The sequence below is a fragment of the Paraburkholderia sp. J94 genome (assembly GCF_905220285.1).
Classification (GTDB): Bacteria; Pseudomonadota; Gammaproteobacteria; order Burkholderiales; family Burkholderiaceae; genus Paraburkholderia; species Paraburkholderia tropica_A.
This window is the reverse complement of the sequence record NZ_CAJMZH010000012.1, coordinates 1-57671: the sequence shown is the minus strand read 5'-3', so window position 1 is coordinate 57671 and position 57671 is coordinate 1. Positions and strand designations below refer to the sequence as shown.

The window sequence follows — 57671 nt, the reverse complement described above, 5'->3', positions numbered from 1 at the left end:
GAGCATGCCGTCGAAGTACTTCAGGTCGGCGACCATGACTTCGTCCCACAGGCCGCGCGACTTCAGGTCACGCACGAGGTAGTCGTTCACCACCGTGAATTCGCCCGAGAGGTTCGACTTCACATAGAGGTTCTGGAACGTCGGCTCGATACACGGCGACACGCCGATGATGTTCGAGATGGTCGCGGTCGGCGCGATCGCGATGCAGTTCGAATTGCGCATGCCGTGCGTGGCGATGCGCTCGCGCAGCGACGTCCAGTCCATCGACTCGCTCGAGTCGACTTCGACGTAACCGCCGCGTGCTTCCTCGAGCAGCTTGAGCGTGTCTTGCGGGAGGATGCCGCGATCCCACAGCGAGCCGCGGTAGGTCGAGTAGCGGCCGCGCTCGGCTGCCAACTCCGTCGACGCCCAGTACGCGTAGTAGCAGACGGCTTCCATCGAGCGGTCGGCGAACTCCACGGCCTCTTGCGAAGCAAACGGCGTGCGCAGAACGTGCAGGCAGTCCTGGAAGCCCATGATGCCCATGCCCACCGGACGGTGCTTCAGGTTCGAGTTGCGCGCCTTCGACACCGCGTAGTAGTTGATGTCGATGACGTTGTCGAGCATGCGCATCGCGACGCTGATGGTGCGCTTGAGCTTCTCGTGGTCGAGCGCGAACGTGCCGTCGGCCTGTTCGACCATGTGCGCGACGAGGTTCACCGAGCCCAGGTTACAGACGGCGATTTCGCTGTCGCTGGTGTTCAGCGTGATTTCCGTGCACAGGTTCGACGAGTGGACGACGCCCACGTGCTGCTGCGGCGAACGGACGTTGCACGGATCCTTGAACGTGATCCACGGGTGGCCCGTTTCGAACAGCATGCCCAGCATCTTGCGCCACAGTTGCGCGGCCGGCAGCTTCTTGAACAGCTTGATCTCGCCGCGTGCGGCCTTCTCTTCGTAAGCGACGTAAGCCTTTTCGAAATCGGCGCCGAACAGGTCGTGCAGATCCGGGCAGGTCGACGGCGAGAACAGCGTCCAGTCACCGCCTTCCATCACGCGCTTCATGAACAGATCGGGAATCCAGTTCGCCGTGTTCATGTCGTGGGTGCGGCGGCGATCGTCGCCGGTGTTCTTGCGCAGTTCCAGGAATTCTTCGATGTCCAGGTGCCACGTTTCCAGGTACGCGCAGACCGCGCCCTTGCGCTTGCCGCCCTGGTTGACCGCGACGGCCGTGTCGTTCACGACCTTCAGGAACGGGACCACGCCTTGCGACTTGCCGTTCGTGCCCTTGATGTGCGAACCGAGTGCACGCACGCGCGTCCAGTCGTTGCCCAGACCGCCCGCGAACTTCGAGAGCAGCGCGTTGTCCTTGAGCGCTTCGTAGATGCCGTCGAGGTCGTCGGCGACCGTCGTCAGGTAGCACGACGAGAGCTGCGAGCGGTGCGTGCCCGAGTTGAACAGCGTCGGCGTCGACGACATGAAGTCGAACGACGAGAGCACGTTGTAGAACTCGATCGCGCGCGCTTCACGGTCGATCTCGTTGAGCGACAGGCCCATCGCGACGCGCATGAAGAATGCCTGCGGCATTTCGATGCGCGTGCCGTGCACGTGCAGGAAGTAGCGGTCGTACAGCGTCTGCAGGCCGAGGTAGCCGAACTGCAGGTCGCGGTTCGCGTTCAGCGCATTGCCCAGACGCTTGAGGTCGAACTGCTGGAGCTTGTCGTCGAGCAGGCCTGCTTCGACGCCGCGCTTGATGAACTGCGGGAAGTAGTCGGGGTAACGCACGGCCATGTCGGCTTGCGTGACTTCTTCTTCCAGAATTTCGCGACGGATCGTGTGCAGCAGGATCCGCGACGTGACCTGGCTGTACGCCGGGTCCTTTTCGATCATCGTGCGGGCGGCGAGGATGGCCGAGTCGTAGACCTGCGTCATCGGCACGCCGTCGTACAGGTTCTTCACCGTTTCCGCGACGATCGGGTCGGCGTTCACGGCGTCGCCCAGACCTTCACAGGCCGAGACGATCAGCGCGCGCAGTGCGTGCATGTCGAGCGGACGCGTCACGCCGTTGTCGGTGACGTTAATGCCAGGCGCAGCGGGCGCTGCCGTTTCCGGCGCGTGCGCGCGTTCCTGGTTGCGCTTCTCGCGATACAGCACGTAGGCACGCGCGACGTTGTGCTCGCCGCCGCGCATCAGCGCGAGTTCGACCTGATCCTGAATGTCTTCGATGTGGAACGTGCCGCCGTTCGGGCGGCTGCGCACCAGCGCGCGCACCACGTTCTGCGTGAGCTGCTCGACGACTTCGCGAACGCGCGCCGACGCTGCGCCCTGTCCGCCATTGACGGCCAGGAACGCCTTGGTCATTGCGATGGCGATCTTCGACGGCTCGAAGCCCACGACACTGCCGTTACGGCGAATGATCTTGTGGTCGGCGTATTGCGCCGCGCTGGCCTGGCCGTCCTGCGACTGACCACCCAGCGTGTGCGCGGCCGGCGCGCCTTCATACCGGGTCGAGACGTTATCGGTCGTTTGCATGTGCAAAGCTCCTGGTCCTGGAAATATGCGAAGGATTTCGCGAATTAATACGGGCGCCGCGCCCCCGTGTGCGCGGACGAATGGGCGGAGACAAAAAGCCAGCCTGGCGAGGCTGCCGGATGCGGCAATGCTGATGAACCACAGAGCGTGACGGTCTTCATCGTGGATGCCGCGATCATTGGCTGTACCTTTTCTCTCGATTACAGCCGGTGCGCCGGTTCTCGCCCGACTGCACCGCACAAAGTTCTTTTCCTATGCCGCTAATGCGTGCGGCGCCGTGCTCGGAGAGCGGGGCGCCGCGGAACAACACAACATATGGTGTAAAGCCGTGCTTCGGGTACGAAGTATAGTGGAACTTGCGAGACGGTCAACGAGTTAATTTTCGGCTTGGAGTCTTGACAAGGCAGGCGCTGGCGCGAAGCCCAGACGGCGCGGGCATTCGGGCGAAACGAGGGTTTCGCTGCGTCAGAAAGCCCGCACGCGACGCAGCGGTTAGCGCGTCGCCGAGGCTTACTGTTTAGTTGCGCTTTGGCGCGTCACGGTGCGTCACGACGACGCTGGCGACGCCGAAACTGCCGCGCGCACATCACGCGCGCGCGTGCAGATAGGGAAAGAACGCGTTGCCCAGTTGCGTCTCGCGCTGCAGACGCACCCAGTCGAAATGCGGACCCGGATCGGTCTTGCGTCCCGGCGCGATGTCCGAGTGACCGGCGAGCGCGTCGATCGGATAGTGCGCCGCGAGCGCGCGCACGAGCGGCGCGAGCGTGGCGTATTGCGCGGGTTCGAAGGGCTGCGTGTCGCTGCCTTCGAGTTCGATGCCGATCGAGAAGTCGTTGCAGCGCTCGCGCCCGAAGAAGTTCGAGAGGCCCGCGTGCCACGCGCGCTCGTCGCAGGAGACGAACTGTTCGAGCGTGCCGTCGCGATGGATCACGAAATGCGCCGAGACGCGCACGCCGCGCAGATGCGTATCGAAGTACGGATGCGCGTCGCAGTCGAGGCGATTGAGAAATAAATCGGCGATCTCGGGGCCGCCGAAGGTATCGGGCGGCAGGCTGATGTTGTGCACGACGACGAGCGTCGGCGTCGCGCCTTCAGGACGCGCCTCGAAGTTCGGCGACGGCAGGCGGCGCGCGCCATCGGCCCAACCTTGCGCGTCGATCGCGAAACCCGATGTCAACGCAGACGACGACGCAGGCGATGCAGCAGACTGCGCGTGATCGCTCATCGCGCGGCGCGGTCCTGGCCGGACTTGCGCGCATCGTAGACGCGCGCGTGCTCGGCGCTGCAGAACGACTGCGCGCCTACGTTCACCGACTCGCTGCGCGGCGCGTGCACGCCGCACTCGGCGCAACGCACCATCGGCTCGGGCAACGCGCCCTGGCCGCTTGCGCCATTCGCACCGTTCGGGCCATTCGAACCGTTGGCGCCACCGTTCGCACCATTGGCGCCGTTCGTGCGCCACGCGCCGCCCTGCCCCGCCTGACGCGGATCGGCGCCCGGACGCGACTGCGGCGACTGCGTCTGCGCACGGCGCAGCGCCTTGACGAACCACTGCCCGACGACGAACAGCAGGATCAGGAGAAAAATCTGTCTCATGGAATCAATCTGGTTTCAGTGCGCCGCTCCGTGCACGACTCGGGTGCAATCACGGAATGGCGCGGCAACGAAAGCACATCGCACCGCATCGACTCGCCTCACACGGCGTCAAACGATCTGCCGATGCAGCAGCACCTCGAACACAAAGCGGCTGCCCACATACGCGAGCAGCAGCGCGATAAACGACGCGATCACCCAGCGCAGCGCCGAGCGCCCGCGCCAACCGGAGATCTTGCGCGCGGTGAGCAGCGCGCCGAACATCAGCCACGACAGGAACGCGAACACCGTCTTGTGATCGAGCGACAGCGGACGGTCGATCAACTGCTCGCTGAACACGATGCCCGAAACGAGCGTGGCCGTGAGCAGCACGAAGCCCGCGCCGATCAGACGGAACAGCAGCTTTTCCATCGTCAGCAGCGGCGGCAGCGTCTCGATCCAGTTCGACAGCCAGCCGCCGCCTTTGTTGCCCGCGTTGCGCTGAAAACCCGCGCCCTTGAGCGCGTGCAGGCGGCGCTCGACGGCGAGCATCAGCACGGCGTGCAGCGCAGCGATCGCAAACAGACCGTAAGCAACGTTGGCGATGACGAAATGCAGCTTGAACATCGGCGCGGCGGCGTAAGGCAGCACGCGCACGCCGCCGAACACGAGCGGCAGGATCGCGGCGAGCGCCGCGAGCGGCAGCAGCAGCAGGCGCAGGCCGTCGAGCGCGAAGAAAAAGCTCTCGATCCAGTAGATCACCGCGCCGAGCCAGAACATCGCCGACAACGCGAACGCGAAGCCGAAGATCATCTCGTGGGCGGGGAAGATCGTCATGTGCAGCAAGACGCCGTGCGCCGCGAGCGCGACGAACAGCAGCGAGCGCGAGAGCACGCCGAAGCTGCGCGCGCGCGGGCCGACCGTCACCGGGACCGGCGGCACGCTGCCGAGGAGCGGCGGCGCGCCGGCGCGCCGCAGTGCATGCCAGTCGGCGGCGCACAATCCGCCGTACAGGAGCACGGTGAGGGCATACAGTACAATATCCATGTTCGAAGTTTACTATAGGCCCCCTTTCCACGACGCAGCGTGATAAAGCGGCGACGGAACCCGGCAATTTGCCGCATTCCTGCGCCACGCGCGACGTTCGGGAGCCGCACTGCTCACCGCCTCCCCATGCTCGACAATCTCACTCAACGGATGGCGCGCGTCGTCAAGACGCTGCGCGGCGAAGCCCGGCTGACCGAAGCCAATACGCAGGACATGCTGCGCGAGGTACGTCTCGCGCTGCTGGAAGCGGACGTGGCGCTGCCCGTCGTGCGCGAATTCATCGCCAAGGTGAAGGAAAAGGCGCTCGGCGAGGAAGTGATCAGCAGCCTGTCGCCGGGCCAGGCGCTCGTCGGCGTGGTGCAGCGCGAGCTGACCGCCGTGATCGGCGGCGACTACGAAGGCAAGGCCGCCGAGCTGAACCTCAACGTCACGCCGCCCGCCGTCATCCTGATGGCCGGTTTGCAGGGCGCGGGTAAAACCACCACGACCGGCAAGCTCGCCAAGCTGCTGCGCGAGAAGTACAAAAAGAAGGTCCTGACCGTTTCATGCGACATCTACCGCCCCGCTGCTATCGCGCAGCTGAAGACGGTGACGGAACAGGTCGGCGCCGACTTCTTCCCTTCGCAGCCGGACCAGAAGCCCGTCGAGATCGCCGCTGCGGCGGTCGACTGGGCCAAGCGCCACTATCACGACGTGCTGCTCGTCGACACGGCCGGCCGCCTCGGTATCGACGAGGCCATGATGAACGAGATCAGCGCGCTGCACTCGTACCTCAAGCCCGCTGAAACGCTGTTCGTGGTCGACGCCATGCTCGGCCAGGACGCGGTCAACACCGCGAAGGCGTTCAACGACGCCCTGCCGCTCACCGGCGTCGTGCTCACCAAGCTCGACGGCGACTCGCGCGGCGGCGCGGCGCTCTCCGTGCGCCACATCACGGGCAAGCCGATCAAGTTCGTCGGCGTCGCGGAAAAGCTCGACGGTCTGGAAGTGTTCCACCCCGACCGTATGGCCAACCGTATTCTCGGCATGGGCGACATTCTCGCCCTCGTCGAGGAAGCGCAGCGCGGCGTGGACGTGCAAGCCGCGCAGAAGCTCGCCGACAAGGTCAAGAAAGGCGGCGACTTCGACCTCAACGATTTCCGCGCGCAGCTTTCGCAGATGAAGAAAATGGGCGGCCTCTCGTCGCTCATGGACAAGCTGCCCGCGCAGTTCCAGCAGGCGGCCTCGGGCGCCGACATGGGCGTCGCCGAAAAGCAGATGCGCCGCATGGAAGGCATCATCAATTCGATGACCGCGCAGGAGCGCGCCAAGCCCGATCTGATCAAGGCCACGCGCAAGCGCCGTATCGCGGCGGGCGCGGGCGTGCAGGTGCAGGAAGTCAATCGCCTGCTGAACCAGTACGACCAGATGCGCACCATGATGAAGAAGCTCAAGGGCGGCAATCTGCAGAAGATGATGCGCGGCATGAAGGGCATGATGCCCGGCATGCGCTAATCGAATCGTCACGATTGGCGGGCCGCGCGGCGTAGTGCGCACGCGGCCCAACACGACGCGGCGCGCGAGCTGGACAATGAAGCGCGGGTTTTTGCTGTAGCGCGCGCCGTCGTTATTTTCCACACTGAATAGCTACAGCCACTGCCCCGCCAGAGTCATGAATCGCGAAGAAGCCCTCCATATTTTCCGCCACTCCGAAGAAATCGTTTCGGAGAGCGATGTCAATGCGTCGATCGGCCGGATGGCCGAAGCCATTCGCGCCGATGTCAGCGAGGACTTCCCGCTCGTGCTGTCGGTGATGGGCGGCGCGGCCGTGTTCACCGGCATGCTGCTGCCGCACCTCGACTTCCCGCTCGAGTTCGACTACATCCACCTCACGCGCTACCGCAACGCCATCAAGGGCAGCGCGGAAATGCAGTGGCGCGTGGCGCCGCGTGAGTCGGTCAAGGACCGCGTCGTGCTCGTGCTCGACGACATCCTCGACGAAGGCGAGACCATGGCCGCGATCCGCGACCGCATCATGGACATGGGCGCGAAGCGCTTCCTCTCGGCCGTGCTGTGCGAGAAGATCATTCCGAAGGCCAAGCCGCTGCACCCGGACTACTGCGGTTTTTCGGTGCCGGACCGCTATGTGTTCGGCTGCGGCATGGACGCCAAGGGTTACTGGCGCAACCTGCCGACGATTCGCGCGCTGACCGAAGGCGCGTAAGCGCGGGCCACGCCGATAAAAAAAGCCGCTTCGTTCGAAGCGGCTTTTTTGTTGCCTGCGACAGCTTGCTGTCGAAGAACGCGGCGTCAGAGGTGATGCACGAACGCGGCGATGCCCGCGAGGATCATCTCGACCGAAATCGCCACCAGCACGAGGCCCATCAAGCGCTCGAAGGCCGTGACCACGCGCTCGCCGAGCAGTTGCTGGATGCGCTCCGCGAGCACCAGCACGAACGCGCAGATCGCCATCGTCACGATCAGCGCGCCGATCCACTCGAACAGCTTGCCCGGCGCCTGCGACGTGAGCAGCATGACGGTCGCGAGCGCCGACGGCCCCGCGAGCGCGGGAATCGCGAGCGGCACGATGAGCGGCTCGCCGCCCTTGTCGCCCGCGCCGAACGGACCGCCCGGATGCGGGAAGATCATGCGCAGCGCGATCAGAAACAGCACGATGCCGCCGCCGATGCGCAGCGACGTGTCCGTGAGCCCCATCATCCGCAGGAAGCCGTTGCCGGCCACCATGAAGACGAGCAGGATCACGAACGCGATCGCCACTTCGCGCAGGATCACCACCGCCCGGCGCTCCCGCGCCACACCGCGCAGACAGCCGATGAACAACGGAATGTTGCCGAGCGGATCGGTGATCAGCAGCAGCAGGACCGTCGCGGACAGGAAACTGTATTCCACGCTCGCGGCGCTCCTTTAGCCGAGGTGAACGACGTCGCGCATCAAACAGCCAGCGCGGCGGCGATCTTCTGCGCCACCGTCTGCGCGGCCTCTTCGGCCGGCAGCAGCGTCGCTTCGGTGTCGCGGCGGCCCTGATACTCGATCTTGCCGTCCTTCAGACCACGATCGCCGATCACGAGACGATGCGGCACGCCGATCAGTTCCCAGTCGGCGAACATCACGCCCGGACGCTCGCCGCGGTCGTCGAGAATCACGTCCACGCCCGCTGCGACCAGTTCGTTATAGACGCGCTCGGCGTGCTCGCGCACGAGTTCGCTGCGGTCCATGCCCATCGGGCACACGACCACCTGGAACGGAGCGATCGATTCCGGCCAGATGATGCCCTTGTCGTCGAAGTTCTGCTCGATCGCGGCGCCCAGGATACGCGTGATGCCGATGCCGTAGCAGCCCATCTGCATCGGCGCGGGCTTGCCGTTTTCGGCGAGGTACGTCGCGCTCATCGCTTCCGAGTACTTGGTGCCCAACTGGAACACGTGGCCCACTTCGATGCCGCGGCAGATGTCGAGCACGCCCTTGCCGTCCGGCGACGGGTCGCCCTTCTGCACGTTGCGGATGTCGGCGACGACCGGTTCCGGCAGATCGCGGCCCCAGTTCACGCCCGTCGTGTGGAAGTCCACTTCGTTCGAGCCCACGACGAAGTCGCTCATGTTCGCGACCGTCGAGTCGGCGACCACCTTGACCGGCTTCTTCGTGTTGAGCGGACCGAGGTAGCCCGGCGGCGTGCCGAACCACTCGACGATCTCGGCTTCGGTCGCGAAGCGGAAACCCTTCAGGCCTTCGAGCTTGCCGACCTTGATCTCGTTGAGCGAGTGGTCGCCGCGCAGCATCAGCAGCCAGATGGTGGGCTCGGCGCCTTCGTTGTCCGTCGCGAGCACGATCGACTTGATGGTGCGGTCGAGCGGCATGCCGAGCAGTTCGGCCACGGCCTCGCACTTCGCCGCGCCGGGCGTCGAGGTCTTCGTGAGCGCTTCGCTCGCCGCGCCGCGCGTGGCGATCAGCGGCAGCGCGTCGGTCGCTTCGACGTTGGCGGCGAATTCCGAGCTCGGGCAATAGGCGATGTCGTCTTCGCCGGTTTCCGCGATCACGTGGAATTCGTGCGAGCCGCTGCCGCCGATCGAGCCGTTGTCGGCCACGACCGCGCGGAAATCGAGACCGAGGCGCGTGAAGATGCGCACGTAGGCGTCGTACATCTTCTGGTACGAGAGCTTCAGGCCGTCGACGTCCTTATCGAACGAATACGCGTCCTTCATGATGAATTCGCGGCCGCGCATCACGCCGAAACGGGGACGGATTTCGTCGCGGAACTTCGTCTGCACCTGATAGAAGTTCACCGGCAACTGACGATAGCTCTTGATCTGATTGCGCGCGATGTCGGTGACGACTTCTTCGTGCGTCGGCCCCATCACGAAATCGCTTTGCTTACGGTCCTTGAAACGCAGCAGTTCTGGCCCGTATTGTTCCCAGCGACCCGATTCCTGCCAGAGCTCGGCCGGCTGCACCGCCGGCATCAGCAGTTCGATGGCGCCCGCGCGGTTCATTTCCTCGCGCACGATCTGCTCGACCTTGCGGATCGAGCGCAGGCCGATCGGCAGATAGTTGTAGATGCCGCCCGCGACGCGGCGGATCATGCCCGCGCGGACCATCAACTTGTGGCTGACGATTTCGGCGTCAGCCGGCGCTTCCTTCAGGGTGCCGATAAAGAAACGGGAGGCTTTCATTCAGATTTTCCAAAAGCGGCGGCCAGTGCGGACCGCCCGAAGAGAGACCAACGGTGGAGTTCAGGAAACCGCCATTATGACAACGCGCCGTGCGCCGCACCGATGACGCCCGCCAGGTTCGGCGCCGATCGCGCCGCCAGGGCGCTTTTGCGCAATCGCGGCAAATCGGTCCGATATTCTGGCCGTCGGGTGCGTGAGGACCGTTATCTGTTTATAATCAAAGCAATTTTAAAGGATTCGAAGGTGGTTGTATGCTGGATCGTGAGGGGTTTCGCCCGAACGTCGGCATCATCCTCTTGAACGCGCGAAACGAGGTGTTTTGGGGCAAACGGGTTCGCGAACATTCCTGGCAGTTTCCGCAAGGGGGCATCAAGTATGGTGAGACCCCCATGCAGGCAATGTTTAGGGAGTTGCACGAAGAAACCGGTCTGCATCCTGAGCACGTCAAGATCATCGGTCGCACACGCGACTGGTTGCGTTATGAGGTGCCGGACAAGTTCATCAAGCGCGAAGTGCGCGGCCATTATCGCGGTCAGAAACAGATCTGGTTTCTGCTGCGCATGGTCGGGCGCGACTGCGATATCTGCCTGCGGGCAACGGAGCATCCCGAGTTCGATGCGTGGCGCTGGAATGAATACTGGGTGCCGCTCGAAGCGGTCATCGAGTTCAAGCGTGACGTCTATCAACTGGCGCTAACGGAGCTGTCGCGTTTTCTGCGGCGGCCCGCTGCGCCGCGTGTGGAACGCAGCGCCGGTCCGCACGGGCATATGCACGAGGTGCGCTACCCGCGCATCGTGACGTCGGCGCACGCCCAGGCGGTGCAGATCGAGCCCTCGTACATCGAGACCGAGGTGGTCGAGGTGCGCGCGGTCATGGAGCGCGACTGCGGCACGGTGGAGGCGGAGAGTATCATCGTGCCTGCGCCGGACGAGCACGAGTAACACAGTCACGCGAATCATCTCTCGTGGCGGCGCACTGAACGCCCGGAACGGCCCTGTTCGCGCTGCGTAAGCCCCTGGCAAAATGCGCAGCGCGCCATCGGCCGGTCCGCATTCGCGGCGCCGCGCATTCGTGCGCCCAGCGCCGGAGCATCGAAGGAAAACCAATTTGAAACGAATGGCTCTTGCCGCGGTGTGCGCCGCGGCCGCAAGTAGCGTCCTGCTGGCCGGTTGCGGCAGCTCCGGCCCCACCAACAAGGACGACAGCGCGTTCACCTATCTGCTCGACCGCAAGGGCGACTGGCAGGAAGACAAGCTCGCAGGATTGCCGGCGTTGCCGCAGGCGGGCACCCAGTTGCTGACGTTCGACGTGTCGAACAACACGCCGCTCAAGTTCGCCATCGACCCGGCTTCGCTCACGGTGGGCAACGACGGCGTGGTGCGCTACACCATCGTCATCACGAGCCAGAGCGGCGCGCGCAACATCAACTACGAAGGCATTCGCTGCGACACCTACGAGTGGCGTCTCTACGCGAGCCTGAACGCCGATCACAACGGCTGGGACCAGACCGTCGCGAACGACTGGTCGCGCATCGAGAACGGCACGCTCAACGCGTACCGCTCGGCGCTGTATCAGGATTACTTCTGCGCGAACAAGATGCCGATCGCGAAGGCTTCGACCATCGTCGAGAACATCCGCTTCGGCCGCACGCAGTCGACGCTCGTGCGCTGATCGCGGCGCCTCGCCAGACGTCACCATCCTTCGCCCCGGCCGCTCGCCCGAGCGGCGGCGCAAAGAAAAAAGCCGCAAGGGTCGATGACCGTTGCGGCTTTTTTTCGTCTTGGTGCGTCTTGGTGCGTCTTGGTGCGTCTCGATGCCGCTTCAGGCGGCAGACGCTCAGATCAGCACGAGATTGTCGCGATGGATCAGCTCGGGCTCCAGCATGTAGCCGAGCACGCCTTCGATCTCGCTGCTCGCGTGACGCTGGATGAGCTTGGTTTCGGCGCTGCTGTAGTTCGTGAGCCCGCGCGCGACCTCGCGGCCTTCGGCGTTCAGACACGCGATGACCTCGCCGCGCGCGAACGCGCCCTGCACGCCGGTCACGCCGATGGGCAGCAGGCTCTTGCCGTCGGCGGTGAGCTTCTGCACCGCACCGTCGTCGATCACCACGTGGCCGCGCACCTGAAGATGGTCGGCCATCCACTGCTTGCGCGCGGCCATGCGCGCGGTGCGCGCGATGAGTTGCGTGCCGATTGCCTCGCCCGACGCGAGCCGCACCAGCACCTGCTCCTCGCGGCCGCTCGCGATGACCGTGTTCGCGCCGCTATGCGCCGCGCGCTTGGCCGCGAGAATCTTGGTGAGCATGCCGCCGCGCCCGATGCTCGACCCCGCGCCGCCCGCCATGGCTTCGAGCTCGGGCTTGCCCGCGTCGGCTTCCTGCACGAGCGTCGCGGTCGGGTCCTTGCGCGGATCGGCCGTATACAGACCGCTTTGATCGGTGAGGATGACGAGCGCGTCGCCTTCGATCAGGTTCGCCACGAGCGCGCCCAGCGTGTCGTTGTCGCCGAACTTGATCTCGTCGGTGACCACGGTGTCGTTCTCGTTGATGATCGGCACGACGCCCAGACGCAGCAGCGTGAGCAGCGTCGAGCGCGCGTTCAGATAGCGCTCGCGGTCGGCGAGGTCGGCATGCGTGAGCAGGATCTGCGCCGTGCGGATGTCGTGTTCGGAGAAACGGCTTTCGTAGACCTGCGCGAGCCCCATCTGCCCGACCGCCGCAGCCGCCTGCAATTCGTCGATCTCACGCGGACGCTTGCTCCAGCCGAGACGCTGCATGCCTTCGGCGATCGCGCCCGAACTCACGAGCACGACTTCCTTGCCCTGCGCGCGCAGCGCCGCGATCTGCGCGGCCCAGCGGCCGATGGCCGCATGATCGAGCCCACGGCCGTCGTTGGTGACGAGGCTCGAACCGACTTTCACTACCAGACGCCGGGAATCGGCGATGACGGAACGCATGCTGCGCGGTCTCCCAATTGACTTGATGACGCGTGAAGCGGCCGGCGCGGCCTGCGCGCCGGCTTGAACTGCGAATGACCGCGAATTACTCCTGCGGCTGACCGGCGTCGGGCGCCGCGCCCTCGCTGCCGCGGAAGCGCACGTCGGAGGCGAGATCTTCCGCTTCCTCGGCGCGACGCGCGTCCGAATGCTCGGAGACGTAGTCGTAAATCGCGTAGCAAAGATTCTCGCAGCCCTGCCCCGTGAGCGCCGAAATCTCGAACACCGGGCCGTCCCACTCGAAACGTTCCACGAAGTCGGCGATGCGCGCGGCACGCTCGTCTTCCGGCACCATATCGAGCTTGTTGAGCACGAGCCAGCGCGGCTTGTCGAACAGCGTCTCGTCGTACTTGCGCAGTTCCTCGACGATGGCTTTCGCTTCCGCGACCGGGTCGACGCTGTCGTCGAACGGCGCCATGTCGACAAGATGCAGCAGCAGGTTCGTGCGCTGCAGATGGCGCAGGAACTGGTGACCGAGGCCCGCGCCTTCCGCCGCGCCTTCGATCAGGCCCGGAATGTCGGCGATCACGAAGCTCTTGCTCGGACCCACGCGCACCACGCCGAGGTTCGGCGCGAGCGTGGTGAACGGGTAGTCGGCGATCTTCGGCTTGGCGTTCGAGACCGAGGAAATGAACGTGGACTTGCCCGCGTTCGGCATGCCGAGCAGGCCGACGTCGGCCAGCACCTTCAGCTCGAGCTTGAGCATGCGGCGCTCGCCGGGCTTGCCGTCAGTCTTCTGGCGCGGCGCGCGGTTCGTGGACGACTTGAAATGCAGGTTGCCGAGGCCGCCCGCGCCGCCCTTCGCGACCATGACGCTCTGGTCGTGCTCGGTGAGGTCGGCGATCAGCTCGCCCGTGTCCATGTCGCTGATGACCGTGCCGACCGGCATGCGCAGCGTGATGTCGTCGCCGCCCTTGCCGTAGCAGTCGGCGCCACGGCCGTTTTCGCCGTTGCGCGCCAGATGCTTCTTCGTATAGCGGTAGTCGATCAGCGTATTGATATTGCGGTCGCCGACGGCGTAGACGCTGCCGCCTCGCCCGCCGTCGCCGCCGTCCGGCCCGCCGAACGGGACGAACTTCTCGCGCCGCATCGACGCGCTGCCATCGCCCCCATCGCCGGCGATGACTTCGATCTTCGCTTCGTCAATGAACTTCATGCGTTACTCCGTCCCGTATTCGGTGAGTGTCGTTATTTTGCCAATGTATTGTGCGCGCCGTCGCCGTGCTTGCCCACCTGGCCGAATGGCCGGTGGAAGCCGACAGGCGCCAGGCACGTTCGTGATTGGCGATCTGGATCGAAACCCAGATAAAGCAACAGATAAACAAAAGGCCCCGCAAACTTCGCGGGGCCTTCCTTGCGTCGATTGCGAGCGGACTAGAACTTAGGCCGCTGCCGGAACGACGTTGACCGTGTGCTTGTTCGCAGCGCCCTTGGTCGTGAACGCGACATGGCCGTCGACCAGCGCGAAGAGCGTGTGGTCCTTGCCGATGCCGACGTTCAGGCCCGGGTGCATACGCGTGCCGCGCTGGCGAACGATGATGCCGCCTGCGAGGATCGCCTGGCCGCCGAACACCTTGACGCCAAGTCGTTTCGACTCTGAGTCGCGGCCGTTACGTGACGACCCGCCTGCCTTTTTGTGTGCCATTTGTTTGCTCCTTTACCTGCGTGCGCTTACGCGTTGATCGCGTCGATGCGCAGTTCGGTGTAGTTCTGGCGGTGGCCGCCATGCTTCTGGTAGTGCTTCCGGCGACGCATCTTGAAGATGGTCACTTTGGCGTGTCGGCCTTGCGACACAACGGTGGCCTTGACGGAAGCCCCACTGACCAGCGGCGTACCGAACTTAATCGATTCGCCTTCGCCCACTGCGAGAACCTGGTCGAGCGTGATTTCTGCGTCAATGTCAGCCGGTATCTGTTCTACTTTAAGTTTTTCGCCAACAGCAACCTTGTACTGCTTGCCGCCGGTTTTTATGACCGCGTACATTGAGAACCTCACTCTAAAATATCTTTTCAGACGCACTGCGCGCCCGAAACCTTAGATTATACATAGAGTTAGCTGCACGGTCAAAAGGTTTGACGCGCGCGTTGACAACCCGCCGAAAACCCGCGCGAGCCGCTCCAGCCTTGTCTGAGCGCCGCTTGAACGTCACCCGCGAGACCCGCCAGCCCCGCCCAGGCGCTCCACCGCATGGGCTCCGAATAGAGGGAAGCATCGACGAAAGCGCGGCCAAAACCCTGGCCGGACGGCAGGGGAGCGTCCGGCATCTGGCCGATTCGCCTTATAATCCGCGGCACTACACCTATTTGCCATCATGTCGTCCACTGCCACCCCCTCCCCCAGCGCAGCCACCCTGCTTGCCCCCATCGCCAGCGACATGGAGCAGGTGAACCGTGTCATCCGGCAGAGTCTGGCGTCCGAGGTGATGCTGATCAATCAGATCTCCGAGTACATCATCAGTGCGGGCGGCAAGCGGCTGCGTCCGGCGCTGCTGCTGCTCGTGGCCGGCGCGCTCGGCGACCGCGGCCCGCAGCGGCATACGCTCGCGGCGGTGGTCGAGTTCATCCATACGGCCACGCTGCTGCACGACGACGTCGTCGACGAATCGGACCTGCGGCGCGGCCGCCAGACGGCCAACGCGCTGTTCGGCAACGCGGCGAGCGTGCTCGTGGGCGACTATCTGTATTCGCGCTCGTTCGAGATGATGGTGGGCGTGGGCAAGATGCGCGTGATGGAAATCCTCTCGCAGGCCACCACGATCATTTCCGAAGGAGAAGTGCTGCAACTCCTGAACATGCATGATGCCGACGTGGACACCACACGCTACATGCAGGTGATCCGCTACAAGACGGCGAAGCTGTTCGAGGCGGCGGCGCAGTTGGGCGCGGTGCTCTCGGGCGCCGACGCGCGCACGGAAGAAGCGGCGGCGGAATACGGCCGGCGCATCGGCACGGCGTTCCAGATCATGGACGACTGGCTCGACTACACGGGCACGCCCGAATCGATGGGCAAGAACGCCGGCGACGACCTACGCGAAGGCAAGCCCACCCTGCCGCTGATCTGGCTGATCGAGCACGGCACGCCCGCGGAAGCGGCGCTCGCACGCGAGGCGATCGAGCAAGGCGGCACCACGCGCTTCGACGAAATCTTCGCGGCAATCACGCGTTCGGGCGCGCTCGATCACACGCTGCAATGCGCGAAAGCCGAGGCTCAAGCAGCCGCCGATGCAATTTCTTCATTTCCCTCTTCCCAATACAAAGAGAGCCTGCTAGAATTATGTTCTTACTCGACGACGCGCCAGTCTTGAACAAGACGAAGCAGATCGAAGAGTTCTGGCAGTAAAAATTCGGGGTGTAGCTTAGCCTGGTAGAGCGCTACGTTCGGGACGTAGAGGCCGGAGGTTCGAATCCTCTCACCCCGACCAGAATTTCAAAAAAAACCGCACACAACGTTGTGCGGTTTTTTTTCGTCCTTTTTTCGTGCGTGCGCTGCGCACTGCCTGCATCTGGCCACATCGGCCTCGCAGACCTGAACGTCTTATCCCAACGGCCAACGTGGCGACAAGCACCCGCCCGGCGCGAATTTGGCGCGCGCACCCTCTGTTATAGTTTCCCCATCCGCTCCCCTCACTGTCTCCAAGCGTGGACCACCTTCCCTTATGGGCGCAGATTTGCGCCGTTTTCGTCCTGCTCATCTGTTCCAGCTTCTTCTCCATCTCCGAAACGGCGATGATGGCGCTCAACCGCCATCGGCTCAAATATCTCGCGAGCCACGGCGCGCTCGGCGCGAAGACTACCCAGAAGCTGCTCGTCCGCCCTGACCTGCTGCTCTCGGTCATCCTGATCGGCAACAATCTGTTCAACACGATCATTCCGGTGCTCACCACCTCGATCGCGCTGCACACGTTCGGCCACGACAATCTGGTGCTGTCGGTCGCCACCGGCATCGTCGCGTTTCTGATCATCGTGTTCGCGGAAATCACGCCGAAGATCGTCGGCGCCACCTTTCCCGAGAAGATCGCGCTGCCCGCGAGCCTGCTGATCGCGCCGCTGATGCGCGTGACCAAGCCCGTGATCTGGTTCGTGAACGGTTTCGCGAACGCCATCCTGCGCGTGCTGCACATCAACACGCACAAGGCGCGCGACCAGCGCCTCTCGACCGAGGAACTGCGCACCATCGTGCTCGAATCGGGCAGCTTCATGCCGACCAAGCACCGCAGCATCCTGCTGAATCTGTTCGACCTCGAAAACATCACCGTCGACGACGTGATGATTCCGCGCCGGCGCATCGAAGCGCTCGACTACGACGCGCCGCTCGAAGACATCCTGCATCAGCTCGAGACCTGCTATCACAACAAGCTGATCGTCTATCAAGGCGACATCGACCGCGTGCTCGGCGTGCTGCACGTGCGCAAGACGCTCGCCGCGCTGCATAACCAGGATTTCGAGCGCGAGACGCTGCGCGAACTGCTCGCCGAGCCCTACTTCGTGCCGACCGGCACGGCCGTGTTCCAGCAACTTCAGTACTTCCAGGAAAGCCGTCACCGCATCGCGCTGGTCGTGAACGAGTACGGCGAGCTCGAAGGGCTCGTCACGCCGGAAGACATCATCGAAGAATTGATCGGCGAATTCACGACGACGATGCCGCGCAGCGGCACCGGGCGCGGCGGCTGGAACGACGAAGGCGAATGCATCGTGCCGGGCAGCATGCCGCTGCGCGAACTCAACCGCTGGCTGCAGATCAAGCTGCCGACCGACGGCCCGAAGACGCTCAACGGGCTGATCCTCGAAGTGCTCGAAGAGATTCCTGAAGGCGACGTGTGCCTGCAGATCGGCGACGTGAAGCTCGAAGTGCTGCGCAGCGACGATCAGGCGGTGCGCACCGTCAAACTCTTCAAGCCGGGCACCAAACCCAGCAAGGGCCGCGCGGGCCCGCTCGACAAGGCGAAGAAGCTGCTGCCCGGACGTTAGACGTTAGCCGTTCGGCTGAGTGGCGCGCGTGGTCGCGCCAGCCGATCATGAAGCCGTCACACTCACGGCGGCTTCGGGCCGGTTCTCGATGTTTTCCATTCCTGATCGTTCGCACGCACTGGCCGCCGAAGGCTTATCCAGCAGCAACAGCGGCGGCGGCGGCGGCGCGCGCGCATCGCTGAACACGCCGTCTCCCGCCGCCGCGCTCGACGACGCCCCCGCCGTACGCCTGCTCGCCGACACGCTGCGCGAAGCCGCGCGCCGCAACGCCTCCGATCTGCACGTCGAGCCGCTCGAACAGGGCTGGCGCATTCGCGTGCGCATCGACGGCGTCCTGCACGACATCGCCAGGCCGCCCGCGCATCTGCGCGACGCGTTCATCACGCGCGTGAAAGTGCTCGCGCGCATGGACATCGCCGAGCGGCGCATTCCCCAGGATGGCAGGCTCAGGCTTGCACCGCTCGCACAGCACGCGTCCGCCGAGGACTATCGAGTGAATTCGCTGCCTACGCTGCACGGAGAAAAGCTGGTGCTGCGGCGGCTCGAAGCACTGCCCGCCGATCTCTCGCTCGCCGCGCTCGGTCTCGACGAGGCGCAGCAGCACACACTTGGCGCGGCCATCGCCGCACCGCATGGACTCGTGCTGGTGACCGGCCCCACGGGCAGCGGCAAAACACTGTCGCTCTACTGCTTTCTGCAACGGCTCAACGACGCTTCGCGCAATCTCTGCTCCGTGGAAGATCCCGCCGAGATCCAGCTCGCGGGCATCAATCAGGTCAACGTGCGCGAGAAAGCCGGACTGACCTTCGCGCTCGCGCTGCGCGCCTTGCTGCGGCAAGACCCGGACGTGATCATGATCGGCGAGATCCGCGACGAGGAGACCGCCAGCGTCGCGGTGAAAGCGGCGCAAACCGGCCACCTCGTGCTCTCCACGCTGCATACGAACGACGCGCCCGCCGCCGTCGCGCGGCTCATCGACATCGGCGTGGAACCATACAACCTCGCCGCCGCGCTGCGGCTCGTCACGGCGCAGCGGCTCGTGCGGCGGCTGTGTCCGCAGTGCCGCGTGCCATCGGACGAGTCAGCAGCGACGTTGCGCGCGGCCGGTCTCGAAGACGATGCGCGCGCATCGAATTCACCCTTGAGTTCGTCGGTATTCGTGGCGCGCGGTTGCGAGGCGTGTCACGGCATCGGTTATCGCGGGCGCGTAGGTATTCACGAAGTCATGCCGGTGAGCGCGGCCATGCGCGAGATGATCGTGGCGAAGCGCAGCGCGCACGATATCGCGCGGCAGGCGCGCGCCGAAGGCGTCGCCACGTTGCGCGACGCCGCGCTCGCACGCGTGCGCGACGGCACCACGAGTCTCGCCGAAGCCCTGGCCGCGACGGATACGCCATGAATGCCCGCCACGTCCCGGCGCCTACGACCGACTCGCGCTTCGCGTGGCGCGGCCTCGACGCACACGGATCACCTCGGCGCGGCTCGTTGATCGCATTCGATGCCGCCGCCGTGCGTCTCAAGCTCAAGCACGAACGCATCGCGGCGACCGCCATCGTGCGGCGCGGTCCCGCACCGAAGCCGCGCGCGAATCACGCCGACGTCACGCGCTTCACGCGTCAACTCGCGAGTCTGCTGCGCGCGGGCCTGCCGCTTGCAGGCTCGCTCGAACTGCTCGCGCAATCGCCGGGCCCGCACGGCATGCCGCGCATCGCCGCCGCGCTCGCGCGCGACATTCTCGCGGGCACGCGTTTCGCCGATTCGCTTGCGCGGCATCCGTCGCGTTTCGGCCAACTGTATTGCCAGCTCGTCGCCGTGGGTGAGGCGTCGGGCGCGCTCGCCGCCGTACTCGCGCGCATCGCCGACGACCGCGAGCGCGGCGCGGCGCAACGCGCGAAGGTCCGCGCCGCGCTGACCTATCCCGTCGCCGTGCTGCTGTTCGCGGTCGCCATCACCGCCGCGCTGCTGATCTGGGTCGTGCCGACGTTCAAGCAGATCTTCGACGGCTTCGGCGCCGCGCTGCCCGCGCCCACGCAGTTCGTGCTGATGCTCTCGGCCGCCGCCGCGCGCTGGAGCGTGCCCGCCGCCGCGTGCGCATGCGCAGGCGCGTTTGGCGCGCACGTGCTGTTGCGCCGCTCCGAAGCCGCGCGTCTCGCGTTCGGGCGCATCGTGCTCGGTATGCCGTTCGTCGGCGCGCTGCTCACTACCTTGTGCGCGGCGCGCTGGAGCCGTGCGCTCGGCACCTTGCTCGCCGCCGGCACGCCGCTCGCCGACGCCTTCGACTCGCTCACGCACGCGAGCGGCAACGCCTTCTTCGACCGTGCGAGCGCGGGCATCAGCGCACGTCTGCGGCACGGCGAACGGCTCGCCGCCTCGATGCGCGCGGCGGGCTGCTTTCCGCTCGACGTGATCCAGCCGGTCGCGGTCGCCGAGGAATCGGGCGCGCTCGACGCCATGCTGCTCGACGTCGCCGCGCTCGCCGACCGTCAGGTGGACGAAAGAATTGCGCTCGTCGCGAGCCTGTGCGAACCGCTCGTCATCGTCGTGCTCGGCGCGCTGGTCGGCGGCCTCGTGGTCGCGATGTATCTTCCCATCATTCAACTGGGCAACGTGGTGTAGCATCGCTGCCAGATTACGGTTCCCCCACTCATGCCCGTCTCCCTTGCATCCGCCGATGCGGCTTCGTCCGCGCTGCCCTTCACCGCCGCCCTCACGCTCTTGCCGCAAGGCGTGCTGATGGGCTTCGCGATCGTCATCGGCCTCGTCGTCGGCAGCTTCCTGAACGTCGTGATCCATCGTCTGCCGATCATGCTCGAACGCGCATGGCGCGCCGATGCCGCCGATGCACTCGGCCACGCCGCAACGTCCACCGACACATCCGCCGACGCATCCGCCGAACTGTTCGCCGACGACGGCCTGCCCGCGCGCTACAACCTCTGGCTGCCGCGCAGCGCGTGCCCGCATTGCGGCCACGTCCTGCGCGCGTGGGAAAACATTCCGCTCGTCAGCTGGCTCGCGCTGCGCGGCCGCTGCTCGCACTGTCATGCGCGGGTGAGCGCTCGCTATCCGGCCATCGAGATCGCCAGCGCCGCTTGCGCCGTCGCTGCGCTGCTCGCGTTTGGTCCCACGGGCAAGGCGCTTGCTGCATTCGTGCTGTGCGCGGCGCTGATCGCCATGAGCGCCATCGACCTGGAACATCAGTTGCTGCCCGACGCGCTCACGCTGCCGCTCGTCTGGGCCGGGCTGCTCGTCAATCTCGCGGAAACGTTCACCGATCTGCACGCGGCCGTGATCGGCGCGGTGGCCGGCTACGTCGCGCTCTGGTGCGTCTACTGGCTGTTCAAACTGCTGCGTGGCGTCGAAGGCATGGGGCACGGCGACTTCAAGCTGCTCGCGGCGCTCGGCGCGTGGCTCGGCTGGAGCGCGCTGCCGCAGATCGTCGTGATCGCGGCGGTGGCCGGCGCTGTCGTCGGTCTCGTTGCAACGGCGAGCGGGCGCATGCGTTTCGAGGAACCGCTGCCGTTCGGGCCTTATCTCGCCGCGGGCGCGCTCATCACGCTGTTCGCGGGCACGCCGCTCTATGCGGCGTTCGCCGCCTTCGCCTGGGGGACCTGATCGATGACTGCAACGATTGATCCTTTCACGCTGGGTCTCACGGGCGGCATCGGCAGCGGCAAGTCCACGGTCGCCGACCTGTTCGCGGCGCGCGGCGTGCCGCTCGTCGATACGGACGTGATCGCGCATCGCATCACCGCGCCCGGCGGCCTGGCGATGGCGCCGATCGCCGCGCAATTCGGCCCCGAATTCGTCGCCGCCGACGGCTCGATGGATCGCGCCCGCATGCGCGCACTCGTGTTCAGCGACGAAGCCGCGCGCAAGCGGCTCGAGGCCATCACGCATCCGCTGATCCGCGCGGAAACGGAGCGCGAAACGCGCGAGGCGAACGGGCCGTATGTGATCGTGGTCGTGCCGCTGCTCGTCGAGTCGGGCACGTGGAAGTCGCGCGTCGCGCGCGTGCTCGTCGTCGATTGCAGCGTGCAAACGCAGATCGGGCGTGTGATGCGCCGCAACGGCTTCAGCCGCGAGCAGGTGGAAGCGATCATCGCGCGCCAGGCCACGCGCGATGCGCGCCTCGCGGCCGCCGACGATGTGATCGTCAACGACGGCGCCACGCTCGACACGCTCGCGCAGGACGTCGAAATACTGCATCGGCGCTATCTCGCGCTTGCGGGCGCGCAAAACACTGCGCGTTAGCAGACGGACGCGGCGCGAACGCATGCTGCAACCACGCGCCATGCTGCGTTCGCCGCGCGCGATCAGGGCCTGAAAATGGCCGGATTGCGCGCCACATCGCGGCGCGACACATAGCTGGAGTAGGGTCTCTCGCAATCGCGGGCCGTGTGCGATTGCGACAGTAGTCCCACGGCATTAGAATGTCCTGCAATCCTTCACACCGACCACGTCCGAGGCGAGCGCGCTTGATTCTTTACGAGTATCCCTTCAACGAGCGAATCCGGACGCTGCTGCGCCTTGAGGACCTGTTCGAGCGCTTCACGTTTTTCCTGACCCAGGAAGACCCGAGGGAACATCACGTCGCGCTCACGACGCTGTTCGAAATCGCGGAAGTCGCGGGCCGTGCCGACCTCAAGTCGGACCTGATGAAAGAACTCGAGAGACAGCGTCAGACGCTCGCTCCGTTCCGCGGCAATCCCGGCATCGAACAGAACGCGCTCGAAACCGTCCTCGGCGAAATCGAGCAGACGCTCGCGGGTCTCACGCAGATGCAGGGCAAGACCGGCCAGCATCTCGCGGACAACGAATGGCTCACGAGCATTCGCAGCCGCGCGATCATTCCGGGCGGCACCTGCAAATTCGACCTGCCGTCGTATTACGCGTGGCAACAACTGCACGCCGACCAGCGCCGCCAGGACATCGCCAAATGGGTCACGCCGCTGCTGCCGCTGCGCGACGCCGCGGGCATCGTGCTGCGTCTCGCGCGCGAATCCGGTCAGGCGTCGAAAGTCATGGCCATGCAGGGCAGCTACCAGCAGATGCTCTCGGGCCGCACGTATCAGCTGATGCAGGTGCGCGTGGCACCGGATTTGCGCGTGATCCCCGAAGCGAGCGCCAACAAATACATGCTGTGGGTGCGCTTCACGGTGCAGGACGGCGATCTGCGTCCGCGCGCCGTCGATCAGGACGTGCCGTTCCAGCTCACGCTCTGCAGTCTGTAAGCACGCTGAGCACGGCCACGGCGCCTGCCACACCTTGCCAACCGCGCCGCCCGTCGGCGGCGCACAGCTACTGAACGTTCGACCGAATGACCACTGTCGTGAAATGTCCGACCTGCGGCAAGGATGTCCGCTGGGTTCCCGAAAACCGCTTCCGCCCCTTCTGCTCCGAACGCTGCAAGCAGATGGATCTGGGCGCCTGGGCCGCCGAAAAGTACCGGATCGGCGGCAACGAAGAAGACACGCCGCCGGACGACGAAGCGCCGCCCACGGATACGCGTCAGTAAGCGCGCCGCCAGATCCAGGCGATCCGCGCCCCAATGAAAAAAGCCGCTGTGCTCGTCGCACCGCGGCTTTTGTCTTTACAGCGTTGCGCTTACTCCGCCGCGAGCCACTCCAGCACGGGAATGGTCGCCGGCAGCAGCGGCTCGACGCTGGCCGGCAGCGACTGCCAGACGAACGCCTGGCCTTCGCGGCCATGCGGCTCGCCGGTCCACTCGGTGACCTTGCAGAAGTAGAGCCGCACGTAGGCATGCGGGTAATCGTGCTCGAGCGTATGCCAGCGATGGCAGGCCTTCACGTCGATGCCCAGTTCCTCGTGCAGTTCGCGCGCGAGCGCGGCCTCGACCGACTCGCCTTTCTCCAGCTTGCCGCCGGGAAATTCCCAGTAGCCCGCATAAGGCTTGCCCTCGGGACGCTGCGCGAGCAAATAGCGCCCGTCCGGCTGCACCAGCACGCCCACGGCCACCTCGGTGACGGGGCGCGCCTGCGGATTGTTTGCGCCGTTCGCGCCGCTCGCGCCGTCCTTGCCTTGCTCGCTCATGCCTCTTGCGCCTTCTTGCCCGACCAGTCGCGCGCGAATTGCCACGCCACGCGGCCCGAGCGCGAACCGCGCTCCAGCGCCCAGACGAGCGCGTCGCCGCGCGCCGATTCCACTTCGGCGTCGCTGCATTCGAAGTGACGCAGCCAGTGGCCGACGATCGTCAGATAGTCGTCCTGCTTGAACGGATAGAAGCTGACCCACAGGCCGAAACGTTCCGACAGCGAGATCTTCTCTTCCACCACTTCGCCCGGATGAATCTCACCGTCGGGCATGTGCTTGTAGGACTCGTTGTCGCTCATGTACTCGGGCAGCAGATGGCGGCGGTTCGAGGTCGCGTAGATCAGCACGTTGTCCGACTGCGCGGCCACCGAGCCGTCGAGCGCCACCTTGAGCGCCTTGTAGCCCGACTCGCCGTCCTCGAATGAGAGATCGTCGCAGAACACGATGAAGCGTTCAGGACGCGTCGAAATCAGATCGACGATATCGCCGAGATCGTGCAGATCGTCCTTGTCGACTTCGATCAGGCGCAGGCCGTCCTGCGCGTAGGCGTTCAGGCAGGCCTTGATCAGCGACGACTTGCCGGTGCCGCGCGCGCCCGTCAGCAGCACGTTGTTCGCGGGCTTCTTCTGCACGAACTGGCGCGTGTTGCGGTCGATGAGGTCCTTCTGGCGGTCGATGTTCTGCAGGTCGTCGAGCGCGATCGTCGAGATCGCCGGGACCGCTTGCAGGAAGCCGCGGCCCTGGCGCTTGCGCCAGCGGAACGCGATCGCCGAGTTCCAGTCGACTTCGGGCGTCGCCGGCGGCAGCACGGCTTCGAGGCGGCCGAGCAGTGCTTCGGCGCGGGTCAGAAACTGTTCGAGCTTGTCCATTGCGTCTTGCTTAGAAAGATCAGGAACGGATTAAGAACGGTAATCGGCGTTGATGCTCACATAGTCGTGCGAGAGATCGCAGGTCCAGACCGTGGCTTCGGCGTTACCGCGGCCGAGCACCACGCGGATCAGGATCTCGCTCTTCTTCATGACGCGCTGGCCGTCTTCTTCCTTGTATTCAGGATTGCGGCCGCCGGCCTTCGCGACGAGCACGTCGTCGAGATACAGGTCGATCTTGCCGACGTCGAGATCCGTCACGCCCGCATAACCGATCGCGGCCAGGATGCGGCCGAGGTTGGGGTCCGAGGCGTAGAACGCCGTCTTCACGAGCGGCGAGTGGCCGATCGCGTAGGCGATCTGGCGGCATTCGGCGACGTCCTTGCCGCCTTCCACCTGGATCGTCATGAACTTGGTCGCACCTTCGCCGTCGCGCACGATCAGTTGCGAGAGCGTCTGCGCCACTTCCGTGACGGCGTCGCGCAGCGCGGCGTACGCGGGCGAATCCGTCGACGTGATCGCGGGCAGGCTCGATTTGCCCGAGGCGATCAGGATGAACGAGTCGTTGGTCGAGGTGTCGCCGTCGATCGTCACGCAGTTGAACGAGCGGTCGGCCACGTGCTTCACGAGTTCGTCGAGCACCGGCTGTGCGACGTTCGCGTCGAACGCGAGGAAGCCGAGCATGGTCGCCATGTTCGGCTTGATCATGCCCGCGCCCTTGCTGATGCCCGTGAACGTGATCGTGTGGCCGTCGACGTCGATCTTGCGCGACACGGCCTTCGGCAGCGTGTCCGTGGTCATGATCGCCTGTGCGGCGTCGTACCAGTTGTCGGCCTTGCGGTTCGCGAGCGCGGCGGGCAGACCGGCGACGAGGCGATCGATCGGCAGCGGTTCGAGAATCACGCCCGTGGAGAACGGCAGCACCTGCGACGGTTCGATGCCCGCCAGCTTCGCGAGCGCGTCGCAGGTTTCGCGCGTGTTCGCCATGCCCGGCTCGCCCGTGCCCGCGTTCGCGTTGCCCGTGTTGATCACGAGCGCGCGGATCCCCTTGCCGCCCGCGCGCACGTTCGCGAGATGCTCGCGGCACACCGTGACCGGCGCGGCGCAGAAGCGGTTGAGCGTAAACACGCCCGCAACGCTCGCGCTTTCATCGACGGAAATCACCAGCAAGTCCTTGCGGTTGGGCTTGCGGATATGCGCTTCGGCCCAGCCGAGCGTCACGCCGGCGACCGGATGAAGTTGGGCAGGATCGATCGAGGGGAAATTGACAGCCATGAGGGCGACCTGTCGAAAAGGCAATGCCGGCCCCGGCGTCTGAAGGCCGGGCCGGCATCGAGGATTCATAACGCAAGGCCCGCCTTGATGAGCGGGCCACCGGAATCAACGCGCAAGCACGTCGTGAAGCAGGCGGCGCGAGCGTCGTGCATCTAGCGCGACGGTTGCGCCACGCCGCATCACGCGATCTTGCCGTGGCACTGCTTGTACTTCTTGCCGCTGCCGCACGGGCACGGGTCGTTGCGGCCGACCTTCGGCACGCCGTCGGCGCCGAGCGCTTCGTGGCTCATGGCCGCGCCGACCATCGCCGCGGCGGCGTCCGCCGCGACCGGAGCGGCCGCCGGCACGCCTTCGCCCGCTTCCGCGAACTCGGCATGACGGAACTCGACGTTCTCGAGATGACCGCCCTGTTCTTCCATCTGCTCGGCGGCGTCTTCGAGTTGCTCCTGCGACTGGATCTGCACGTTCATGACGATGCGCGTGACTTCCGTCTTCACCGCGTCGAGCATCGCGGCGAACAGTTCGAACGCTTCGCGCTTGTATTCCTGCTTCGGGTTCTTCTGCGCATAGCCGCGCAGATGGATGCCCTGACGCAGGTGGTCGAGCGCCGCGAGGTGTTCGCGCCAGCTGCGGTCGAGCGTCTGCAGCATGACCGAGCGCTCGAATCCGCTGAACGACTCGCGGCCCACGAGCGCGACCTTCTGCTCGTACGCTTCGTCGGCGGCGGCGAGCACGGCTTCGAGAATCTCGTCCGCGTCGATCGACGACGACTCGTTGATCATTTCCTGGATCGCGAGGTCGAGCTGCCATTCGTTGCGCAGCACTTCCTCGAGTTCGGGCACGTCCCACTGTTCTTCGATGCTGCCCGCCGGCACGAACTGGCGCACGATCTCGGTGATCACGCCATGACGCATCGCGCCGATGGTTTCGGTGATGTCGTGCGCTTCGAGCAGTTCGTTGCGCTGCTGGTAGATCACCTTGCGCTGGTCGTTCGAGACGTCGTCGTATTCGAGCAGCTGCTTGCGGATGTCGAAGTTACGCGCTTCGACCTTGCGCTGCGCCGACTCGATCGAACGCGTGACGATGCCCGCCTCGATCGCCTCGCCTTCCGGCATCTTCAGGCGATCCATGATCGAGCGCACGCGGTCGCCCGCGAAAATGCGCAGCAGCGGGTCTTCGAGCGACAGATAGAAGCGCGACGAACCCGGATCGCCCTGACGGCCCGCACGGCCGCGCAACTGGTTGTCGATACGGCGTGACTCGTGACGCTCGGTGCCGATGATGTGCAGACCGCCCGCGGCCTTCACCTGATCGTGCAGCGTCTGCCATTCGTCGTGCAGCTGCTGGATGCGGCGCGCCTTTTCGTCGGCCGGAATCGCCTCGTCGGCCTCGATGAACGCGGCCTGCTTTTCGGCGTTGCCGCCCAGCACGATGTCGGTACCGCGGCCCGCCATGTTGGTGGCGATGGTGATGCGCTTCGGACGGCCGGCTTCGGCGACGATCGCGGCTTCACGGCCGTGCTGCTTGGCGTTGAGCACGTCGTGCGGCAGACCCGCCTGCGTGAGCAGATGCGAGAGCAGTTCCGAGTTTTCGATCGACGTCGTGCCGACCAGCACCGGCTGACCCCGCTCGAAGCATTCGCGGATGTCGCGAATCACGGCGTCGTAGCGCTCCTTGGCCGTCTTGTAGATCTGATCCTGCTTGTCGATCCGCTTCGGCACACGGTTGGTCGGGACCACGACCGTTTCGAGACCGTAGATCTCGTTGAACTCGTACGCTTCGGTATCCGCCGTACCCGTCATGCCCGAGAGCTTGGCGTACATGCGGAAGTAGTTCTGGAACGTGATCGACGCGAGCGTCTGGTTCTCGCTCTGGATCTTGACGTGTTCCTTCGCTTCCACGGCCTGATGCAAGCCATCCGACCAGCGGCGGCCGGCCATCAGACGGCCCGTGAATTCGTCGACGATCACGACTTCGCCGTTCTGCACGACGTAGTGCTGATCCTTGAAGAACAGCGTGTGCGCGCGCAGTGCGGCGTACACGTGGTGCATCAGCGTGATGTTCTGCGGCGCGTAGAGGCTTTCGCCCTGGCCGATCAGGCCCCACTCGGCGAGCATGCGCTCGGCTTTTTCGTGGCCCGATTCCGTGAGGAACACCTGGCGCGCCTTTTCGTCGAGCGTGTAATCGCCCGGCTTTTCAACGCCCGTGCCGTCGGCCTTCTCTTCGCCGATCTGGCGTTCGAGCAGCGGCGGCAGCGCGTTCATGCGCACGTAGAGTTCGGTGTGGTCCTCGGCCTGGCCCGAGATGATGAGCGGCGTACGCGCTTCGTCGATCAGGATCGAGTCCACTTCGTCGACCACGGCGAAATTCAGCGCGCGCTGCACGCGCGCCTCGGTCTCGTAGACCATGTTGTCGCGCAGATAGTCGAAGCCGAACTCGTTGTTCGTGCCGTAGGTGATGTCGGCGCCGTAGGCTTCCTGCTTCATGCCGTGGTCCATCTGCGACAGATTGATGCCGACGGAAAGACCGAGGAAGTTATAGAGACGCGCCATCCACTCGGCGTCGCGCTGGGCCAGGTAGTCGTTCACCGTGACGACGTGCACGCCGCGGCCCGAGAGCGCATTGAGATACACGGGCAGCGTGGCGACGAGCGTCTTGCCCTCGCCCGTGCGCATTTCGGCGATCTTGCCGTAGTGCAGCACCATGCCGCCGATCAGCTGCACGTCGAAGTGACGCATCTTCAGCACGCGCTTGCTGGCCTCGCGGCAGACGGCGAACGCTTCGGGCAGCAGGTCGTCGAGCGACGTGCCCTTGGCGACGCGCTCGCGGAATTCGGTGGTCTTGGCGCGCAGTTGCTCGTCGGTGTACTGCTCGATCGTCGGTTCGAGCGCGTTGATCGCCGCGACCGTCTTCTGATATTGCTTGATCAGGCGCTGATTGCGGCTGCCAAAGATTTTCTGTAAGAAACCGGTGGTCATCGGATCGGTGTCTGCGTCGCGGCTTCGGCCGGGATTCCTGCGCGGCTCGTGTGCGCCCGGATTGCGCCAGGTTTGCATACGACTCGCGCCACGCACCCGGATCGGAAAGACCTCGGCGGCTTAAGCCCAAATTGGTGGATTCGAATCGGGCATTTTAGCACGCACCCTTGACGCCGCCTGTGTCAGCGCCGTGATCGGTGCAGCGCGCCATGCCCGCGCTGACGCGGCCCCTGCAGCGGCGCGCGACGCGCAACGGCCACTCCACGGGACGCGTGGACGGAAAGCGCGCAGCCTACGTCAGGCTACAATCACGACATCGCCGCGCAGCCCGCGCGCGCTCCCATTCCTGCCACATGAGCCGTTTCTCGCCGATTTCAAGGCCTGGCGCCCCGCGAGCCCCCGGCGCTGCACGTCCCGCCGGCGGTTCGCGCAAGCCCGGCGGCCCGCGCGCACCGCAACTGCTCACCGAAGTGCTGAGCCGCACCGACGCGTTCGCGCCGCTGCGCGCGGGCGTCGAGCAGATCTCGGCGATCCAGCGCGATCTGAACGCCCTGCTGCCCGACTATCTCGCGTCGAGCGTGGAGCCCGGCTTCATCAAGGAGGGCAAGCTCGCGCTGTTCGCCGCTCACAACGCGCTCGCGGCGCGTCTGCGCCATCTGGAGCCGCGCCTCGTCGCCGACTTGCAGGCACGCGGCTGGCCGATCGACGGCGTGCGCATCCGCGTGCGTCCGCAGGCCGTGAAGGAGCCGCCGCAGCCCAAGCAGGCGCGCATGACGCCCGTGGGCGCCGCCGCGCTCGCCACGCTCAGCGAGAACCTGCCGCCCTCGCCGCTTCAGGAAGCGCTCGCGAAGATGGCGGCGCGGCATCTGAAGCGCCGCTAGGCGCTCCGCGGCACCACGCCGCAGGCGCGTGACAATCCAGCGAATAGCGCGCGGAAAACAAAAAAGGGTGGCTTATCGCCACCCTTTTTCATGTCTGCGCATTGCGCGCCGAGCATCAGGCAAATGCCGTCTGCGCCTCGTAACCGAAGCCGCGCGGCGCCTTCTGCGTATCGTCGAAGGTGACGATTTCATAAGCGTCTTCATGCGCGAGCAGCTCGCGCAGCAGCGCGTTGTTCAGGCCGTGACCCGACTTGTACGCGTCGTACGCCGCCAGCAGCGGATGGCCGACCACGTAGAGGTCGCCGATCGCGTCGAGCATCTTGTGCTTCACGAACTCGTCGTCGTAACGCAGGCCATCGTTGTTCAGGATGCGGTACTCGTCGAGCACGATCGCGTTGTCCATGCTGCCGCCGCGTGCGAGGCCCAGTTCGCGCATCATTTCCACTTCATGCGCGAAGCCGAACGTACGCGCACGGGCGATTTCACGCACATACGAGGTGTTCGCGAAGTCGACTTCGAGCGCCTGACCGGTCTTGTCCACGGCCGGGTGACGGAAGTCGATGGTGAACTTGAGCTTGAAGCCGAAGAACGGATCGAGGCGCGCGAATTTGTCGCCGTCGCGCACTTCCACGGTCTTCTTCACCTTGATGAACTTCTTCGGTGCGTTCTGTTCCTCGATGCCCGCCGACTGGATCAGGAACACGAACGACGAGGCGCTGCCGTCCATGATCGGGATCTCTTCAGCCGTGACGTCGACGTAGAGATTGTCGATACCGAGACCCGCGCACGCGGACATCAAGTGCTCGACCGTCGAAACGCGCGCACCGTCCTTCTGCAGCACCGAGGCGAGACGCGTGTCGCCGATCGACATCGCCGATGCGGGGATGTCCACCGGAGTCGGCAAATCCACGCGCGAAAACACGATGCCCGTGTCCGGCGCCGCCGGGCGGAGCGTCAGATTGACTTTGCGGCCCGAGTGCAGGCCGATGCCAACCGTTTTCACGATCGATTTGATGGTTCGCTGCTTCAACATAGTGTTCTGCTCATTGAAAATCCCAATCGGGACTTTTTAACTCATAGCGCCAATTATACTCCAAGTCTGCAGAAACCGCCGTCGTCCCGGGCGTGACAATCTGTTTCCCGTTGTTACGCTGCGGGGATGGACGACGGGCCGATGACCGGAACGGAGGCGTTCCCGGCCATCGGCCCGCACGGCTTGAAGTAAACACCCGTCACATTTGCGGCGCCGGCCCGTTGCGCGAGGGCAACGCTGACACGGCTAACGCGCTCATGCGGGGCTCAGCGCAGCCAGGATGCTCGCGGCATCGCTGACTTCGAATTTGCCGGGCGCCTCGACGTTCAGCGTCTTGACCACGCCGTCGTCGATCACCATGGCGTAGCGCTGGGACCGAATGCCCATGCCACGCGCCGACAAATCCTGCTCCAGACCGAGCGCACGGGTGAACGCCGCGCTGCCGTCGGCCATCATGCGTACCTTGCCCGAGGTCCGCTGATCGCGCCCCCACGCGCCCATCACGAACGCGTCGTTGACGGACACACACCAGATTTCGTCGACGCCCGCCGCGCGCAGCGCGTCGAACTGTTCGACATAACCCGGCACGTGTTTCGCCGAGCAGGTGGGCGTGAAAGCGCCGGGCAATCCGAAGATCACCACGCGCTTGCCCGCCGTCTGCTCGCGCACGCCGAAGCTGTTAGGCCCCAGCGTGCAGCCCGCGCGCTCGTCTTCGATGAACTCGAAGAGGGTCGCATCGGGCAGCGTATCACCCTGTTTAATCATGGCTCGTCCTTCACATCGATGCGCAAAGCACTCCGGCACGCCGCATCGGGCCATCATACGCCCGGCCGCAAAAGCCCGAGGAATCCGCCGGCGCGCGGCTCACGCACCAGACATGCGTGCTCGCGACACCTGCCAGCAGCACCTTTCACAACGCCTGACGGCAGCCTGGACAGCACGCCGTGCGTCGAAACGCAGCGGGCAAGCGTCCGTGCCGGGCATCCACGCGGATGCGGCGTTGCGGATTCTTCCTCGTCTTCTCGCGACTTGCAGCCAGCCTGACCGTCCGCGGGCGGGGCGCAACTGAATGCGCCACGCCGCAGCCGGATCTGAGCAGTGCGCAGTCCGCCTTAGTCCGCCTGCTTGCGCAGGAACGCCGGGATGTCGTACGTGTCGACGCCCTTTTCCTGCAGCGCCTGCACGTGCGAAGCCGCGGTGTCGCGCGACGTGCGCCACACAGCCGGCGTGTCGAGCGCGCCGTAGTCGGCGGTGTTCGGCGGCGGTGCGTACGAATGCGGCGCGGCGGCAACCGGATGGTTGTCCGTGCCCGTACGCAGCAGCGTCATCGGCGCGGCTTGCTGCTTCGATGCGGCAGCGCGGCCGAGGCCCGTTGCCACCACCGTCACGCGCAGCGCGTCGCCCATCGCGTCGTCGTACACGGCACCGAAGATCACCGTGGCGTCTTCCGCCGCGTAGCTCTTGATGGTGTTCATGACTTCACGCGTTTCCGACAGACGCAGCGAACGGCTCGACGTGATGTTGACCAGCACGCCACGCGCGCCCGACAGATCGACGCCTTCGAGCAGCGGGCTTGCGACCGCCTGTTCGGCAGCGAGGCGCGCGCGATCGACGCCGGCCACCGTGGCCGTGCCCATCATCGCCTTGCCCTGCTCGCCCATCACCGTCTTCACGTCTTCGAAGTCGACGTTCACCAGACCGTCGACGTTGATGATTTCGGCGATGCCTGCGACTGCATTGTTCAGAACGTCGTCCGCGCACTGGAAGCACTTGTCCATCTCGGCGTCATCGCCCATCACGTCGAACAGCTTGTCGTTCAGGACGACGATCAGCGAGTCGACGTGATCCTCCAGTTGCTGCGAGCCGGCTTCCGCCACGCGCATGCGCTTGCCACCTTCGAATTCAAACGGCTTGCTCACGACACCGACCGTGAGAATGCCCATTTCCTTGGCGATCTGCGCGACCACCGGCGCTGCGCCCGTGCCCGTGCCGCCGCCCATGCCGGCGGTGATGAACACCATGTGCGCGCCACGCAGCGAGTCGGCGATGCGCTCACGCGCTTCTTCCGCTGCCGCACGGCCCATCTCCGGCTTCGCGCCGGCGCCAAGGCCGGTCACGCCGAGCTGGATCACGGCCGGCGCGCGCGAACGCGAGAGCGCCTGGGCGTCCGTGTTCATCACGATGAAGTCGACGCCTTGCACGCCGCGGTTGATCATGTGCTGAACGGCATTGCCGCCAGCGCCACCGACGCCCACCACCTTGATGATGGTGCCGTTGGTTTCCGTTTCCAGCATCTGGAATTCCATGTTGCCTCCGTCAAGAAAAAGATTCCGCTCCTCGGCAGTTATTCAGGGAGAGTCGGGCAACCCTCCACTGCGCGCCAGCCGCCGTCACCAGCGCTACTCGGTCTCTGCTTTAACCCTTGCTGCTGCGTTACCTGCTTCAACCTGTCGGCGCGGTATCAGAAGTTGCCGAGAAACCAGTCCTTCATACGCGTGAAGACCTGGCCCATCGATCCCGACTGCACCGCTACCTTGCGGCCGCGCATACGCTGCGCGCGGCCTTCCGCCAGCAGACCCATCGCCGTCGAATAGCGCGGATTGCGCACGACGTCGGCGAGACCGCCCGCGTACTCCGGCACGCCAATGCGCACCGGCTTCAAAAAGATGTCTTCGCCCAGCTCGACCATGCCCGGCATCATCGCCGCGCCGCCCGTGAGGACCACGCCCGAGCTCAGCAGTTCTTCGTAACCCGACTCGCGCACGACCTGCTGCACGAGCGAGAACAGTTCTTCGACGCGCGGCTCGATCACGGCCGCCAGCGCCTGGCGCGACAGCGTGCGCGGACCGCGCTCGCCCAGCCCCGGCACTTCGATCATCTCGTCCGGGTCGGCGAGCGCCTGCTTTGCGATGCCGTAGCTCACCTTGATGTCTTCCGCGTCCGGCGTGGGCGTGCGCAGCGCCATGGCGATGTCGCTCGTCACCTGGTCGCCGGCGATCGGAATCACCGCCGTGTGACGGATCGCGCCTTCGCTGAAGATCGCGATGTCGGTCGTGCCGCCGCCCACGTCAACCAGCACCACGCCGAGTTCCTTCTCGTCGTCGGTGAGCACCGCCAGCGACGACGCCAGCGGTTGCAGGATCAGGTCGTTCACTTCGAGGCCGCAACGGCGCACGCACTTCACGATGTTCTGCGCCGCGCTCACCGCGCCGGTGACGATATGCACCTTCACTTCGAGGCGGATGCCGCTCATGCCGATCGGCTCGCGCACATCTTCCTGACCGTCGATGATGAATTCCTGCGTGAGGATATGCAGCACCTGTTGATCGGTCGGGATGTTGATCGCCTTCGCGGTTTCGATCACGCGCGCAACGTCTGTCTGCGTGACTTCCTTCTCCTTGATGGCGACCATGCCGCTCGAGTTGAAGCTGCGGATATGGCTGCCTGCGATGCCGGTGAACACATTAGTGATCTTGCAGTCGGCCATGAGTTCCGCTTCTTCGAGCGCACGCTGGATAGACTGCACCGTGGCCTCGATGTTCACCACCACGCCCTTCTTGAGACCTTTCGATTCGCTCTGGCCGAGGCCGATCACCTCGTAGTGGCCTTCGCCCTTCAATTCGGCGACGACGGCCACCACCTTCGACGTCCCGATGTCGAGGCTGACCAGCAGATCCTTATAGTCTTTACTCATATCGTGCTCGTTGCGTGTGATGTGCTGTTACTTCTTGCCGGGGCCCGGCGTGTCGTTGATGAACCGCATACCGGCGGCCCGAATCGCGAAACCGTTCGGATAGCGCAAGTCCGCATACTCGATATCTTTCCCCCAGCGTTGCGTGACCGCTGACCACGCGGCGATGAGGCGATGCGAGCGCTCGCCGAGCGTGTCGGCGTTGCGCTCGCGGCCAAGCTCCACTTCCGTGCCGTTCGACAGCTTCACCGTCCACGCGTAGCGCGACGACAGCGTCACTTCGTCGGGCTCGAGGCCAAGCGGCGCGAACCACTTCTGCAGATCGCGATAGCGCGCGACCACTTCGGGCGCGGTGCCGTCGGGACCGTCGAACGCGGGCAGGTCTTCGTCGAGTTCGCCCTGGTTCGCCGTGAACAGTTCGCCGTCGGTGCTCACGAGCTGATCGCTGCCCCACGTGCCGAGCGGCTTGTACTCTTCGAGCGACACCGCCAGCGCATTCGGCCAGACGCGGCGCACGCTCGCATGGCGCACCCACGGCATCTGCTCGAACGCGGCGCGCGCGGTATCGAGATCGACGGTGAAGAAGTTGCCCTTCAGACGGCCGACCACGCTCGCACGCACCGTGGGCGAGTTGATGTGCTCGGTGTCGCCCTCGATGCGGATCTCGCGCAGCGCGAAGTTCGGACGCTGCACGAGCCAGTAGCAGCCAGCCGCCAGAAGCGCGAGCGCGAGCAGCGCGTGCAACGCGTTGGCGGCAAGGTTGAGCTGGCGTACGTTATTCCACATGTCGAGATTGTCGATTCAATGCGCGGACAGCAATTCGTCGGTCAGAGATTAATTAAGGGTTCAATCTTTCAGCGTGAGCGCCAGCACGCGCACCACGAGTTCGGGATACTCGATGCCCACCGAGCGCGCGGCCTTCGGCGGCAGCGAGTGATCGGTCATGCCGGGCGCCGTGTTCACTTCCAGGAAATACGGATTGCCTGCGCGGTCCATCATGAAATCGGCGCGGCCCCAGTCGGTGCAGCCGAGCACGTCGAACGCGCGGCGCGCGAGCTTCTTCAGTTCCGCTTCCTTCTCCGGCGCGACGCCGCACGGGATCAGATACTGCGTCGTGTCGAGGATGTACTTCGCGTCGTAGTCGTAGAACTCGCCGGCCGGCACGATCTTGATGATCGGCAGATCGAGGTCGCCCGCGATGCACGCGGTGTACTCGCCGCCGCCTTCGATGCTCTTTTCCACCAGCACGATCTTGTCGTGCTTCGCGGCTTCTTCGAGCGCGGGCACGAGTTCGGCGACCTGCTTCACCTTGATGACGGCCACGCTCGAGCCTTCGCTCGCGGGCTTCACGAACAGCGGCAGGCCGAGCTTCGCGACGATCTGCGGCGCGCGCGCCGCGAAGTCGTCGCCGCGCAGCACGGCTTCGAACGCCGGCGTGGGAATGCCCAGTTGCTGCCACACGAGCTTGCTGCGGAATTTGTCGAGGCCGAGCGCCGAACCGAGCACGCCCGTGCCCGTGTAGCGGATGCCGTAGAAGTCGAGCGCGCCCTGGATCTGGCCGTTCTCGCCGTAGCCGCCATGCAGCGCGTTGAACGCGCGCACGAAGCCTTCTTCCTTGAGCGCCGACAGCGGACGCTCGGACGGATCGAACGCGTGCGCGTCGATGCCCGCGCTCAGCAGCGCCTGCAGCACGAGCGAGCCCGACTTGAGCGAGACTTCGCGCTCGGCGGACACGCCGCCCAGCAGCACGGCCACCTTGCCGAACTGCTTCGGGTCGAACTTCTCGGATTGGATTTCGATACTGCTCATGTCGCTCACGCCTTTTGTTCCTGTTGCGCGATCCGGCCCGGCACACCGCCGATCGAACCCGCGCCCATCGTAATCACCACATCGCCGTCGCGGACCACCGCGGCCAGCGCGTCCGGCATCTCATCCACCGTTTCGATAAACACCGGCTCGACCTTGCCCGCCACGCGGATCGCGCGCGCGAGTGCACGGCCGTCGGCCGCGACGATCGGCGCTTCGCCCGCCGCGTAGACGTCGGTGAGCACGAGCGCGTCGGTCGTCGACAGCACGCGCACGAAGTCTTCGAAGCAATCGCGCGTGCGCGTGTAGCGGTGCGGCTGGAACGCCAGCACGAGACGGCGGCCCGGAAACGCGCCGCGCGCGGCCGCAATTGTCGCCGCCATTTCGACCGGATGGTGACCGTAATCGTCGATCAACGTGTAAGTACCGCCGCCGTTGACGGGAATTTCGCCGTAACGCTGAAAACGGCGGCCCACGCCGTTGAATTCGGCCAGCGCGCTCTGGATGAATTCGTCCTTCACTTCGAGCTCGGTCGCGATCGCGATGGCCGCGAGCGCGTTCTGCACGTTGTGATCGCCCGGCAGGTTCAGCACGATGTCGAGCGACGGCGCATCTTCGCGCATCGCCGTGAAATACATCTTTCCGTCGCGCGGAACCACGTTCACGGCACGCACCTGCGCGTCCGGCGCGAAGCCGTAACGGATGATCGGCTTCGACACGAACGGCAGGATTTCCTTCACGTTCGGGTCGTCGACGCACAGCACCGCGATGCCGTAGAACGGCAGGCGATGCGTGAATTCGATGAACGCCTGCTTCAGGCGCGCGAAGTCGTGCCCGTAGGTGTCCATGTGATCGGCGTCGATGTTCGTGATGACTTCGATCACCGGGAAGAGATTCAGGAACGAGGCGTCCGACTCGTCGGCTTCCGCGACGATGAAGTCGCCCGTGCCCAGACGCGCGTTCGCGCCCGCGCTGTTCAGGCGGCCGCCGATCACGAAGGTCGGATCGAGCCCGCCCGCCGCCAGCACGCTCGCGACCAGCGACGTGGTGGTGGTCTTGCCGTGCGTGCCCGCGATCGCGATGCCCTGCTTCAGGCGCATGAGTTCCGCGAGCATGACGGCGCGCGGCACGATGGGAATGCGGCGATGGCGCGCGGCCAGCACTTCGGGGTTGTCGCTGCGCACGGCCGTGGACACGACCACGGCGTTCGCGCCTTCGATGTTCGCTGCGTCGTGGCCGATCGCGATGCGCGCGCCGAGCGCGGCGAGGCGGTCGGTGACCGCGTTCTTCGCGAGGTCCGAGCCGCTCACGTGATAGCCGAGGTTCACGAGCACTTCGGCGATGCCGCTCATGCCCGCGCCGCCGATGCCGACGAAATGGATGTGTTTGACGATGTGTTTCATTGCTTTCCTCCCGCGCTTACGCCCGCCACGGCCGCGCAGATGCGTGCGACCTGATCGGCGGCGTCGGGTTTCGCGAGCGCGCGTGCGCGCTCTGCCATTTCCGCCAGCGAGTCTCTGGTTTGTTGCTTGAGCCAATCTGCGAGCGCCTCTGCCGAGAGCTCGCGCTGCTGCACCACGCGCGCCGCGCCCTGCTCCGCGAGGAACGCCGCGTTGGTGGTTTGATGGTCGTCGACCGCGTAGGGGAACGGCACGAACAGCGCCGCCACGCCCACCGCCGCGATCTCGGCCACGGTCATCGCGCCCGAACGGCAGATCACGAGATCCGCCTGCTCGTAGGCGCTCGCCATGTCGTCGATGAAGGGCACGAGCTGCGCCGCTTCGCCCGGTTCGATACCGGCGTCGCGATAGTTCTGGCGCAGCGCGTCGATATGCTTCGCGCCCGCCTGATGCACGACCTGCGGACGCTCGTCCGGCGCGAGCATCGACAGCGCGCGCGGCACGACTTCATTGAGCGCCGCAGCACCAAGGCTGCCGCCCACGACGAGCACGCGCAGCGGACCGCTGCGCTGCGCGTAACGGTCCTTCGGCTGCACCACGTGTTCGAGTTCCTCGCGGATCGGATTGCCGGTCCACTCGGCGTGCGGCAGTGCGCCGGGGAACGCCACGAGCACGCGCTTCGCGAGTTTCGCGAGCACCTTGTTCGCGAGACCCGCGATCGAATTCTGTTCGTGCAGCACGAGCGGACGGCCCGACAGCGCGCTCATCACGCCCGCCGGGAACGTGATGTAGCCGCCCATGCCGAGCACGACATCCGGCTTCACGCGGCGCAGCGCCGCGAGACTTTGCGTGCAGGCGCGCAGCAGGTTCAGCGGCAGCATCAGCTTGGTCTTGATGCCCTTGCCGCGCACGCCGCCGAAACGCACGTATTCCATCGCGATGCCGTGCTTCGGCACGAGCGTCGCTTCCATGCCTGCGGGATTGCCGAGCCACACCACGCGCCAGCCCCACTGCTCCATGCGATGCGCGACGGCGAGCCCCGGGAACACGTGTCCCCCGGTGCCGCCGGCCATCACCATGAGCGTGCGCGTTGCAGCGGTCATACCTTGCCTCCGCGCATCAGCACACGATTTTCATAATCGACACGCAGCAGCAGCGCCACCGCGATGCAGTTCAGCAAAATGCCCGAGCCGCCATAGCTCACGAGCGGCAGCGTGAGACCCTTGGTCGGCAGCAAGCCGAGATTCACGCCCATGTTGATGAAGGCCTGCGCGCCGAACCACACGCCCAGCCCCTTCGCGACCAGACCTGCGAACGTGCGGTCGAGCGCGAGCGCCTGGCGGCCGATCTCGAACGAGCGGCGCACGATCCAGTAGAACAGCAGGATCACGACCAGCACGCCGACGAAGCCGAGTTCCTCGCCGATCACGGCGAGAATGAAGTCGGTGTGCGCTTCGGGCAGATAGTTGAGCTTTTCGACGCTGCCGCCGAGACCCACGCCGAACCATTCGCCACGGCCGAACGCGATCAGCGAGTGCGTGAGCTGATACGCCTTGCCTTGCGCGTAGCGGTCGTCCCACGGATCGAGGTAGGCGAAGATCCGCTCGCGACGCCACGGCGACGCCCACACGAGCAGCGTGAAGGTGCCGACCGCCGTGGCCACGAGGCCGCCGAACAGCTTGCCGTTCACGCCGCCGAGAAACAGCACGCCCATCGCAATCGCGGCGATCACCATGAACGCGCCCATGTCGGGTTCGAGCAGCAGCAGCGCGCCCACCACGCCCACCGCGAACGCCATCGGCAAGAAGCCCTTGGCGAAGCTGTGCATGTATTCCTGCTTGCGCACCGTGTAGTTCGCGGCGTAGACCGTGACCGCGAGCTTCATGATTTCCGACGGCTGCATGTTGGTGATGCCGAGCGGAATCCAGCGGCGCGCGCCGTTCACGCCCTTGCCGATGTGCGGAATCAGCACGACGACGAGCATCGCCAGCGAGATCAGAAAGAGCTTGGGCGCGTAACGCTCCCAGACGGAAACCGGAATGCGGAACGCCACCAGCGCCGCGATCGTGGCGATCGTGAGCGACACGATATGGCGCACGAGGAAGGCCCAGTCGCGGTACGCGGCGTACTTCGGCGAATCGGGCATGGCGATCGAGGCCGAATAGACCATCACCACGCCCAGACCGAGCAGCGCGATCACGGCCCACAGCAGCGAGTGATCGTAGTCGAGCATGCGCGAGCGCGCCGGACGCACGCCGTTGACGACGCTCGACAAACCGCTCGTGCGTGCGCCGCTGTCTGACGCGCCGCCGCTCGCCTCGCGCGACAGACGCGCGCCGAATCGTTCGGACCAGCTCATATCATCGTCCCCCGTTCAGCGGCGATTTCTTCCACGGTGTCGTGGAACACGGCCGCGCGATGGGCGTAGCCCTTGAACATGTCGAAGCTCGCGCAGGCCGGCGACAACAGCACGACGTCGCCCGGTTCGGCGAGCGCCGTGGCCGCACGCGTGGCCTCTTCGAGCGTGGCGTGGTCGCTCAGCGCGACGCCGGTGTTTTCCAGCGCGGCGCGAATCTTGGGTGCGTCGCGGCCGATCAGCATGACCGCGCGGCACCAGCGCTCCACGGGCGCGGCCAGCGGATCGAAGTCCTGACCCTTGCCGTCGCCGCCCGCGATCAGCACCGCGCGCTGCGCGAGGCCGTCGAGCGCCGCAACCGTCGCGCCGACGTTAGTGCCCTTGCTGTCGTCGACGAAATCGATGCCGTCGATCGAAGCGATCAGTTCGACGCGATGCGGCTCGCCGCGATACTCGCGCAGACCGTGCAGCAGGCGCGCGGGCGCGAGATCGATCGCGCGGGCGAGCGCGAACGCCGCGAGCGCGTTCGCCGCGTTATGCAGGCCGCGGATGCGCAGTGCGTCGGCGGGCATCAGGCGCTTCATCGCGAGATTCACGGGCGCCGCTTCCTGCTGCTTGCGGCGGCGCGGCGAAACCGGTTCGTCGCTCGCGTCGAGGTCGTGCGCCTGCACGAGCCAGAGCATGCCGTTCTCGCGCTGCACGCCGAGGTCGCCCGCGCGCTGCGGCTCGTTCACGCCGAAGGTCACGACCTTCGCCTCGCCGGCATTCGCCACGTTCGCGAGCGACATCACGCGCGCGTCTTCGCGGTTCAGCACGCGCGTGGTCTGCGCGCCGAAAATGCGGCCCTTCGCGGCCGCGTAGGCGTCGAGGCCGCCGTGCCAGTCGAGGTGGTCCTGCGTGATGTTGAGGATCGCGGCCGCATCGGGCGCAAACGTATGCGCGGTCTCCAGCTGGAAGCTCGACAGTTCGAGCACCCAGACGTCGGGCAGCGCCGTGTTGTCGATCGCCTCGGTGAGCTTGTCGAGCATCGCCGGGCTGATGTTGCCCGCCACCGCGACGGTCTTGCCCGCGCGCTCGCAGAGCAGGCCCGTGAGGCTCGTGGTGGTGGTCTTGCCGTTCGTGCCGGTGATCGCCAGCACCTTCGGGTTGTAGCCGTTTTCGCCGAGATGGCGCAGCGCCTGGGCGAACAGTTCGAGCTCGCCCCAGACTTCGATGCCGCGTTCGCGCGCGGCGGCGATCAGCGGCACGAGGTCTTCGGCCAGCGGCGAGAGTCCGGGACTGATGGCAACCAGCTCCACGCCGTCGAGCAGCGCGGGCGTGAACGGGCCGCCGACGAAGTCGGTCTCCAGATTGCGCGCGGCGAGTTCGGGCGCGAGCGTGGCGAGCCCCGGCGGCGTTTCGCGCGTGTCGGCGATGCGCAGGCGGCAACCATGCCGCACGCACCAGCGCGCCATCGCGAGACCCGATTCGCCAAGTCCCAGCACGAGCACCATCGGCTTTTGCCGATCCCGAAACTTCTCGCCAAACATCGCTTGCTTTCCTAAGTAACCAACCAGATGACCAAAGAGTGTTGCGTCCTGCTTCTGCCGATCAGCGCAGCTTGAGCGTCGACAGACCGATCAGGCACAGCATCAGCGTAATGACCCAGAAACGCACGACAACCTGCGTCTCTTTCCAGCCCGACAGCTCGAAATGGTGATGCAGCGGCGCCATCTTGAAGATGCGGCGGCCTTCGCCATAACGCTTTTTCGTGTACTTGAACCAGGTGACCTGCAACATCACGGAGAGCGTTTCCGCGACGAAGATGCCGCCCATGATGAACAGCACGATTTCCTGACGCACGATCACCGCGACCGTGCCGAGCGCGCCGCCGAGCGCGAGCGCGCCGACGTCGCCCATGAACACCTGTGCGGGATACGTGTTGAACCAGAGGAATGCGAGCCCTGCTCCGCCCATCGCCGAGCAGAAGATCAGCAGTTCGCCCGCGCCCGCAATGTGCGGGAACAGCAGGTATTTCGAGTAGACCGAGCTGCCCATCACGTAGGCGAACACGCCGAGCGACGCGCCCACGAGCACGACCGGCATGATCACGAGGCCGTCGAGGCCGTCGGTGAGATTCACGGCGTTGCTCGCGCCGACGATCACGAAATACGTGAGCGCGATGAAGCCCCACACGCCGAGCGGATAGCTGATCGACTTGAGGAACGGCAGCAGCAGGTCGGCGCGTGCGGGCAGGCCCATCGAGAGGCCGCTGCGCACCCACGCCATGAAGAGGTCGAACACGCGCACGTTGCTCGCTTCGGACACGCTGAACGCGAGATACACCGCCGCGAACAGGCCGATCACCGACTGCCAGAAATACTTCTCGCGCGAGGACATGCCGCGCGGATCCTTGTAGACGACCTTGCGATAGTCGTCGACCCAGCCGATCGCGCCGAAGCCGAACGTCACGAGCATCACGATCCAGATGAAGCGGTTCGTGAGGTCGCCCCACAGCAGCGTGGACACCGCGATGCCGATGAGAATCAGCACGCCGCCCATGGTGGGCGTGCCCGACTTCACGAGGTGGGTCTGCGGGCCGTCCTTGCGCACCGCCTGACCGACCTTCATCGCCGTGAGCTTGCGGATCACGTACGGGCCGAAGAACAAACCAATACCCATTGCGGTGATGGTCGCCATCACCGCACGGAACGTCAGATAACTGAACACGCGCAAGAAGCTTGCGTCATTCTGCAGCCATTGCGCCAGCGCCAGTAGCATGCCTTGTATTCCTTCGTATTTCAGTGCGCGCCGGACGCTGCGTCCGGTGCAGGGGTTTGCGGATTCGTGAGTGCGGCCACCACGCGCTCCATCTGCATGAAGCGCGAGCCTTTCACGAGGATCGTGGCGCCCGGGCCGTAGCCCGCGCCCACGAGTGCGCTCACGAGCGCGTTCGCGTCGGCGGCGTGCAGCGCGCCTGCGCCGAATGCCGCCGTGATGTCGCGCGCCGCGTCGCCGAGCGTGTAGAGCGCGTCGATGCCGCGCTCTTTCGCGTACGCGCCCACCTCGCGGTGGAACGCCGGGCCGTCGTCGCCGACTTCGCCCATGTCGCCGAGCACCAGCACGCGCGGCGCAGCCTGCGCCGCCAGCACGTCGATGGCCGCGCGCACGGAATCGGGATTCGCGTTGTAGGTGTCGTCGATCACGACGGCGCCCGCGAGATTGCCCGCGACGTGACCCGCCGCGCGCTTCACCTGCAGACGGCCCTTCACGGGCTCGAACGCTTCGAGGCCGCGCCGGATCGCGTCGAACGACACGCCAGACGCGAGCGCCGCCGCCGTGGCCGCGAGCGCGTTGTGCGCGTTGTGCGCGCCGAGCACCTGCAATTCGACTTCGAGATGACCGTCGGGCGTGGCGATGGCGAGACGCGACGCGCTCACCAGCTTGCCTGTGACCGCGGCATCGACTGCGCGTTCATCGGTATGCAGCGCGAAATCGAGAATTTTCGAGCCGGTGGCCGCCACGCGCCAGATGCCTGCGTAGGCGTCGTCGGCGGGAAACACGGCCGTGCCTTCGGGCTTGAGCGCGTGAATCACGCTCGCGTGTTCGAGCGCGACGGCTTCCACCGTCGCCATGAATTCCTGGTGCTCGCGCTGCGCGTTGTTCACCACGGCGACGGTCGGCTCCGCGAACTTCGCGAGCAGCTCGGTTTCACCCGGATGATTCATGCCCAGCTCGACCACCGCCAGCTTGTGCGAGGCGTTCAGACGCAGCAGCGTGAGCGGCACGCCGATGTCGTTGTTCAGATTGCCCGCGGTCGCCAGACGCGCTTCGGCGCCGACCGCCGCCGCGAAGATCGACGCGATCATTTCCTTGACCGTGGTCTTGCCGTTGCTGCCCGTGACCGCGACGAGCGGCAGCGTGAAGCGACGACGCCAGCCGAGCGCGAGCGCGCCCAGCGCCGTGCGCGTGTCGTCCACGCGCAGCGCCGGAATGCGCCAGTCGCCGGGGCTGCGCGAGACGAGCGCCGCGCTTACGTGACGGCCCGCCACTTCGGGCAGGAAGTCGTGCGCGTCGAAGCGGTCGCCCTTGAGCGCCACGAAAAGGTCGCCGGGACCGGTCGTGCGGCTGTCGGTCGAGATGCGCGCGAACGTGGCGTTCTCGTCGCCGAGCACACTCGCGCCGGGAATCAGCGCTGCCGCTTCGCGCAGGGAAAGCATTGTCATTCACCACCTCCGCGCCCATGCCGATCGGAAGTCGGACGGGCTGCGAGAGCAAGGCGCGCGTGGTCCTGGTCGGAGAACGCGCGCTTCTTGCCCATGATTTCCTGAGTTGCCTCGTGCCCCTTGCCGGCCAGCACGATGACGTCTTCCTTCGCCGCGCCGCGCACCGCCTGCAGGATCGCGCTCGCACGGTCCTCGATGCGGCGCGCCTTCGCGGCCTCGCGCATGCCACCGACGATCTGGTCGATGATCGCCGCGGGCGATTCGCTGCGCGGGTTGTCGCTCGTCACCACCACCTGATCGGCGAGACGCTCGGCGATCGCACCCATCAGCGGACGCTTGGTGGCGTCGCGGTCGCCGCCGCAGCCGAACATGCAGACGAGCTGGCCGCCGCGCGCCGCCGCGATCGGGCGCAGCGCGTCGAGCGTTTTTTCGAGCGCGTCGGGCGTGTGCGCGTAGTCGATCACCACGAGCGGCTCGTCGTGATCGGTGCGTCCGCCGAGTCGTTCCATGCGGCCGTTCACCGGCTGCAGCTTCGCGATTTCGTTGAGCGCCGCGATGAGCGGCACGTTCGCCGCCAGCAGCGCGCCGAGCACGCCGAGCAGATTACTGACGTTGAAGAGACCGAGCGTCTGCACTTCGACGTTGGCCTCGCCCCAGTCGGACGTTTCCAGATGGAACGCGGTGCCCGTGGCGGTCGCGCGCACGTTCGTGGCGCGCAGCCAGGCGTCGGCGACCGGCGCATCGGCGGCGGGCGTTTCCACGCCGTACGCGATCGTGCGCGCCGCGCCGCGCGTGGCGGCGATCAGGCGGCGGCCCGCCGCGTCGTCGGCGTTGATGACGGCCGCGCGCAGACCCGGCCACGCGAACAGACGCGCCTTCGCGGCTTCGTACGCCTCGAAGGTGTGGTGGTAATCGAGATGATCCTGCGTGAGATTCGTGAACACGGCGACGTCGAACGACGTGCCGTTCACGCGGCCCTGATGCAGCGCGTGCGACGACACTTCCATCGCGACGGCCTTCGCACCCGACTGTTGCAGTTGCGCGAGCGAGCGCTGCAATTGCGGCGCGTCGGGCGTCGTGAAACCGGTATGCACGAGCTGGCCGACGAAGCCGCTGCCGAGCGTGCCGACGATCGCGCACTTCTGGCAGATGGCCGTGAGCGCGGCGGCGACCCACTGGCTGCACGAGGTCTTGCCGTTCGTGCCGGTCACGCCGACCACGAGCATGGCGTCGCTCGGATCGCCGTACCAGCCGCTCGCGATCTCGCCCGCGAGCGCGTCGAGCTGCGGCACGGCGAGCGCGTTCGGCGCCTGCGAAAAATCGAACGCGCCGGCATAGCCTTCCGGCTGATAGACGACCGCCGCCGCGCCGCGCGCGAGCGCGTTTTCGACGTGCGAGCGGTTGTCCGCACCTTCGACGGCGTAGGCGAGGAACACGTCGCCCGGCTGGAGCGAACGCGTGTCGGCGTGCAGATTGGCGGCGGGCGCGACGCGCGCACGCAGCCAGGCGAGCGCGTCCGCGATCTGCCGGTGCGCGGGATGCTGATTGCGCGTGGCGCTCATCGGACGACTCCGGGACGGTTTTTCGCGTTGTCGGCGACAGTCATGTGATGCGCGCCGACAGGGGTTTTCATGGCAGGCGCCGCACTCGCGACGCGCTTCGTGGGACCGGCGGGCGCGTTCGAGGCGGCCGGCGCGGAGGCGCTATCATCCGAGACCACGAGCTGCTTGACCGGCATATCCGGCGGTACGTTGAGCGAGCGCAAGGTGTCGCCGACGATGCCCGAGAACACCGGACCCGACACCGCGCCGCCGAAGTGGCTGCCCGCCGTCGGCTCGTCGACCGTGACCGCCACCACGATGCGCGGATTCGGCATCGGCGCCATGCCGACGAACGACGCGCGGTACTTCGAGTGGTCGTAGCCGTGCGGGCCGTGCTTGTACGCCGTGCCGGACTTGCCGCCCACGCGATAGCCGGGCACCGCTGCGTCCGGCGAGGTGCCGTCCTTCGACACCACGCTTTCGAGCATCGTGCGCACTTCGCGCGCCGTGGTGGGCGCGAACACCTGGGTGCCGACCACGGGCTGATCGTCGCCCGGATGGCGGAAGATCGTCACGGGCAGGATCTGGCCATCGTGCGCGATGGCCGTGTAGGCGCGCGCGAGCTGGAACAGCGACACCGACAGACCGTAGCCGTAGGACATGGTCGCCTGCTCGATGCGGCGCCAGCTTTTCCACGGACGCAGGCGGCCAGGCGCCGCGCCGGGGAACCCGACCTTCGGCGCTTGCCCGAGACCGATACTGGTGTACATGTTCCACATTTCTTCGGGCCGCAGCGTCATCGCGATCTTGGTCGCGCCGATGTTCGACGACTTCTGGATCACGCCGCCCACCGTCAAAACGCCGAAACCGGCGTCGTCCGTGATGGTCGCGCCGTCGAGCGTGAAGTGGCCCGCGCCCGTATCCACCAGTGTAGTCGGCGAGACGCGGTGCAAATCGAGGGCCAGCGACACCGTGAACGGCTTCATGATCGAGCCCGGCTCGAACACGTCGGTGAGAATGCGGTTGCGCAGCTGCTCGCCCGTGAGGTGCGAGCGGTCGTTCGGGTTGTACGTGGGGTAATTGACGAGCGCGAGCACTTCGCCCGTGCGCACGTCCACCACCATCGCCGCGCCGGCCTTGGCCTTGAACTTCTCGACCGCGGCCTTCAGGTTCGAATAGGCGATGAACTGGATCTTGCTGTCGATCGACAGTTCGACGTCCGTACCATCGTGGGGCACGACCGTTTCGTCGACGTCTTCGACGATATGGCCCATGCGGTCCTTGATGACGTGACGAATGCCGGGCATGCCGGCAAGAATTTTCTGATCGCTAAGCTCGACGCCTTCCTGCCCTTCGTCTTCCACATTGGTGAAGCCGATCAAGTGGGCCGTGACGTCGCCTTCCGGGTAGAAACGTTTGTATTCGTTGCGCTGATAGATGCCGGGGATGTCGAGCGCCGTGACCTGCTGCGCGACGTCGAGCGGCACCTGACGCTTCACGTAGACGAAGGTCTTGTCTTCCGAGAGCTTCTTGCGCAGTTCCTGCTGCGTCATGCCGAGCAGCTTGCCGAGCTGGGCGAGCTTGTCGGCGCCGAGGTCGTCGGGCACGGCTTCGGGAATCGCCCAGATCGCGCGCACGGGCAGGCTCGTGGCGAGCACGAGGCCATTGCGGTCGAGAATCTTGCCGCGCGTGGCGGGCAGTTCGATGGTGCGCTGATAGCGGCTTTCGCCCTGCTTCTGATAGAAGGCGTTGCCCGGACCCTGGATCCAGAACGCGCGCGCGGCGAGCGCGACGAACGCCATGAACAGCATGAAGACGACGAGCTTCGAGCGCCACATCGGCAGGCGCACGGAGAGAATGGGATTCGCGGTGAAGGCGACGCTCTTGCGGCTGTTGCCCTTTTTCATCGCGCGCCTCCGCGGCGGTTGGCGGCCGCAGCCGCACCCTGCGCCGGCGCGGACGTCGGCACGGGCGCGTCCACAGCGGTGGCCGCGCCCGGTGCGAGCGTCAGGTATTGCGTGCGTCCGGTCGTCACGGGCTGCATCTTGAGCGAATCGGTAGCGATCTGTTCGACGCGCGACGTTCTGGACAGCGCGCTCTGCTGATACTGAAGTTGTGCGTAGTCCTGCTGGAGCTGACGCTCCTGCGACTGCGCGCGTTGCAACTGAATGAAGATCTGACGCTGCTGATTGGTGGCGTTGACGACCGACAACGCGCAACCCATGACGACGATCAGCAGGAAGATGTTCAGGCGGTTCATGGCGTGACGCGCTCCGCGATGCGCATCACGGCCGAGCGGGAACGCGGGTTCGCGGCGACTTCCTCGTCGCTCGCGAACACGCGGCCGAGCAGCTTCAACGGCGGGCTGGGCAGGTCGACGGCGCGGATCGGCAAGCGGCGATCGATCGCGGGCGCGGTGGCGTGCGCCTGCATGAACCGCTTCACGATTCGGTCTTCCAGCGAATGGAAGCTGATGACCACGAGCCGCCCTCCCTGCTCCAGCAACGACAGCGCTGCTTCTAGAACGACCTGCAGCTCCGCAAGCTCTTGATTGACGTGAATCCGTATAGCTTGAAAGGTGCGGGTTGCCGGGTCCTTACCCTTCTCACGGGTTTTGACGGCGTTAGCCACGATTTGGGCAAGCTCGCCCGTGCTGTCGAGAGGCCCGAGACGGTCGGACTCTGCCCGGCGAGCAACAAGCGCCTTTGCAATCTGAAAAGCAAACCGTTCTTCCCCATAATCTCGAATCACCTCCGTCAGTTCCTGCAACGTGGCCCGCGCGAGCCAGTCAGCGGCAGACTCGCCGCGCGTCGGGTCCATCCGCATGTCGAGCGGGCCATTGGCGCGGAAACTGAAACCGCGCTCCGGGTCGTCGATTTGCGGCGACGACACGCCCAGGTCCAGCAAAATCCCCGACACACGCCCTACCCCGCGCTCCGCCATCGCGTCGCGCAGTGAAGCAAAACTCTCGTGCACGATCGAGAACCGCGCGTCGCCCACCTGTTCGGCAGTGGCGATCGCCAGCGGGTCTTTGTCGAACGCGATCAGACGCCCGGCTTCGGAAAGCCGGCCGAGAACCGCGCGACTGTGCCCGCCGCGACCGAACGTGCCGTCCACATAGACGCCGTCCGCGCGCGTCACGAGCGCATCGACCGCTTCATCGAGCAGCACCGTGCGATGCTGCAATCCTTGTCCCATCGCAGATGCCATAGCGTTTTAAACCGCGATCAGAACGTGAAATTCTTCAAGGCGTCGGGCATGCCTTGGGCCATGGCCGCCTGTTCCTTGGCGGCGTAGGTTTGCGCATCCCACAACTCAAAATGACTACCCATGCCAAGCAGCATGACTTCCTTTTCCATACCTGCTGCGAGACGTAATTCGGGAGAGACGAGCACGCGGCCCGCGCTGTCGAGGTCGACGTCGGACGCATTACCGAGAAAAATACGACGCCACCAGTGAGCGTCCATCGGCAATCCGGCGACTTTGGCGCGGAAGACTTCCCATTCGGGGCGCGGAAATAGCAACAGGCAGCCGTCCGGGTGCTTGGTGATCGTCACCCGGCCTTCTGCCTGTTGTTGCAGCGCGTCCCGATAGCGAGACGGAATCGACATCCGTCCTTTCGCATCGAGTGTCAGCGCCGACGCCCCCTGGAACAATTTGCTCCCCCTCGCGCGGCGCCGATCGCCGCCCGTCTAAATCTCAGGAAATTTACCCGAATACGTATCTGGAATCACACAAAAATACACTTTCTCACACTGTCTCCCACTTTAGAGGAAGGCCCCACGAGGGTCAAGGTGGCTGGCGCGTTTTTTGACGAAATTTATCCGCTAGAACAAGGACTTAGCGGTACTTGTTCAAGTCAGGCGCAAAGCCAAAAACCGTTATGAATGAATGAGCTAACGCAGGTTGTGAAGGTGATACGTGAAATACGCGGTGAAAATCCAGGTGGTGCGGGGAGTTGGCGGGAATTAAAGCCGAGGGCGTAAAGCGCTAAAAGGGCGGAAATCGCGCGGACCGGTGTCTCCCACCCGCCCGCGCAAAAAGACTAGATGTAGTAGGCCGTGCGCGTCATGACTTTCGATGCGGCGCGCATCAGCGAGCGCATCGGCAACGGCAGTTCGATGCCGCCGAGGTCGGTGGCCGAGCGGGCGTGCGCGATTTCGTCGATGCGCATCTGCTCGACGATGGCACGCGATTCGAGATCGGCGGGCGGCAAGGCGTCGAGGTGGCTGTCCAGGTGATGCTCGACCTGGCGCTCGGTTTCGGCCATGAAGCCGAGGCTGATCTTGTCGCCCAGACGGCCCGCCGCGAAACCGATCGCGAGCGCGCCCGCATACCAGAGCGGATTGAGCAGGCTCGGACGCGAATCGAGCGCTTCGAGGCGGCGCGCGGTCCAGGCGAGGTGATCTTCCTCTTCCTGCGCGGCGTGGTCGAAGGCGGCCTTCAGCGACGGCGAGCGCGTGGCGATCTTCTGCGCCTGATAGAGCGCCTGGGCGCACACTTCGCCGACGTGGTTCACGCGCATGAGGCCCGCGGCATGCGAGCGCTCGGCGGCCGTGAGTTCGGTCGGCGCGACAGGGACGACCGGCACGCCGGCGACTTCGGATTCGTCGCCGGCTGCGTGCGCGACGTCTTGCGCGGCCGTGCTGGAGTGTGCGGCAGCGAGGGACGCGGCCGAAGGCTGGGGAATCGGCCGCGACATGCGCGACACGCCAGTAATCGAGCGCAGGCCCCGATCGAATTCGGTAATCAACTCGTCAAGCGTCATCCAACCTTCCTCCTTGCGCGCCACAGAATGCACGAAAACACGAACCAGTTGATCGGCGACATGGCGCGAAACGCCCAAAAAACGCCTCTCGCATAAGCCGACCGACCGGCCGTTATAAAGCCCTACAGGAACTCGCGCAGCGCCGTCAATCGGGGGCTGCGCCGATACCCGGCGCATATTCTAAGCCATGTTGTGTAAACGAAACAGGTACTTAGAAGCGTCCCGGCTTTTCCTTTGTCACCCATATCCCTTTTGTTACATTAGCCCCAACTTCTCGCGAAGTTAGACAGCAAGGCCCCAGCAAGACAAATCGCACTACATAAGAATCGGCCTTGTAAAAAGACGCATAAAAGATTCATAAATACTGGAGATCATTCAATGAAGAAGTCGCTTCTCGCGCTGGCTGCGCTGGGCGCGTTCGCGGGTGTTGCTCACGCACAGAGCAGCGTCACGCTGTACGGCATCATCGACGAAGGTTTCAACCTCAACACGAACTCGGGTGGCAAGCACCTGTACAACCTCTCGAGCGGCGTGTTGCAAGGCAGCCGTTTCGGCCTGCGCGGCGCTGAAGATCTCGGCGGCGGCCTGAAGGCGGTCTTCGTGCTCGAAAACGGTTTCGACGTGAACAACGGCAAGCTCGGTCAAGGTGGCCTGATGTTCGGCCGTCAAGCCTACGTCGGCCTGAGCAACTCGCAGTTCGGCACGGTCACGCTGGGCCGTCAGTACGACTCCGTCGTCGACTATGTCGGTCCGCTCGAAGCGGGCGACCAGTGGGGCGGCTACATCGCCGCTCACCCGGGCGACATCGACAACTTCAACAACGCGTACCGCACCAACAACACGATCAAGTTCACCAGCACGAACTACTCGGGTCTGACCTTCGGCGGCACGTACAGCTTCGGCGGCACGGCGGGCGACTTCACGCACAACCAGATCTGGTCGCTGGGCGCCGGCTACAACAACGGCCCGCTGTCCCTCGGCGTCGGCTATTTGAACGCACGCACGCCGGCAGCTTCGGGCGGTCTGTTCAACAACGGCGGCACGATCGCCGCGAACACCGGCGCCGCGGCTTCGGGCTACGCCGTGACCTCGGCGGTCTACTCGGGCTTCGCTTCGGCCAACACGTACCAGGTCGTCGGTGCGGGCGGTGCGTACACGTTCGGCGCGGCCACCTTCGGCCTGACGTATTCGAACATCCGCTTCGCGAACCTCGGCTCGTCGTACACCAACGCGGCCATCAACGCGTACCGCGGCCAGTCGGCGACGTTCAACAACGTCGAAGCGAACTTCAAGTACCAGCTCACGCCGGCTCTGCTGGTGGGCGCAGCGTACGACTACACGCGCGGCGCGTCGATCAACGGCGCATCGCGTGCCCAGTACCATCAGGGCGCAGTCGGCGTCGACTACTTCCTGTCGAAGCGCACCGACGTCTACCTGATCGGCGTGTACCAGCACGCGCTGGGCGAGACGCTGAACTACGCAGGTCAGACCGTCGACGCGACGGCCAACATCAACGGCCTGACGGGTTCGTCGAACCAGAACCAGTTCACGGCCCGCGTCGGTATCCGTCACAAGTTCTAAGAAGAAAAGCCGTAGTAGTCTCGAAGGCGCCTCCGGGCGCCTTTTTTCTTTGGCGCGCGAGCGAGGCGCGAGCCAAAAGAAAAAGGCCCGCCGTTTCGGGCAGGCCTTTGTCACGACAAAGTCTCGACGAATTACACGCGCGCGTCCCGCAGTTCGCGGCGCAGGATCTTGCCGACGTTACTCTTCGGCAGATCGGTGCGGAACTCGATCAGCTTCGGACGCTTGTAGCCCGTAAGCTGCGTCTTGCAGTAATCGAACACCTCCTTGTCGGTGAGCGCCGGGTCCTTCTTCACGATATAGAGCTTCACCGCCTCGCCCGAGTGCTGATCGGGCACGCCCACGGCCGCCACCTCGAACACGCCCGGCAGCTTCGCGACCACGTCCTCGACTTCGTTCGGATAGACGTTGAAGCCCGAGACCAGAATCATGTCCTTCTTGCGGTCGACCAGCTTGATATAGCCGCGCGTGTTCATCACGCCGACGTCGCCCGACTTGAAGAAGCCGTCGGCCGTCATGACCTTCGCGGTTTCTTCGGGACGCTGCCAGTAGCCCGCCATCACCTGCGGCCCGCGAATGCAGATCTCGCCCGCCTCGCCGATCGGCAGTTCGTTGCCGTCGTCGTCGCGAATCGAGATTTCCGTGGACGGCAGCGGCAGCCCGATCGTGCCCGTGTACTCGGTGGCCGTGGTCGGATTGCAGGTCACGCTCGGCGATGTTTCGGACAACCCATAACCTTCGACGATCGGCGTCTGCGTGCGCTCGTACCAGCGCTTCGCCACCGCTTCCTGCACGGCCATGCCGCCGCCGTTCGCGACCAGCAGATGCGAGAAGTCGAGCTTGTCGAAATCGGGATGATTGAGGATCGCGTTATAGAGCGTGTTGACCGCCGGGAACGTCGTGATCGCGTAGCCGTGCAGTTCCTTGATCATGCCCGCGATGTCGCGCGGATTCGGAATCAGGATCGCGAGGCCGCCCGTGCGCATCGTCAGCAGACCGCAAACGGTCAGCGCGAACACGTGATAAAGCGGCAGCGCCGCGACCGTGACCGGCTGCGCGCCCGCGGGCAGGCGCGAGAGCGCGGGCTCGGTCCACGCGGCCGATTGCAGCACGTTGGCGATGAGGTTGCGATGCAGCAGCGTCGCGCCCTTCGACACGCCGGTCGTGCCGCCCGTGTACTGGAGGAACGCGATGTCGTCGGGCTTCTGCTCGACGGGCTTGAAGGTCTGACGCGCGCCGGCCGCGAGCGCGGCGTTGAACGGCACGTGGCCCGGCAGGCTCCACTCGGGCACCATCTTCTTCACGTTGCGCACGACGAAGTTGACGATGAAGCCCTTCGCCGCGCCGAGCAGATCGCCCATCGACGCCACCACGACATGCTTCACGCGCGTTTGCGCGATCACGGCCTGGAGCGTGTTGGCAAAGTTCTCAAGGATGATGATTGCTTCGGCGCCGCTGTCCTTGAGCTGATGCTCGAGTTCGCGCGGCGTGTAGAGCGGATTGACGTTCACGACCACGTAGCCCGCGCGCAGGATCGCGGCGAGCGCGACCGGATACTGCAGCACGTTGGGCATCATGATGGCGATGCGCGCGCCGGGCGCGATGCCGCGCGACTGGAACCAGGCGGCGAGCCGCTTCGACAGCTCGTCGAGCTGCCCGTAGGTGATGGCCTTGCCCATGCAGGCGAACGCGGGCTTCGCACGGTTCGCATTGAAACTCTCCGCGAGCAGCGCCGTGATGGACGCGTATTGGCTCGCGTCGATCTCGGCGGGCACGCCCGGCGGGTACGATTTCAGCCAGACCTTTTCCATGCGGCGTCTCCTCCTCTATATTTTCGAATGGTCGTGCTAAAAAATGGATCGTAGCACGGCGACCGTGTTTTTCTTACGGGAATCAGCGAGTTAGAAAGTGCACTCGAACCCTTCCGGCCAGGGTTTACGCGCGTTCGACTTCGACGAGGCAGTCGTAGAACGTCGCCGAATTACCGAGGTCGGTGAGCGCCTGGCTCGTCACCTCGTTGGCGTTGCGGCCGTCGGGTGCGAGCTTCTTCCACCAGATCGACAGACCGACCACGAGACCTTCGCGCGCGCGTTCGGACACGCGTGCGCGCGCCTGCATCGAACCGCGATCGTTGAAGACGCGGATCTGATCGCCATCGGCGATATTGCGCAGACCGGCGTCGGCGGGATTGAGATCGACGTGCGGTTCGCCCTCGGTCGCGCGCAGACTTTCGACGTTCACGAAAGTGCTGTTGAGGAAGTTGCGCGCGGGCGGCGAGATCATCGCCAACGGATAACGCGCCGCGAGTTCCGGCGCGCCGTCGGCCGATTCGTGCGGCGGCAGATAGTCAGGCAGCGGATCGAGGCCGGCTTGCGCGAGCGCCTCGCTATAGAACTCGCACTTGCCCGTGGGCGTGCGGAAACCGCCGTTCGCGAACGGCGCGTCGGCGATATCGAGCTTGATCCACGCGTTCTGCTTGAGCGTGTCCCAGGTCGCGCCGTCAAAGGCCGGATCGCGCCAGTCGAAGGCGCACGACGCCACCTCTTCGTCGCTCTCGAACAGCGCGGGCTCGGTCAGGCCCATCGCGCGCGCGATCGTGCGGAAGATTTCCGTGTTCGGCCGCGCGTCGCCCACCGGCGCGATCGCGGGCAGATTCGCCATCACGTGGGTGTGGCCGTAGGACTTGTGGACGTCGAGGTGTTCGAGCTGCGTGGTCGCGGGCAGCAGCAGATCGGCGTAATCGGCGGTATCGGTCTGGAACTGTTCGAGCACGATCGTGAACAGATCCTCGCGCGCGAAGCCGGCCGCGACCTTCGCGGAGTCCGGCGCAACAGCGACCGGATTCGAGTTATAGACGACCACCGCTTCGATCTTCGGACCGAATGCGGCGTCGCCCGGGTGCGTGAGCGCGTCGCCGATCTGGTTCATGTTGACGATGCGCGGCTGATGCTTCGGCCAACCAGGGATCAGGTCGGGACGCTGGAGCGCGTTCGCATCGACCGGCGCCCAACCCGACGACGACAGCAGCACGCCGCCCGCACGCTCGCGCCACGCGCCGGTGAGCGCGGGCAGACAGGCGATCGCGCGCACCGCGTTGCCGCCGCCGCGCACGCGTTGCAGGCCGTAATTCATGCGGATCGCCACCTTGCGCGTCGATGCATAGAGACGCGCGAGATCGACAATCGTCTGTTCCTCGATGCCGCAAATCTGCGCGACGCGCGCGGGCGTATAGGTCAGCGCACGCGCCTTCAGTTGCTCGTAGCCATGCGTGTGCGCGGCGATGTAATCGTGATCGAGCCGGTCTTCGGTGATCAGCACGTGCATCATGCCGAGCGCGAGCGCGCCGTCGGTACCGGGCTTCAGCGCGATGTGCTGATGGCACTTTTCGGCGGTGAGCGAACGGTACGGATCGATCGCGATCAGCTTCGCGCCGTTGCGCTTCGCTTCCTGCGCGCGGGTCCAGAAATGCAGATTCGACGCGATCGGATTCGCGCCCCAGATCAGGATGACTTCGCTTTCGGCGAAGTGCTCGGTGAGCATGCCGAGGCTCGAACCGTACGTGTAGCGCAGGCCCGCCGCGCCCGCCGCCGCACAAATCGCGCGATCGAGCCGCGATGCGCCGAGCTTGTGAAAGAAGCGTTGCGCGATGCTGTCGCCTTGCACGAGGCCCATCGTTCCTGCGTAGCTGTACGGCAGGATGGCCTCGGGCGCGCGCTGCGCGATCTCGCCGAGACGCGCCGCCGCGATGGCGCTCGCCTCGTCCCAGCTGATCGGCTCGAAACGCCCCTCGCCCTTGGCGCCGACACGCTTCATCGGCTGCGTCAGACGCTTCGGATGGTGCACGCGCTCGGCATAGCGCGTGACCTTCGTGCACAACACGCCTTGCGTCGGCGCGTGATCGGGATCGCCGCTCACCTTGGTCGCCTTGCCGTTCTCGACGGTTACGCGCATCGCGCAGGTGTCGGGACAGTCGTGGGGACAGACTGCGCGGGCAAATTCGGCTCGGGCGTTCATGAAAAATTCCGTGGGTGCAACGAGGTGTCGAGACTGCGATTTTATTATGCGCGGCGCGTCCAACTGCGGCGCGCCGGGTACGGAAACGCGAAAAAAACGCTTCGGCGTAGAATGGTTCGTCTAGACCCGGCCCTGGTGCCGGGCGCCCACTTTTCGAGCACTACCCGCCATGAAACTGATCCCGGAAATCCAGGCCGCCCAAGGCGAAATCCAGGGCCTACGACGAACGATCCACGCCCATCCTGAATTGCGCTACGAAGAAAGCCAGACCGCCGATCTCGTGGCGTCGAAACTGGCCGAATGGGGCATCGACGTGCATCGGGGTTTGGGCAAAACGGGCGTGGTCGGCGTGCTCAAACGCGGCAACGGCACACGCGCGATCGGCCTGCGCGCCGATATGGACGCGCTGCCGATTCAGGAGCTCAACACCTTCGATCATCGCTCGCGCAACGACGGCAAGATGCACGCGTGCGGCCATGACGGACATACGGCGATGCTGCTCGGCGCCGCTCAATATCTCGCCCAGCATGGCGAATTCGACGGCACTATCGTCTTTATTTTTCAGCCCGCCGAAGAAGGCGGCGCGGGCGCGAAAGCGATGATCGACGAGGGTCTTTTCACGCGCTTTCCCGTCGATGCCGTGTTCGGCATTCATAACTGGCCCGGCATGCCTGCTGGTTTCTTCGGCGTGACCGAAGGACCGATCATGGCATCGAGCAACGAATTTCGCATCGAAATCAAAGGCGTAGGCTCACACGCCGCCCTGCCGCACAACGGACGCGATCCGGTGTTCACCGCGGTGCAGATCGCCAACGGCCTGCAAAGCGTCATCACGCGCAACAAGAAGCCGCTCGATACCGCCGTGCTGTCGATCACGCAGATTCATGCAGGCGATGCCGTGAACGTGGTGCCGAATACGGCGTGGATCGCCGGCACGGTGCGCACGTTCACGACGGAAACGCTCGATCTGATCGAGTCGCGGCTGCGCAAGATCGCCGAAAGCACAGCCGATGCGTACGAGTGCTCGGTCGATATCACGTTCCATCGCAACTATCCGCCGACGGTGAACAGCAGCGCGGAAACACAATTCGCGGCCGACGTGATGCGCGAGGTAGTGGGCGCGGACCGCGTTGACGCGAACGTGGAACCGACCATGGGCGCCGAGGACTTCTCGTTCATGCTGCTGGAAAAGCCGGGCTGCTACGCGTTTCTCGGCAACGGCGACGGCGGCCATCGCGAGTCTGGACATGGCGCCGGCCCGTGCATGCTTCACAACGCGAGCTATGACTTCAACGACCAGCTGCTGCCGGTCGGATCGTCGTACTGGGTGCAGTTAGCGACGAAATTTCTCGCGCAGAAGTGAGCGGTGCGATGAGGTGTCAGCGTGGAAAGCAAAAAGCCGCCTTGGTGGGCGGCTTTTTTGTTTGTGCTTTCTGTGTTCACACGCTCTTTGGGCGCACGCTTTACACA

49 protein-coding genes and 1 tRNA gene (1 of these 50 running past the window's edge) are annotated in these 57671 nt (G+C 65.3%); 16 read left to right on the top strand and 34 right to left on the bottom strand.

Features of this window, described 5'->3' with window-relative positions; translation table 11 throughout:
* The 4 genes from U4Y88_RS24860 to U4Y88_RS24845 all read right to left on the bottom strand — a co-directional run.
* Positions 1 to 2511, bottom strand: partial view of a ribonucleoside-diphosphate reductase subunit alpha gene (locus tag U4Y88_RS24860; RefSeq protein ID WP_321787123.1) — the 5' portion only. The gene continues 483 nt to the left of window position 1, outside the view; only the first 2511 of its 2994 coding nucleotides appear in the window; it begins with the start codon at positions 2509 to 2511; the stop codon falls past the left edge of the window.
* Between the two features lie 586 nt (positions 2512 to 3097).
* Positions 3098 to 3688, bottom strand: a complete 591-nt coding sequence (ampD, locus tag U4Y88_RS24855; RefSeq protein WP_321787263.1) for a 1,6-anhydro-N-acetylmuramyl-L-alanine amidase AmpD — start codon at positions 3686 to 3688, stop codon at positions 3098 to 3100.
* A 44-nt stretch (positions 3689 to 3732) separates the two neighbouring features.
* Positions 3733 to 4107 carry a PP0621 family protein gene (locus tag U4Y88_RS24850; protein WP_321787121.1) on the bottom strand — a complete coding sequence of 125 codons (375 nt, stop codon included), beginning with the start codon at positions 4105 to 4107 and terminating at the stop codon, positions 3733 to 3735.
* Positions 4108 to 4215: 108 nt separating this feature from the next.
* Entirely contained in the window at positions 4216 to 5130 is a 915-nt protein-coding gene (locus U4Y88_RS24845) for an inner membrane protein YpjD (RefSeq protein WP_224010220.1), read from the bottom strand.
* Between the two features lie 126 nt (positions 5131 to 5256).
* Between U4Y88_RS24845 and ffh the strand changes: the two genes are divergently transcribed.
* On the top strand, positions 5257 to 6624 hold the full coding sequence (ffh, locus tag U4Y88_RS24840; protein ID WP_224010211.1) for a signal recognition particle protein: 1368 nt from the start codon (positions 5257 to 5259) through the stop codon (positions 6622 to 6624).
* A 157-nt stretch (positions 6625 to 6781) separates the two neighbouring features.
* Positions 6782 to 7333 (top strand): hypoxanthine-guanine phosphoribosyltransferase, encoded by a 552-nt coding sequence (locus tag U4Y88_RS24835; RefSeq protein WP_310631948.1) that lies wholly within the window; start codon positions 6782 to 6784, stop codon positions 7331 to 7333.
* 86 nt (positions 7334 to 7419) lie between these two features.
* Here U4Y88_RS24835 and U4Y88_RS24830 read toward each other — a convergent pair whose 3' ends face one another.
* Together U4Y88_RS24830 and U4Y88_RS24825 are read right to left on the bottom strand one after the other, a co-directional pair.
* Entirely contained in the window at positions 7420 to 8019 is a 600-nt protein-coding gene (locus U4Y88_RS24830) for a MarC family protein (RefSeq protein ID WP_224010207.1), read from the bottom strand.
* Between the two features lie 41 nt (positions 8020 to 8060).
* Entirely contained in the window at positions 8061 to 9797 is a 1737-nt protein-coding gene (locus U4Y88_RS24825; protein WP_321787119.1) for a proline--tRNA ligase, read from the bottom strand.
* 251 nt (positions 9798 to 10048) lie between these two features.
* On the opposite strand from U4Y88_RS24825, the gene U4Y88_RS24820 reads away from it, so the two are divergent.
* Positions 10049 to 10738 (top strand): RNA pyrophosphohydrolase, encoded by a 690-nt coding sequence (locus U4Y88_RS24820; protein WP_224010203.1) that lies wholly within the window; start codon positions 10049 to 10051, stop codon positions 10736 to 10738.
* Positions 10739 to 10913: 175 nt separating this feature from the next.
* Positions 10914 to 11468 carry a CNP1-like family protein gene (locus U4Y88_RS24815; RefSeq protein ID WP_224010249.1) on the top strand — a complete coding sequence of 185 codons (555 nt, stop codon included), beginning with the start codon at positions 10914 to 10916 and terminating at the stop codon, positions 11466 to 11468.
* Positions 11469 to 11633: 165 nt separating this feature from the next.
* Here the strand turns inward: U4Y88_RS24815 and proB are convergent, their stop codons facing one another.
* The 4 genes from proB to rplU all read right to left on the bottom strand — a co-directional run bounded on the left by proB (position 11634) and on the right by rplU (position 14774).
* On the bottom strand, positions 11634 to 12752 hold the full coding sequence (proB, locus tag U4Y88_RS24810; protein ID WP_224010202.1) for a glutamate 5-kinase: 1119 nt from the start codon (positions 12750 to 12752) through the stop codon (positions 11634 to 11636).
* Between the two features lie 85 nt (positions 12753 to 12837).
* The gene (gene cgtA, locus U4Y88_RS24805; protein WP_224010200.1) at positions 12838 to 13947 is read right to left on the bottom strand and encodes an Obg family GTPase CgtA; all 1110 of its coding nucleotides are present in this window, start codon (positions 13945 to 13947) and stop codon (positions 12838 to 12840) included.
* 225 nt (positions 13948 to 14172) lie between these two features.
* The gene (gene rpmA / locus U4Y88_RS24800; RefSeq protein ID WP_065060410.1) at positions 14173 to 14436 is read right to left on the bottom strand and encodes a 50S ribosomal protein L27; all 264 of its coding nucleotides are present in this window, start codon (positions 14434 to 14436) and stop codon (positions 14173 to 14175) included.
* Between the two features lie 26 nt (positions 14437 to 14462).
* Positions 14463 to 14774: a 50S ribosomal protein L21 gene (rplU, locus tag U4Y88_RS24795; RefSeq protein ID WP_007180329.1), complete on the bottom strand. Its 312-nt coding sequence runs from the start codon at positions 14772 to 14774 to the stop codon at positions 14463 to 14465.
* 328 nt (positions 14775 to 15102) lie between these two features.
* Here rplU and U4Y88_RS24790 point away from each other — a divergent pair, with 328 nt between their 5' ends.
* The 9 genes from U4Y88_RS24790 (at position 15103) to U4Y88_RS24750 (ending at position 23273) form a co-directional block, all read left to right on the top strand.
* Positions 15103 to 16095: a polyprenyl synthetase family protein gene (locus U4Y88_RS24790; RefSeq protein WP_224010198.1), complete on the top strand. Its 993-nt coding sequence runs from the start codon at positions 15103 to 15105 to the stop codon at positions 16093 to 16095.
* Between the two features lie 40 nt (positions 16096 to 16135).
* A tRNA-Pro gene (locus tag U4Y88_RS24785) sits at positions 16136 to 16212 on the top strand.
* 217 nt (positions 16213 to 16429) lie between these two features.
* Entirely contained in the window at positions 16430 to 17758 is a 1329-nt protein-coding gene (locus tag U4Y88_RS24780) for an HlyC/CorC family transporter (RefSeq protein ID WP_310631945.1), read from the top strand.
* 88 nt (positions 17759 to 17846) lie between these two features.
* Positions 17847 to 19157, top strand: coding sequence for a GspE/PulE family protein (locus U4Y88_RS24775; protein ID WP_321787117.1), 1311 nt, complete (start codon positions 17847 to 17849; stop codon positions 19155 to 19157).
* Complete coding sequence (locus U4Y88_RS24770) at positions 19154 to 20374, top strand: type II secretion system F family protein (protein ID WP_321787115.1); 1221 nt, start codon at positions 19154 to 19156, stop codon at positions 20372 to 20374. Before U4Y88_RS24775 ends, U4Y88_RS24770 begins: the two co-directional genes overlap by 4 nt.
* A gap of 30 nt (positions 20375 to 20404) precedes the next feature.
* Positions 20405 to 21370, top strand: coding sequence for an A24 family peptidase (locus U4Y88_RS24765; protein ID WP_321787113.1), 966 nt, complete (start codon positions 20405 to 20407; stop codon positions 21368 to 21370).
* Between the two features lie 3 nt (positions 21371 to 21373).
* The gene (coaE, locus tag U4Y88_RS24760) at positions 21374 to 22009 is read left to right on the top strand and encodes a dephospho-CoA kinase (protein WP_321787111.1); all 636 of its coding nucleotides are present in this window, start codon (positions 21374 to 21376) and stop codon (positions 22007 to 22009) included.
* Positions 22010 to 22233: 224 nt separating this feature from the next.
* On the top strand, positions 22234 to 22989 hold the full coding sequence (gene zapD, locus U4Y88_RS24755; RefSeq protein ID WP_224010187.1) for a cell division protein ZapD: 756 nt from the start codon (positions 22234 to 22236) through the stop codon (positions 22987 to 22989).
* Between the two features lie 86 nt (positions 22990 to 23075).
* Positions 23076 to 23273: a DNA gyrase inhibitor YacG gene (locus U4Y88_RS24750; RefSeq protein WP_027817984.1), complete on the top strand. Its 198-nt coding sequence runs from the start codon at positions 23076 to 23078 to the stop codon at positions 23271 to 23273.
* An 89-nt stretch (positions 23274 to 23362) separates the two neighbouring features.
* Here U4Y88_RS24750 and U4Y88_RS24745 read toward each other — a convergent pair whose 3' ends face one another.
* The 4 genes from U4Y88_RS24745 to secA all read right to left on the bottom strand — a co-directional run bounded on the left by U4Y88_RS24745 (position 23363) and on the right by secA (position 28928).
* Positions 23363 to 23809 (bottom strand): NUDIX domain-containing protein, encoded by a 447-nt coding sequence (locus U4Y88_RS24745; protein ID WP_321787109.1) that lies wholly within the window; start codon positions 23807 to 23809, stop codon positions 23363 to 23365.
* On the bottom strand, positions 23806 to 24678 hold the full coding sequence (locus U4Y88_RS24740) for an ATP-binding protein (RefSeq protein ID WP_321787107.1): 873 nt from the start codon (positions 24676 to 24678) through the stop codon (positions 23806 to 23808). The genes U4Y88_RS24745 and U4Y88_RS24740 overlap by 4 nt, the downstream gene beginning before the upstream one ends.
* 30 nt (positions 24679 to 24708) lie before the next feature.
* Positions 24709 to 25950, bottom strand: coding sequence for a bifunctional glutamate N-acetyltransferase/amino-acid acetyltransferase ArgJ (argJ, locus tag U4Y88_RS24735; RefSeq protein WP_224010181.1), 1242 nt, complete (start codon positions 25948 to 25950; stop codon positions 24709 to 24711).
* A gap of 179 nt (positions 25951 to 26129) precedes the next feature.
* Positions 26130 to 28928, bottom strand: coding sequence for a preprotein translocase subunit SecA (gene secA, locus U4Y88_RS24730; RefSeq protein ID WP_224010179.1), 2799 nt, complete (start codon positions 28926 to 28928; stop codon positions 26130 to 26132).
* A gap of 353 nt (positions 28929 to 29281) precedes the next feature.
* Here secA and U4Y88_RS24725 point away from each other — a divergent pair, with 353 nt between their 5' ends.
* Positions 29282 to 29809, top strand: coding sequence for a DciA family protein (locus U4Y88_RS24725; RefSeq protein WP_310630518.1), 528 nt, complete (start codon positions 29282 to 29284; stop codon positions 29807 to 29809).
* 115 nt (positions 29810 to 29924) lie between these two features.
* Here U4Y88_RS24725 and lpxC read toward each other — a convergent pair whose 3' ends face one another.
* From lpxC to coq7, 18 genes are all read right to left on the bottom strand, one after another.
* Positions 29925 to 30842 (bottom strand): UDP-3-O-acyl-N-acetylglucosamine deacetylase, encoded by a 918-nt coding sequence (gene lpxC, locus U4Y88_RS24720; protein WP_321787105.1) that lies wholly within the window; start codon positions 30840 to 30842, stop codon positions 29925 to 29927.
* Between the two features lie 255 nt (positions 30843 to 31097).
* Positions 31098 to 31607 carry a peroxiredoxin gene (locus U4Y88_RS24715; protein WP_224010173.1) on the bottom strand — a complete coding sequence of 170 codons (510 nt, stop codon included), beginning with the start codon at positions 31605 to 31607 and terminating at the stop codon, positions 31098 to 31100.
* A 347-nt stretch (positions 31608 to 31954) separates the two neighbouring features.
* Complete coding sequence (gene ftsZ, locus U4Y88_RS24710; protein WP_224010171.1) at positions 31955 to 33148, bottom strand: cell division protein FtsZ; 1194 nt, start codon at positions 33146 to 33148, stop codon at positions 31955 to 31957.
* 155 nt (positions 33149 to 33303) lie between these two features.
* A complete protein-coding gene (ftsA, locus tag U4Y88_RS24705; RefSeq protein ID WP_065060424.1) occupies positions 33304 to 34536 on the bottom strand; it encodes a cell division protein FtsA in 1233 nt (410 codons plus the stop codon).
* 27 nt (positions 34537 to 34563) lie between these two features.
* The gene (locus U4Y88_RS24700; protein WP_224010169.1) at positions 34564 to 35319 is read right to left on the bottom strand and encodes a cell division protein FtsQ/DivIB; all 756 of its coding nucleotides are present in this window, start codon (positions 35317 to 35319) and stop codon (positions 34564 to 34566) included.
* Between the two features lie 60 nt (positions 35320 to 35379).
* Positions 35380 to 36342, bottom strand: coding sequence for a D-alanine--D-alanine ligase (locus U4Y88_RS24695; protein WP_224010168.1), 963 nt, complete (start codon positions 36340 to 36342; stop codon positions 35380 to 35382).
* Between the two features lie 5 nt (positions 36343 to 36347).
* On the bottom strand, positions 36348 to 37742 hold the full coding sequence (murC, locus tag U4Y88_RS24690; protein ID WP_224010166.1) for a UDP-N-acetylmuramate--L-alanine ligase: 1395 nt from the start codon (positions 37740 to 37742) through the stop codon (positions 36348 to 36350).
* A complete protein-coding gene (gene murG / locus U4Y88_RS24685; protein WP_321787102.1) occupies positions 37739 to 38842 on the bottom strand; it encodes an undecaprenyldiphospho-muramoylpentapeptide beta-N-acetylglucosaminyltransferase in 1104 nt (367 codons plus the stop codon). The genes murC and murG overlap by 4 nt, the downstream gene beginning before the upstream one ends.
* Entirely contained in the window at positions 38839 to 40098 is a 1260-nt protein-coding gene (ftsW, locus tag U4Y88_RS24680) for a putative lipid II flippase FtsW (RefSeq protein WP_224010162.1), read from the bottom strand. The genes murG and ftsW overlap by 4 nt, the downstream gene beginning before the upstream one ends.
* A complete protein-coding gene (gene murD / locus U4Y88_RS24675) occupies positions 40095 to 41624 on the bottom strand; it encodes a UDP-N-acetylmuramoyl-L-alanine--D-glutamate ligase (RefSeq protein ID WP_321787100.1) in 1530 nt (509 codons plus the stop codon). The genes ftsW and murD overlap by 4 nt, the downstream gene beginning before the upstream one ends.
* Positions 41625 to 41685: 61 nt before the next feature.
* On the bottom strand, positions 41686 to 42855 hold the full coding sequence (gene mraY, locus U4Y88_RS24670) for a phospho-N-acetylmuramoyl-pentapeptide-transferase (RefSeq protein ID WP_065060430.1): 1170 nt from the start codon (positions 42853 to 42855) through the stop codon (positions 41686 to 41688).
* Positions 42856 to 42875: 20 nt separating this feature from the next.
* Positions 42876 to 44300, bottom strand: coding sequence for a UDP-N-acetylmuramoyl-tripeptide--D-alanyl-D-alanine ligase (locus U4Y88_RS24665; RefSeq protein ID WP_224010158.1), 1425 nt, complete (start codon positions 44298 to 44300; stop codon positions 42876 to 42878).
* A complete protein-coding gene (locus U4Y88_RS24660) occupies positions 44297 to 45862 on the bottom strand; it encodes a UDP-N-acetylmuramoyl-L-alanyl-D-glutamate--2,6-diaminopimelate ligase (RefSeq protein ID WP_321787097.1) in 1566 nt (521 codons plus the stop codon). The genes U4Y88_RS24665 and U4Y88_RS24660 overlap by 4 nt, the downstream gene beginning before the upstream one ends.
* The gene (locus tag U4Y88_RS24655; RefSeq protein WP_224010155.1) at positions 45859 to 47748 is read right to left on the bottom strand and encodes a peptidoglycan D,D-transpeptidase FtsI family protein; all 1890 of its coding nucleotides are present in this window, start codon (positions 47746 to 47748) and stop codon (positions 45859 to 45861) included. Before U4Y88_RS24655 ends, U4Y88_RS24660 begins: the two co-directional genes overlap by 4 nt.
* Positions 47745 to 48101, bottom strand: coding sequence for a cell division protein FtsL (gene ftsL, locus U4Y88_RS24650; RefSeq protein ID WP_205994079.1), 357 nt, complete (start codon positions 48099 to 48101; stop codon positions 47745 to 47747). The genes U4Y88_RS24655 and ftsL overlap by 4 nt, the downstream gene beginning before the upstream one ends.
* Entirely contained in the window at positions 48098 to 49051 is a 954-nt protein-coding gene (rsmH, locus tag U4Y88_RS24645) for a 16S rRNA (cytosine(1402)-N(4))-methyltransferase RsmH (protein WP_224010150.1), read from the bottom strand. The genes ftsL and rsmH overlap by 4 nt, the downstream gene beginning before the upstream one ends.
* Before the next feature lie 17 nt (positions 49052 to 49068).
* Positions 49069 to 49497, bottom strand: a complete 429-nt coding sequence (mraZ, locus tag U4Y88_RS24640; protein ID WP_224010148.1) for a division/cell wall cluster transcriptional repressor MraZ — start codon at positions 49495 to 49497, stop codon at positions 49069 to 49071.
* Positions 49498 to 49886: 389 nt separating this feature from the next.
* The gene (gene coq7, locus U4Y88_RS24635) at positions 49887 to 50609 is read right to left on the bottom strand and encodes a 2-polyprenyl-3-methyl-6-methoxy-1,4-benzoquinone monooxygenase (protein WP_321787095.1); all 723 of its coding nucleotides are present in this window, start codon (positions 50607 to 50609) and stop codon (positions 49887 to 49889) included.
* A 378-nt stretch (positions 50610 to 50987) separates the two neighbouring features.
* Between coq7 and U4Y88_RS24630 the strand changes: the two genes are divergently transcribed.
* The gene (locus U4Y88_RS24630) at positions 50988 to 52190 is read left to right on the top strand and encodes a porin (protein WP_224010144.1); all 1203 of its coding nucleotides are present in this window, start codon (positions 50988 to 50990) and stop codon (positions 52188 to 52190) included.
* 131 nt (positions 52191 to 52321) lie between these two features.
* Here the strand turns inward: U4Y88_RS24630 and U4Y88_RS24625 are convergent, their stop codons facing one another.
* Both U4Y88_RS24625 and U4Y88_RS24620 read right to left on the bottom strand, forming a co-directional pair.
* Positions 52322 to 53998, bottom strand: a complete 1677-nt coding sequence (locus tag U4Y88_RS24625) for a long-chain fatty acid--CoA ligase (RefSeq protein ID WP_224010142.1) — start codon at positions 53996 to 53998, stop codon at positions 52322 to 52324.
* A gap of 124 nt (positions 53999 to 54122) precedes the next feature.
* A complete protein-coding gene (locus tag U4Y88_RS24620) occupies positions 54123 to 56201 on the bottom strand; it encodes a molybdopterin oxidoreductase family protein (RefSeq protein ID WP_321787093.1) in 2079 nt (692 codons plus the stop codon).
* Between the two features lie 169 nt (positions 56202 to 56370).
* Here U4Y88_RS24620 and U4Y88_RS24615 point away from each other — a divergent pair, with 169 nt between their 5' ends.
* A complete protein-coding gene (locus U4Y88_RS24615; RefSeq protein WP_321787091.1) occupies positions 56371 to 57564 on the top strand; it encodes a M20 aminoacylase family protein in 1194 nt (397 codons plus the stop codon).
* Positions 57565 to 57671 lie beyond the last annotated feature (107 nt).

Bases quoted from the DNA above. Each gene is read 5' to 3' on its own strand.
- U4Y88_RS24850 (WP_321787121.1), bottom strand. From the start codon at position 4,107: ATGAGACAGATTTTTCTCCTGATCCTGCTGTTCGTCGTCGGGCAGTGG.
- U4Y88_RS24845 (WP_224010220.1), bottom strand. From the start codon at position 5,130: ATGGATATTGTACTGTATGCCCTCACCGTGCTCCTGTACGGCGGATTG.
- ffh (WP_224010211.1), top strand. From the start codon at position 5,257: ATGCTCGACAATCTCACTCAACGGATGGCGCGCGTCGTCAAGACGCTG.
- U4Y88_RS24835 (WP_310631948.1), top strand. From the start codon at position 6,782: ATGAATCGCGAAGAAGCCCTCCATATTTTCCGCCACTCCGAAGAAATC.
- U4Y88_RS24825 (WP_321787119.1), bottom strand. From the start codon at position 9,797: ATGAAAGCCTCCCGTTTCTTTATCGGCACCCTGAAGGAAGCGCCGGCT.
- U4Y88_RS24820 (WP_224010203.1), top strand. From the start codon at position 10,049: ATGCTGGATCGTGAGGGGTTTCGCCCGAACGTCGGCATCATCCTCTTG.
- U4Y88_RS24815 (WP_224010249.1), top strand. From the start codon at position 10,914: ATGGCTCTTGCCGCGGTGTGCGCCGCGGCCGCAAGTAGCGTCCTGCTG.
- proB (WP_224010202.1), bottom strand. From the start codon at position 12,752: ATGCGTTCCGTCATCGCCGATTCCCGGCGTCTGGTAGTGAAAGTCGGT.
- cgtA (WP_224010200.1), bottom strand. From the start codon at position 13,947: ATGAAGTTCATTGACGAAGCGAAGATCGAAGTCATCGCCGGCGATGGG.
- rpmA (WP_065060410.1), bottom strand. From the start codon at position 14,436: ATGGCACACAAAAAGGCAGGCGGGTCGTCACGTAACGGCCGCGACTCA.
- rplU (WP_007180329.1), bottom strand. From the start codon at position 14,774: ATGTACGCGGTCATAAAAACCGGCGGCAAGCAGTACAAGGTTGCTGTT.
- U4Y88_RS24790 (WP_224010198.1), top strand. From the start codon at position 15,103: ATGTCGTCCACTGCCACCCCCTCCCCCAGCGCAGCCACCCTGCTTGCC.
- U4Y88_RS24775 (WP_321787117.1), top strand. From the start codon at position 17,847: ATGTTTTCCATTCCTGATCGTTCGCACGCACTGGCCGCCGAAGGCTTA.
- U4Y88_RS24770 (WP_321787115.1), top strand. From the start codon at position 19,154: ATGAATGCCCGCCACGTCCCGGCGCCTACGACCGACTCGCGCTTCGCG.
- U4Y88_RS24765 (WP_321787113.1), top strand. From the start codon at position 20,405: ATGCCCGTCTCCCTTGCATCCGCCGATGCGGCTTCGTCCGCGCTGCCC.
- coaE (WP_321787111.1), top strand. From the start codon at position 21,374: ATGACTGCAACGATTGATCCTTTCACGCTGGGTCTCACGGGCGGCATC.
- U4Y88_RS24750 (WP_027817984.1), top strand. From the start codon at position 23,076: ATGACCACTGTCGTGAAATGTCCGACCTGCGGCAAGGATGTCCGCTGG.
- U4Y88_RS24745 (WP_321787109.1), bottom strand. From the start codon at position 23,809: ATGAGCGAGCAAGGCAAGGACGGCGCGAGCGGCGCGAACGGCGCAAAC.
- U4Y88_RS24740 (WP_321787107.1), bottom strand. From the start codon at position 24,678: ATGGACAAGCTCGAACAGTTTCTGACCCGCGCCGAAGCACTGCTCGGC.
- argJ (WP_224010181.1), bottom strand. From the start codon at position 25,950: ATGGCTGTCAATTTCCCCTCGATCGATCCTGCCCAACTTCATCCGGTC.
- secA (WP_224010179.1), bottom strand. From the start codon at position 28,928: ATGACCACCGGTTTCTTACAGAAAATCTTTGGCAGCCGCAATCAGCGC.
- U4Y88_RS24725 (WP_310630518.1), top strand. From the start codon at position 29,282: ATGAGCCGTTTCTCGCCGATTTCAAGGCCTGGCGCCCCGCGAGCCCCC.
- lpxC (WP_321787105.1), bottom strand. From the start codon at position 30,842: ATGTTGAAGCAGCGAACCATCAAATCGATCGTGAAAACGGTTGGCATC.
- U4Y88_RS24715 (WP_224010173.1), bottom strand. From the start codon at position 31,607: ATGATTAAACAGGGTGATACGCTGCCCGATGCGACCCTCTTCGAGTTC.
- ftsZ (WP_224010171.1), bottom strand. From the start codon at position 33,148: ATGGAATTCCAGATGCTGGAAACGGAAACCAACGGCACCATCATCAAG.
- ftsA (WP_065060424.1), bottom strand. From the start codon at position 34,536: ATGAGTAAAGACTATAAGGATCTGCTGGTCAGCCTCGACATCGGGACG.
- U4Y88_RS24700 (WP_224010169.1), bottom strand. From the start codon at position 35,319: ATGTGGAATAACGTACGCCAGCTCAACCTTGCCGCCAACGCGTTGCAC.
- U4Y88_RS24695 (WP_224010168.1), bottom strand. From the start codon at position 36,342: ATGAGCAGTATCGAAATCCAATCCGAGAAGTTCGACCCGAAGCAGTTC.
- murC (WP_224010166.1), bottom strand. From the start codon at position 37,742: ATGAAACACATCGTCAAACACATCCATTTCGTCGGCATCGGCGGCGCG.
- murG (WP_321787102.1), bottom strand. From the start codon at position 38,842: ATGACCGCTGCAACGCGCACGCTCATGGTGATGGCCGGCGGCACCGGG.
- ftsW (WP_224010162.1), bottom strand. From the start codon at position 40,098: ATGAGCTGGTCCGAACGATTCGGCGCGCGTCTGTCGCGCGAGGCGAGC.
- murD (WP_321787100.1), bottom strand. From the start codon at position 41,624: ATGTTTGGCGAGAAGTTTCGGGATCGGCAAAAGCCGATGGTGCTCGTG.
- mraY (WP_065060430.1), bottom strand. From the start codon at position 42,855: ATGCTACTGGCGCTGGCGCAATGGCTGCAGAATGACGCAAGCTTCTTG.
- U4Y88_RS24665 (WP_224010158.1), bottom strand. From the start codon at position 44,300: ATGACAATGCTTTCCCTGCGCGAAGCGGCAGCGCTGATTCCCGGCGCG.
- U4Y88_RS24660 (WP_321787097.1), bottom strand. From the start codon at position 45,862: ATGAGCGCCACGCGCAATCAGCATCCCGCGCACCGGCAGATCGCGGAC.
- U4Y88_RS24655 (WP_224010155.1), bottom strand. From the start codon at position 47,748: ATGAAAAAGGGCAACAGCCGCAAGAGCGTCGCCTTCACCGCGAATCCC.
- ftsL (WP_205994079.1), bottom strand. From the start codon at position 48,101: ATGAACCGCCTGAACATCTTCCTGCTGATCGTCGTCATGGGTTGCGCG.
- rsmH (WP_224010150.1), bottom strand. From the start codon at position 49,051: ATGGCATCTGCGATGGGACAAGGATTGCAGCATCGCACGGTGCTGCTC.
- coq7 (WP_321787095.1), bottom strand. From the start codon at position 50,609: ATGACGCTTGACGAGTTGATTACCGAATTCGATCGGGGCCTGCGCTCG.
- U4Y88_RS24630 (WP_224010144.1), top strand. From the start codon at position 50,988: ATGAAGAAGTCGCTTCTCGCGCTGGCTGCGCTGGGCGCGTTCGCGGGT.
- U4Y88_RS24625 (WP_224010142.1), bottom strand. From the start codon at position 53,998: ATGGAAAAGGTCTGGCTGAAATCGTACCCGCCGGGCGTGCCCGCCGAG.
- U4Y88_RS24620 (WP_321787093.1), bottom strand. From the start codon at position 56,201: ATGAACGCCCGAGCCGAATTTGCCCGCGCAGTCTGTCCCCACGACTGT.
- U4Y88_RS24615 (WP_321787091.1), top strand. From the start codon at position 56,371: ATGAAACTGATCCCGGAAATCCAGGCCGCCCAAGGCGAAATCCAGGGC.